Source organism: Pseudomonas sp. S31 (genome assembly GCF_016648105.1).
Classification (GTDB): Bacteria; Pseudomonadota; Gammaproteobacteria; order Pseudomonadales; family Pseudomonadaceae; genus Aquipseudomonas.
Genome location: NZ_JACVVE010000027.1, coordinates 57,672 through 100,152, shown reverse-complemented (window position 1 = coordinate 100,152; position 42,481 = coordinate 57,672). Strand labels below are relative to the sequence as shown.

The following is a 42,481-nucleotide window of genomic DNA, read 5'->3' as shown; positions in this document are numbered from 1 at the left end:
GCTCCTACATTTGTTGCAACGTACCGAACCTGTCAGGCCATGGTTGCCCGCCTTGGTGCAAGGCTTGAGACAGGCGGCCACAAAGCTGACAACCATGGCCTCACAGACATGGCCACGTTGCAACGAATGTAGGAGCGGGTTTACCCGCGAAGCGCCGCGCGGGCGGCGCTCGATGTATGCGCCACTACAAATCCCAAGCGCACCCCAAACCTCAGCGCGCCTTGAGATCCAACCGCCGTAGATGACAAGTCACCTCTTCACGGTCGTGATAAAGCTGCTTGCAAGCGATCGACACCCTGACCTTGCGCGCCTTGAACGTCGCCTCCATACGATCGAGCAAACGCCGCACCTCGGCATAACGCTGCTTCATCGGCAACTTCAGGTTGACGATCGCCTCACGGCACAACCCCTCCCCCAGCCAGGTCTCGATCAGCGAGGTCGTGCGCGCCGGCTTCTCGACGATGTCGCAGACCATCCAGTCGACCGGCTGTCGGGGCTGCCAGGTAAAGCCATCGGCCATCAGATGCTGAACCAGGCCGGTGTCCATCAGGCTCTCGGCCATCGGCCCATTGTCGATGGCCGTGACCAGCATGCCGCGGCGCACCAGCTGGTAGGTCCAGCCGCCCGGCGAGGCGCCGAGGTCGACGCCGGTCATGTCGTCGTTCAGGCGCTGCTCCCACTGCTCGCGCGGGATGAACTGGTGCCAGGCCTCCTCGAGCTTCAAGGTCGAGCGGCTGGGCGCTTCGCGCGGGAACTTCAGGCGCGGGATACCCATCGGCCAGAGCGCGCTGTTGCTCGCCTCGGCCTGGCCGAGGAATACCCGGCGGCCACTGATGAAGGTCAGCAGCAGGCGCGGTCCATGGGCTTGCTCACGCAAGCGCCCAGCCTTTTCCAGGGCCTTGCGCAGCGGCACCTCGAACTTGCGGCAGAACGTCGACATCTCCTTGCCGTCATTGCTGTCGAGCACCTCCAGCCAGACGCTGGCGAACACCGGCAACTCGACCAGGTGCTCGAGCAGCACGCTGATGCGGTCGGTTTCCGGCAGCTCGACGAAGGTGCCCCGGGCCCATTGGCGCGGGAAGATCAAATCGGCGAAGCGCAGTTCCTGCATCAGCCGTTCGGCGCCAACGGCCTCGGCGCAGACGAACTCGGCACAAGCGCTCTGCGGCTTGCCCTTGGCATAGCCGGCGATACCCAGGCGGGCGGCGTGTTCGCTGATTTCGGCGCAGACCTCACCCTCGAAACCGGGCCGGCAATGCATGAACAGGGTATTCATCTATCTCTCCACTTCGGCGGGCGCAGCACAGGCGCCGGCAGGGCGGCGATGATAAAGGAAGTTCGGAACCAGCGACACGTCCCGCCGGTCCAGAAAAGGGTCAGGCCAGACAATCCGGTCTAACCTGACCCCTTAGTTAGGTCCGTGCCGTGCGGGCCGAAACCGAGCGGTGACGCCGGCAGCGCAAAGCCGTTGCCGGGCACCGGCGCAGAAGGAGTTGGCAATGCCCTCGCTCGATAGCCTGAAAACCCTCAAGACCCTCCAGGTGGCTGACCACACCTACCATTACTACAGCCTCACCGAAGCCGCCCGGCAATTGGGCGATCTGCAGCGCCTGCCCAAGTCGCTGAAGGTGCTGCTGGAAAACCTGTTGCGCTGGGAAGACGGCCAGACCGTCAGCGGCGACGACCTGCGCGCATTGGCCCAATGGCTGGAAACGCGCCACTCCGACCGCGAGATCCAGTACCGGCCGGCGCGGGTGCTGATGCAGGACTTCACCGGCGTACCCGCGGTGGTCGACCTGGCCGCCATGCGCGCCGCCATGGCCAAGGCCGGCGGCGATCCGCAGCGGATCAACCCATTGTCTCCAGTGGACCTGGTGATCGACCACTCGGTGATGGTCGACCGCTACGCCACGCCGCAGGCCTTCAGCCAGAACGTCGACATCGAGATGCAACGCAACGGCGAACGCTATGCCTTCTTGCGCTGGGGCCAGAGCGCCTTCGACAACTTCCGCGTGGTGCCGCCGGGCACCGGCATCTGCCACCAGGTCAACCTCGAATACCTCGGCCGCACGGTCTGGACCCGCGAGGAGGACGGCCGTACCTTCGCCTACCCCGACACGCTGGTCGGGACTGACTCGCACACCACCATGATCAACGGCCTCGGCGTGCTCGGCTGGGGCGTGGGCGGCATCGAAGCGGAAGCGGCCATGCTCGGCCAGCCGGTGTCGATGCTGATCCCCGAAGTGATCGGCTTCAAGCTCACCGGCAAGCTGCGCGAGGGAATCACTGCCACCGACCTGGTACTGACCGTGACGCAGATGCTGCGCAAGAAAGGCGTGGTCGGCAAGTTCGTCGAATTCTACGGCGACGGCCTGGCCGAACTGCCCCTGGCCGACCGCGCCACCCTGGCCAACATGGCTCCGGAATACGGCGCGACCTGTGGTTTCTTCCCGGTCGACGAGGTCACTCTCGACTATCTGCGCCTATCAGGCCGACCGACGCAGACGGTGCAACTGGTCGAACAGTACTGCAAGGCCCAGGGGCTGTGGCGCGAGCCAGGCCATGAGCCTGCCTTCACCGATGCCCTGGCCTTGGACATGCACACGGTCGAGGCCAGCCTGGCCGGGCCCAAGCGCCCGCAGGACCGGGTAGCGCTGGGCCAGGTCAGCCAGGCCTTCGAGCAGTTCATCGAGCTGCAGCCCAAGGCCGCGCCGAAGGAAATCGCCCGCCTGGAAAGCGAAGGCGGTGGCGGTGTGGCGGTCGGCAATGCCGACCAGACAGACGGCGTCGACTACCTCCACGACGGCCAGACCCACCGGCTGCAGGACGGCGCGGTGGTGATCGCGGCAATCACGTCCTGCACCAACACCTCCAATCCGAGCGTGATGATGGCGGCCGGCCTGGTGGCGAAAAAGGCCCTGGAAAAGGGCCTGCAGCGCAAACCCTGGGTGAAGAGCTCGCTGGCGCCGGGCTCCAAGGTGGTCACCGAGTACTTCAAAGCCGCCGGGCTGACGCCCTACCTCGACCAACTCGGCTTCGACTTGGTCGGCTATGGCTGCACCACCTGCATCGGCAACTCCGGGCCGCTGGACGAGGCCATCGAGGCCGCCATCACCGGCGCCGACCTGACCGTGGCCTCGGTGCTGTCGGGCAACCGCAACTTCGAAGGCCGGGTGCATCCACTGGTGAAAACCAACTGGCTGGCCTCCCCGCCCCTGGTCGTGGCCTATGCCCTGGCCGGCAGCGTGCGGGTCAAGCTCGACAGCGAACCGCTGGGCACCGGCAAGGACGGCCAACCGGTGTACCTGCGCGACATCTGGCCCAGCCAGCAGGAGATCGCCGACGCAGTGGCCAAGGTCGACACCGCGATGTTCCACAAGGAATATGCCGAAGTGTTCGCCGGGGACGCCCAATGGCAGGCCATCGAGGTGCCCAAGGCTGCCACCTACGCCTGGCAGGACGACTCGACCTACATACAACATCCACCGTTCTTCGACGACATCGCCAGTGCTCCGGCACCGATCCGTGACATCGAAGGCGCACGCATCCTCGCCCTGCTCGGTGACTCGGTGACGACCGACCACATCTCGCCTGCCGGCAACATCAAGGCCGACAGCCCCGCTGGCCGCTACCTGCGGGACAAAGGCGTGGAGCCACACGACTTCAACTCCTACGGCTCGCGGCGCGGCAACCACGAAGTGATGATGCGTGGCACCTTCGCCAATATCCGCATCCGCAACGAAATGCTCGCGGGCCAGGAAGGCGGCAACACTCTCCATGTGCCCAGTGGCGAGACCTTGTCGATCTTCGACGCGGCGATGCGCTATCAGCAGGAAGGCACGCCGCTGGTGGTGATCGCCGGGCAGGAGTACGGCACCGGCTCCAGCCGCGACTGGGCGGCCAAGGGCACCAATCTGCTGGGGGTCAAGGCGGTACTGGCGGAAAGCTTCGAGCGTATCCACCGCTCCAACCTGGTGGGCATGGGCGTACTGCCGCTGCAGTTCAAGGGCGGGCATGACCGCAAGCAACTAGGCCTCACCGGCAAGGAGAAGATCGATGTGCTGGGGCTGACTGCAGGGCAACTGCGGCCAGGCATGAGCCTGCCGCTGCGCATAACCCGCGAGGATGGGCAGCCGCAGGATATCGAGGTGCTGTGCCGGATCGATACCTTGAACGAAGTCGAGTACTTCAAGGCCGGGGGCATTCTGCACTACGTGTTACGTCAACTGATCGCGGGGTGAGCGAGCCCCCCTCTGTAGGAACGGGTCTATCGGGGCGCCGAACCGCCGCGAAGCGGACAACGCGGTACACGGCACGGGCCACGGCCCGTGTTCGCGGGTGAACCCGCTCCTACAGGGGGCCTACGTAGGCTGTTAGACATACTTTCGCTAAAAATTTGCAATATAACGGTAAAAATAGCGAAATAGCGCGATTTTGCTAGCGCAAGCAGAGCAGTGGCATATTGCCATGGATCAACTCATACAAATATCCATTCAACAAACCTCCGCGCCTGCCGATATCCCTCCAAAGCCCCGCGGACATCCAACCCATGCGTAACAACCAGCCGATCACCAACCGGGAACGGACCTTCCCAGCCCAGCAGCGCCTGATCTCGACCACGAATGCCAAGGGCATGATCACCTACTGCAACGATGCCTTCATCGAGATCAGCGGCTTTTCCCGCGAGGAACTCACGGGCGCGCCGCACAACCTGGTGCGCCACCCGGACGTACCCTCGGCGGTGTTCGGCCATATGTGGCAGACCCTCAAGCAAGGCCTGCCGTGGATGGGCATCGTCAAGAACCGTTGCAAGTCGGGCGATCATTACTGGGTGAACGCCTACGTCACGCCGATCTTCGACAACAACCAAGTGGTGGGCTACGAATCGGTACGGGTCAAACCGACTGCCGAGCAGATCCGTCGCGCCGAGGCCCTCTACCTGCGTCTGAACCAGGGCAAGCCAGCCATTCCGCGGCGTGACAAATGGCTGCCGTTGGTCCAGGACTGGCTGCCGTTCATCCTGGTGAGCCAGGTCGGCTTCCTGGTCGGCAACTGGCTTGGCCACTCCTGGGGCTTCGCCCTGGCCGCCGGCCTGTCGGTACCGCTCGGGTTACTCGGCATGACCTGGCAGCAGCGCGGCCTCAAGCGCCTGCTGCGCCTGGCCGAGCAAACCACCTCCGACCCGCTGATCGCGCAGATGTACACCGACAGCCGCGGCGTGCAGGCACGCCTGGAAATGGCCATGCTCAGCCAGGACGCACGCATGAAGACCTGCCTGACCCGCCTGCAGGACAGCGCCGAGCACCTCAGCGAACAGGCACGCCAGTCCGATGCCCTGGCGCACAAGAGCTCCTCGGGCCTGGAGCGCCAGCGCGTGGAAACCGAACAAGTCGCCGCCGCCGTCAACCAGATGGCCGCCACCAGCCAGGAAGTGGCCAACCACGTGCAGCGCACGGCCGACGCCACCCAAGAGGCCAACCGCCTGACCAGCGAGGGCCGGCAGATCGCCAGCGAGACCCGTGAAGCGATCGAGCGCCTTTCGGCGGCAGTCGGTGAAACCGGCGAGACCGTGACCCAGCTGGCCAAGGACAGCGACGAGATCGGCGGCGTGGTCGACGTGATCAAGGGCATTGCCGACCAGACCAACCTGCTGGCGCTGAACGCCGCCATCGAAGCGGCGCGGGCCGGTGAAATGGGCCGCGGCTTTGCCGTGGTCGCCGATGAAGTCCGTCAATTGGCCCAGCGCACCGCTGAATCCACCGGGCAGATCCACGGGCTGATCGCCAAGCTGCAACAAACCGCGAGCAATGCCGTACTGACCATGGAAAGCGGCCACAAGCAGGCCCAGGAAGGGGTCAGCCGGGTGATGCAGGCAGACGATGCGCTGGTGGGCATCAGCGAGGCAGTGGCCAACATCACCGATATGGCCACGCAGATCGCTGCGGCCGCCGAACAACAGACGTCGGTGACGGACGAGATCAGCCGCAACATCAGCACCATCGCCCAACTGGCCGACCAGACCGCCGAGCAGGCGCAGCATTCGGCGCAGCTCAGCGAAGAGCTGAGCACCACCGCCGGCGGTCAGTACTCGCTGGTGGAGCGCTTCAACCGCTGATCCCGGTTATGTGCCTGGTGCCGCGGATCTCCTGTAGGAGCGGCCTTGCGCCGCTCCTACAGAGTTCACATCATCGATGCAAATAGCGCTCGCGTCATCCGCGTAGAGGGTCTACCAATCCAGGCTCAAGCGACTCTCGAAATAGCGCGCTTCACCCGTCAACGGATCTTCGAAGCTCAAGCTCTTGGCCAGCAGTTTCAACGGCCGCTGGTAATCGTCCTCGACATTCACCAGGTCCGGATAGAACGGATCGTTGCAGATCGCCGCCCCCAACGCTGCCATGTGCACACGCAACTGGTGGGTCTTGCCGGTGACCGGTGACAACCCGTAACGCCACAGCTCCCCCTGCTTCTCCAGCACCTCGGCCAGCGTCTCGCTGTTATCGGCACCGGCCACCTCGTGCATGCGAAAGAACGGCTCGCCATGCACCAGGCGGCTGCGGTGCACCAACGGGAATTCGCGCTCGGGCAAGGCCGCGGCGATGGCCTGGTAGCGTTTGTCGATACGGCGTTCGGGGAACAGCCGCTGGTAGGCGCTGCGCGTTTGCGGGTTGGCGGAAAACAGCACCAGGCCTGCGGTGTGCCGGTCGATGCGGTGCAATGGCACCAGGTGGGGGTTGTCCAGGCGGCGGATCAGCCGGCGCAGCAAGGTCTGCTCGACATACTCCCCGGTGGGTGTGACTGGGAGGAAATGCGGCTTGTCCGCCACCACCAGGTGCTCGTCGACATGCAGGACGTGCTCCTGCACCGGTATCGGCTTTTCGTTGGGCACCTCACGAAAATAGTGCAGGCGCATGCCCCGCCGATAAGGCAGGTCGGCGGCCACCGCGCGGCCCTCGGCATCCAGCACCCGCCCGCGGGCGAAGCGGTCCTGCCACTGCCCGCGGTCGATCGCCTTGAAATGATCGCACAGGCAATCGAGCACCGTCGCCCAGTTGCCAGGGGGCAGGCAAACCGTGCTGGCTTGCTGGTGGGCAGGATCGAACGGCGTGGTCATGGCAGGGCTCGGCAATCAGGGGGCGGTATTATCCCCTACAGCGGCCCGCCTCAACCAGCCTGGGCTTGGCTTTGCGCTTCGCAATGCGCCTTGAGCCAGCGCAGCACCTGCACCGCCTCCCAGCGGCTGGGGTCGTACAGGGCATACACCGCCCCCTCGTACCCCACCACGTCCAACCCTCGGTGGTAGCCGGCACGTTGGAACAAGGCTTCGATCTCGGCGAAGCAGGTATTGAAATGCACTTTGCCGAACGGCGTGCGGTCATCCGTCACCAGGCCTTCGAGGCGCAGCTCGAGGACGGCTTCGAGCACACGCTCTGCGGGCATGTGGTTGACGCTGTACTTGAGTTGCTCGACATTGAGCATGAGTTCATCCTGATACTGTATTTATATACAGCATACGGACTTGCCCCGGCCCGCGTCAATTCAACCCAGAAACGCCACCACCTGTTCGGCATCGAATGGCCAGAGCAACTCGGCGCCGGTATCGCAGCGGCGCAGCACCGGGATGATCAGGCCATAGCGCTCGACCATCACCTCCTGGTCGGCGATATCGACCAGCTCGACCAGCAGGCCGTGGTCGACGAAAGGCATCAGCACGGCCTCGGCCACTTCGCACAAGTGGCACCCGAGGGTGCCGAACAATTGGCATTCAGGGAGCATGGTCAGGTCCAGGTTGGCCGGGTGCAAGAGCACTATTCTAGGCTGGTCCTGGCAGCCATGCACCCGCCCTGGTTCAATCCTGGCTGGTGGCACCGATGCGGTGCAGCGACAGATCCGCGCCCTGGAACTCCTGCTCATGACTCAGGCGCAGGCCAAGCACCGTGCGCAACGCGCCATACACGGCGAAGCCACCTGCCAGGGCCACCAGCACACCCGCCAGGCTGCCCAGCAACTGGCTGGCCAGGCTGACCCCGCCCATGCCGCCCAGCGCCGCCTGGCCGAACACGCCGCAGGCGATCCCGCCCCAGACACCGCACAGGCCATGCAGCGGCCACACACCCAGCACGTCATCGATCTTCCAGCGGTTCTGCGCGGCGGTGAAGGCCCAGACGAACAGTGCCCCGGCCACCAACCCAGTGGCCAGCGCACCGATCGGGTGCATCAGGTCGGAGCCGGCGCACACCGCCACCAGCCCTGCCAGTGGGCCGTTGTGCAGGAAGCCTGGGTCGTTGCGCCCGGCCCACAGCGCCGCCAGGGTACCGCCGACCATGGCCATCAACGAATTGATCGCCACCAGGCCGCTCACACCCTGCAGGGTCTGGGCGCTCATCACGTTGAAGCCGAACCAGCCGATGATCAGGATCCACGACCCCAGCGCCAGGAACGGGATGCTCGAAGGCGCGAAGGCCACCAGGCGGCCCTCGCGATAGCGCCCGCGCCGCGCGCCCAGCAGCACTACGGCTGCCAGGGCCAGCCAGCCGCCCATGGCGTGGACCACCACCGATCCGGCGAAGTCATGGAACGGCGCGCCGAAGCGCGCCTCGAGCCAGGCTTGCACGCCCAGGTTGCCATTCCACACGATGCCCTCGAAGAACGGATAGACGAACGCCACGATCAACGCTGTGGCGCACAGCTGGGGCGCGAACCGGGCCCTTTCGGCGATGCCGCCGGAAATGATGGCCGGGATCGCTGCAGCGAAGGTCAGCAGGAAGAAGCACTTGACCAGCGCATAGCCATGGTCGGCGGCCAACTGCGGCGCCGGCTGGAAGAAACTGACGCCATAGGCGATCCAGTAGCCGATGAAAAAATAAACCAGTGCCGAGATGGCGAAGTCGCTGAGGATCTTCGATAGTGCATTGACCTGGTTCTTGTGGCGCACGGTGCCAACCTCGAGGAAGGCGAAACCGGCATGCATGGCCAGCACCAGAATGGCGCCCATGAGGATGAAGAGCGTATTGGAGCCATGGACCAATGAGTCCATCGCGCTGTGCATATGTTCCATGACGTAGGCAGACCTGCTGAAAAAGCACCACGACAGTTCAAGAACCTACATCCCTGCACCGTGTTGGTGCCAGGCGCCTGCCCTGTTTCGGTTACCTGGGCGAAGCCTGCGTGGTTTTTTCTTGGGTTTGTCCTGGATTGGGTTAAGGTTTTATCGGTATTGCCCAGGTGATGCCCTGGATCGGCGCAACCTGCGCTGGCAACGCCCCGCGAGGTAGCAAAAACGATTCTCGTAGTAAGCAAGCCCCGTACCAGCGCCGACAATGAACCTTCGGTGCCATCCATCACTCGAAATAGCCACACACACTCACAGGGAGAGCCTCAATGGCCAGCAAATCGGCAAAGACTGCTCAGGAAATCTTGATGGCTGACTTCCAGGCCTTGGTGCGCGACACCGAGAAACTGCTCGCCGACACTGCCAACCTGGCAGGCGATCAGGCGGACGAGTTGCGCGGGCAGATCCACGAGCGCCTGGCCCAGGCTCGTGAAACCCTGCAATTGACCCAGGATTCGGTACGTGAACGCGGCCAGGCAGCCCTGGGCAGCGCCGAACAGTACGTTCAGGAAAAACCCTGGCACGCCATCGGCATCGCCGCTGGCGTCGGCCTGCTGATCGGCCTGCTGGCCAATCGGCGCTAAGGAGAGCCCGATGGAAAACGACACCCTCGGTGCAGGTGCCTCGGGCAAACGCCTGGGCGCCGCCCTGTTAGGGCTGCTGCACAGCCACATCGAACTGTTCGGTATCGAGCTGCAGGAACAAAAAGGCCGCACGCTGAAGCTGTTGCTGTTCGCCGGCCTGGCGCTGGTCTTCGCCCTGCTGCTGCTGACCGCGCTGTCGGGGCTGCTGCTGGTGTTGCTGTGGGACAGCTATCGCCTGGCCGGGATCATCGGCCTGTGCGTGTTCTACGGCATCGCCGCGCTGTACTGCGGCTTGCGCCTGAAGGCGGCGGTGTTCGACGAGTCCTCGCCGTTCCATGCCACCCTCGAAGAACTCGCCAAGGATCGGGAGCGCCTGCTGCCATGAGCCTGCCTGAACTGCCGAACACGCGTAACCCGCGTGAGCTGCGCAAGGCGCTGCTGCGCCTGCGCATGGAAATGCACCGCCAGGAAATCCGCCATGAGTCGACGCAGCTGCTGCAGCCCTTGCAACGCATGCGCGGCATGGGCAGCGCGGCGCTGCACGAGGGCCTGGGCATCAAGCAGGCGCCGCTGTGGGGGCTCGGCGCCGTGGTAGCCCTAGGCTTCCTGACCGGCAAAGGCGTGCGCAGCGGCAATCTCTCGCGCCTGGTGCGCCTGGGCAGCAGCCTGCTACCGCTGCTGCGCTTGTACCTGCGCAGCGGTCGCCAGCCCTGACCTCGAACGGACCCGGCGCTTGCAGCGCCGGGTCCGACGCGGGAAGCTATGCCCATCGACCGACAGGAGATCGCGCCTTGGACTGGCAAACCCTGCTCACCCGCGAACGTCTGGGCAAAGCCCTGTACAGCCCCGAGGAACTGGGGCGCAGCCCCTTCCACAAGGATCACGACCGCATCATCTTTTCCGGCGCCTTCCGTCGCCTGGGGCGCAAGACCCAGGTTCATCCGGTGTCAAGCAACGATCACATCCACACGCGCCTGACCCACTCGTTGGAGGTCAGCTGCGTGGGCCGCTCGCTGGCCATGCGCGTTGGCGAGACCCTGCGCGAGCAACTGCCCGACTGGTGCGCCCCCAGCGACCTGGGCATGATCGTGCAATCGGCCTGCCTGGCCCACGACATCGGCAATCCACCCTTCGGCCACTCCGGTGAAGACGCCATCCGCCACTGGTTCCAGCAGGCTGCCGGGCGCGGCTGGCTCGACGACATGACGGACGACCAGCGCGCCGACTTTCTCAACTTCGAGGGCAACGCCCAAGGCTTCCGGGTACTCACCCAGCTCGAATACCACCAGTTCGATGGCGGTACCCGGCTGACCTACGCCACCCTCGGCACCTACCTCAAGTACCCCTGGAGCGCCCGACATGCCGACGCACTGGGTTACAAGAAGCACAAGTTCGGCTGCTACCAGAGCGAACTGCCATTGCTCGAGCAGATTGCCCGCAAGCTCGGCCTGCCGCAGCTGGAGGAGCAACGCTGGGCCCGTCACCCCTTGGTCTACCTGATGGAGGCTGCCGATGACATCTGCTACGCCTTGATCGACCTTGAGGACGGCCTGGAGATGGACCTGCTGCACTACACCGAGGTCGAGAACCTGCTGCTCGACCTGGTCGGCGATGACCTGCCCGACACCTATCGCCAGCTCGGCCCTGGCGACTCGCGCCGACGCAAGCTGGCGATCTTGCGCGGCAAGGCCATCGAGCACCTGACCAATGCCGCCGCCCGTGCCTTCGTCGAGCAGCAGGCAGCGCTGCTTGCCGGCCGCCTCGCTGGCGACCTGGTCGAGCATATGCACGGCCCAGCCAAGCACTGCGTGTTGCAGGCCAAGGACATGGCGCGCAAGAAGATCTTCCAGGACAAGCGCAAGACCCTGCACGAAATCGGCGCCTACACCACCCTCGAAATCCTCCTCAACACGTTCTGTGGGGCAGCCCTCGAGCAGCACGGCGGGCGTACCCCCTCGTTCAAGAGCCGCCGAGTCCTCGACCTGCTCGGCAACAACGCACCCGACCCGCACGGCTCGCTGCACAGCGCCTTCCTAAGGATGATCGACTTCATCGCCGGCATGACCGACAGCTACGCCAGCGAGATGGCTCACGAGATGACCGGGCATTCGAGCCCGCTCTGAACGGCGGCGCTGCGGCAGGGCAAGGTTGCCGCAGCGCACAAGGACGCGTGAACTTTCCTACAATAAGCCGATGTAACTAAACAAGTCAGAAAACAACTAATAAAAAGTTACTAAAATCAGTTTGATATCTCAGAAGTTCGTTTTTTTCGTAGCTCTATTTTTGATTTCTTGTAAGCCATTTCCCATATCTTGCCAACTGCCATTCCTCTTGTGCCCGGCGACTTCCAACTGAGCTATGGTGCCAGCTGCCTTTCGTCAACGCAGCAAGGAAGTTCCCTATGCACTCCGTATTCATTGTCGACGACCATCCGGTAATCCGCCTGGCCGTGCGCATGTTGCTGGAAAACCAGAACTACAAGATAGCTGGCGAATCGGACAATGGCGTCGATGCCATGCAGATGATCCGCGAGGCCCAGCCAGACCTGGTGATCCTCGACATCAGCATCCCCAAGCTCGACGGCCTGGAGGTACTGTCACGCTTCCAGTCCATGGACCTACCCTTGAAGGTGCTGGTCCTCACCGCGCAGTCTCCAGCACTGTTCGCCGTGCGCTGCATGCACTCCGGCGCGGCCGGGTACGTCTGCAAGCAAGAGGACCTCACCGAACTGCTCAGCGCCATCAAGGCCGTACTTGCCGGTTACAACTACTTCCCCAGCCAGGCGATCAACAGTGGCAGCGACAGTAGCAACCGCGACTTGCAACTGTTCCGCCAGGTCAATGACCGAGAGTTGATGGTATTGCAACTTTTTGCCCAGGGTCGCACCAACAAGGAAATTGCCCACGGCATGTTTCTCAGCAGCAAGACCGTGAGTACCTACAAGAAGCGCTTGATGCAGAAACTCCAGGTCAACTCCCTCGTCGACCTGATCGACATCGCCAAACGCAACGCGTTGGTGTGAGGCCGGAACATGCGTCTCTACGTCACCCCATTGCTGCTCGCGCTGACGCTGGTCGGGGCCGAGGCCCGGGCCGGTGCGCCCCAGCCCACACCGTACACCCTACTGCCACGCTCCACCGCCAATCCAGTCAGGCCGTCACTGAACGAACCCCAGCGGCGCTGGCTGCAAGACCATCGGCAATTGCTGCTGGGCATCTCGGCGCCGGATTATCCGCCCTTCGACATCACCAGTGGCGGACGCGACTACCAGGGGCTGAGCGCTGAATACGCGCACCTGATCGGCAACGCGCTGCAGGTGCCGATACAGGTCATGCGCTATGCCTCACGCGATGCTGCGGTCACCGCGCTCAAACGTGGCGAAATCGACCTGCTCGGCAGCGCCAATGGCTACGAGGCGGCAGTCGATGGCCTCGCCCTTTCACGCCCCTACGCGGTCGACCAGCCGGTACTGGTCACCCGCGAGGACGAGGCTCGCCCCCTCGACACCGGGCTAGCCGGCATGCGCCTGGGCATGCTCGACCACTACCTGCCCGGCCAGGAAGTCCACACCCTGTACCCCAATGCCCGGCTGATGGCATTCGGGTCGTCGACCCAGGCACTCAATGCCGTCGCCTTCGGCCAGGCCGATGTGTTCATCGGCGACACCATCTCCACCCATTACCAACTCAATCGCGGCCACTTGCCAGGCCTGCGCATGGCCAACTTCAGCAAGCACGAGGCGGTGGGTTTCGGCTTCGCCATGCGCGCCCAGGATACGCTGCTGCGAAACCTGGTCGACATTACCCTCGACAGCCAGCCCAGCGCCGTGCATAGCAGCATCTTCAAGCGCTGGAGCGCCGGCAGCGACCTGTTGCTGACCGACCGCCAACTGCAACTCACCCCACCCGAAAACCAGTGGTTGCTCCAGCACCCGGTGATACGCGTGGCCATCGACGAGACCGCCGCACCCGTGTCGTTCTTCGATGTCGGCGGGCATTTTCGCGGAGTCACCGCCGACCTGCTTGAACTGATTCGCCTGCGCACCGGCCTGCGCTTCGAGGTGCAACGTGCCAGCGGCACCGCCGACATGCTGGCACGCCTCGACAGCGGCCGGGTCGACCTGATCGCCGCGCTGGCCAGCGACAACCTCGGCGACATGCGCCTGCGCATCAGCCGTGCCTATCTGGAGAGCACCTATGTGCTGATCACCCGTGACGACCAGCAGCAGGTCGCTTCGCTGGACGACCTGCGTGGGCGACGCATCGCGATCACCCGCCACAGCACCCTGGACGAGTTGCTTTCCCGTGACCATCCAGAAATCGGCTGGATCGAGACCGAAAACACCTATTACTCGGTATCGCTACTCGAGACGGGTGCAGTCGATGCGGTGATCACCACGCTCATCGATGCCAACCATGCCGTGAGCCGCGATCCCGAGCTGGTGATCCGCAGCGCCATCGCTACCGAGCCTGCCAGCTTCGCCATGGCTACCCGTGCCCAGGACACCGCCCTGGCGTCGGTCCTCGACAAGGCCCTGGCGAGCATCTCGCCAGAGGAGCTGGGCGTCATCAACCATCGCTGGCGCGGCTATGGGCCGCCGGACGACAAGCGCTGGCAGCGGCTGCGCCACTTGGCGGGCCAGGTATTGCTGGGCACCGCCCTGCTGCTGTTGCTGGCGCTGGCCTGGAATACCCGGCTGCGTCGCCAGATCCGCCAGCGCAAGCAGGCCGAACGGGCGCTGGGCGATCAGCTGGCGTTCATGCGCGCACTGCTCAACGGCACCCCTCACCCCATGTATGTGCGCGACCGCGACGGCCATCTGCAAAGCTGCAACGACAGTTACCTGGAGGTTTTGCAAGCCAGTGCCGAGGAGGTGATCGGCAAACGCCTCGGGCAGAGCCCGTTCTGTGATCCGACGCATACCCGGCAGATCGAAGCCGACTACCAGCGCGTCATCCAGGCGGGCACACCGCTGATCCTCGACCGACCGTTGCAGGTCCATGGCCAAGACATGACTATCTACCACTGGATCCTGCCCTACCGCGATTCGCTGGGCGAGGTCCAGGGCGTCATCGGCGGCTGGATCGACATCAGCGAGCGCCGCCAACTGGTCCAGGAGCTGCGCCAGGCCAAGCAGCAAGCCGATGACGCCAATCGCGCCAAGAGCACATTCCTGGCGACCATCAGCCATGAGATACGCACCCCGATGAATGCCCTCATCGGCATGCTCGAACTGGCCTCCATGCGCGCAGAGCAGGGCCAGCTCGACCGCACCGCGCTCGACGTCGCCTACCACTCGGGCCGCGACCTGCTGGGCTTGATCGGCGACATCCTGGACATCGCCAGGATCGAATCCGGCCATCTGTCGCTGGCGCCGGAGCCGGTCGACGTGGCGGCACTGGTCGCTTCGGTAGGCCGAGTGTTCGAAGGCCAGGCCAGGCAAAAGGGCCTGGTGCTGGAGGCAGAAGTCGCACCCGGCGCCTGCTGCCACGCCCTGCTCGACCCCCTGCGGCTCAAGCAGATCCTGTCCAACCTGGTCAGCAATGCCATCAAGTTCACCGAGCACGGCTACGTGCGCATCCAGGCCAGCGTCGTCGAGGGGTGCGCCGAAGCCGGGCCGAACCTGGTGCTGGAGGTCCGCGACAGCGGCATTGGCATCCACGACGATGACCGGGAGCGCCTGTTCACCCCCTTCGCCCAGGCCAACCCGCACAGCCAGGGAGCCCTTGCCGGCACCGGCCTGGGCCTGGCCATCTGCCGCAGCCTCACCGAGATGATGGGCGCGACCCTGCTCCTCAAGAGCCTGCAAGGTGTCGGCACCCAGGTGCGCCTGTCGCTGCCGCTGTGCCGGGCCGAGCCACCGGCAACCGATACCCGGGCAGTGCAACACCTGGCGTCACCCGACCCGAGCCTGCAAGTCCTGGTGATCGACGATCACCCAGCCAACCTGCTGCTGATGACCCACCAGCTCAACCACCTGGGCCTGCAGCAGACCACCGCCAAGGATGGTCGCGAAGGCCTGGAGAAGTTCCGCGAAGGCCAGTTCGATGCGGTGGTTCTCGACTGCAACATGCCGCGCATGAACGGCTACCAGCTGGCCCGGGCGATACGCGCCTACGAGCGCAAGCACGGCCAGCCGCCTTGCACCTTGCTTGGCTACACCGCCAATGCCCAGCCCGAGATTCGCCAGCGCTGCCTGGACGCCGGCATGGACGATTGCCTGCTCAAGCCCATCAGCCTGGCCACCCTGTGCAAGCATCTGGCGCGGGTACTGCCACTACGACTGGAACGGCCAACGCCAGACCGGCCGTTCGACCTCGAAGGCCTGGGACGCGTCGTCGGCCTGGACACGCAGGACCGCGAGCGCTTTCTCGACACCGTGCGCCAGAGTCTGCGCGAAGACTACACCGCGCTGATGGTGCTGATGGCGGAACGTGATGGCGAAGCACTGGTCGAGCAGGCGCACAAGATCCTCAGCGTGGCGCGAATGCTGGAGGCGCAAGCGATGATGGCGGCCTGCGAGGCCTTGCAGGAAGAAGGGCTGGGCGTCACGCAGTTGAAGGTGCGTCGCCAGGCACTTGCGCGGCACATGCGCCGGGTGGAAAAAGCCCTGGCCCGACCGTTGCAGGTCGGCCCAGGGCTTTGATGGAACGGCGCCGCAGGCATGGCAGCCAGGCGCCGCTCCAGCGGGATCAGGAAGCCGGGTTGATCGGCTTGTCCGGATACCAGGCGTCCAGCAGCGGGCTGACTTCGATCTTGGTCAGTTCGCTACGGCCCTTGAGCCAAGCTTCGACGGTGGCACGCTGCTCTTCGCTGACCGAGCCACGCTTGGCCGAGCAGACCAGGCCGAAGTCATCGCCGCCGACGTAGTCCAGGCCGTTGGCATCCATGGCGTCAGCCAGGAACGCATCGAGGAAGGCGTCGATGGCTTCGTCGGACAGGTCTTCCTTGAAATCCAGGTTCAGTTCAAAACCCAGCTCCTGGAATTCATCGACGCACAGCTTCTTGCGCAGACGACGGGAACGGTTGGTAGCCATGAAACAATCCTCTTGAGTATTAACGCGCGGCACTTTACCAGTTTCCGCTGCCATTCGGGCCTTTTCCGTCGAACAGGGTTCACCGCGGCCACGCTTGGGGCATAATGCGCACTATATTTCGTCCTGGGGCCATCATTCCTTACAGCCCCAATGTCTTTCTCCCTCGTCCGCAGGGTATTTATCACACATGATCAAATCGCTCCGTCCTCTCTTTCTTGCCAGCCTGCTGTTGCCGCTGGCACTCCCCAGCCAGGCCGCTGCCGTCAACACTACCCTGCCCCCCAAGGTGCAACAGGCCCTGAAGGCCAACAAGCTGCAGGACAACGCCCTGTCGCTGGTGATGCTGCCACTCGACGGCCCAGGTACCGCCACGGTGTTCAATGCCGATGCGTCGGTCAACCCGGCCTCGACCATGAAGCTGGTCACCACCTACGCGGCACTCGAACTGCTCGGCCCGACCTTCCAGTGGAAGACCGAGTTCTACACCGATGGCACGCTGAGCAACGGCGTGCTCAACGGCAACCTCTACCTCAAGGGTGGCGGCGACCCCAAGCTGAACATGGAAAAACTCTGGTTGCTGATGCGCGACCTGCGCGCCAACGGTGTGCGCACCGTCACCGGCGACCTGGTGCTGGACCGCAGCCATTTCGTGCAGCCCAACCTGCCCCAGTTCGATGACGACGGCGGCGACGTCAACAAGCCGTTCCTGGTAAAGCCCGACTCGCTGATGGTCAACCTCAAGGCATTGCGCTTCGTGACCCGCAACGATGGCGGCAAGATCACTGTCGCCGTCGAGCCGCCGATCGCCAGCATCCGCATCGACAACCAGGTCAAGCCCGTGGCGTCCAAGCAGTGCAGCGGTGATGTGCGCTACAACCCGGTGACCCAGGCCGACGGCATCACGGTGACGGTCAGCGGCCAGCTCGGTGACGGTTGCAACTCCCAGACCTACCTGTCGCTGCTCGACCACCCGACCTACGCCGCCGGCGCCGTGCGGGCGATCTGGAGCGAACTGGGTGGCAGCATCCAGGGCCGCGACCGCGTCGAAAACGTGCCAAAGAGCGCGCGCCTGCTGGCGCGGGCCTTCTCGCCCGACCTGGTCGAAGTCATTCGCGACATCAACAAGTACAGCAACAACACCATGGCCCAGCAGTTGTTCCTGAGCCTGGGCGCGCAGTTCCGCACCGATGCCGATGGCGACGACGCCCGTGCCGCGCAGCGCGTGGTACGCCAGTGGCTGGCCAAGAAGGGCATCACCGCGCCGCACCTGGTGATGGAGAATGGCTCGGGCCTGTCGCGGGCCGAGCGGGTCAGCACCCGCGAGATGGCGGCGCTGCTGCAGGCGGCCTGGAAGAGCCCATATTCGGCGGAGTTCATCAGCTCGATGCCGCTGGTGGGCATGGACGGCACCATGCGCAAGCGCCTGAAGCGCACGGCGATGACCGGCGAAGGGCACATCAAGACCGGCACCCTGAACACGGTGCGGGCGATTGCTGGTTTCAGCCGCGACAACAATGGCCACACCTGGGCGGTGGCGGCGATCCTCAATGACCCGAAACCCTGGGGCGCCTCGCAAGTGCTCGACCAGGTGCTGCTGGACCTGTACCGCCAACCGAAAGCGGCCGACAGCACGGCGGCCAACTGACCCGCGCCTGTTGTCTCCAGGGTCGTCGCGGGTCCAGGCAGGACCCGCAGCGCCCGGTTCGCGGGTAAATCGCAGCGGCGAAGCGCCGCGCCTACACGGCAGGTGTCAGCCCACCCCACCCTCGACCCGGTCGCGCCCAGCCTGCTTGGCCGCATACACCCCGGCGTCGGCACGCAGCAGCAACGCATCGGCGCCCTCCCCGGGGCGCCAGCCCGCCACACCGAAACTCGCCGTGACCTGGCACACGTTCTCCACCGGCATCCCCCGCACGCTCTGCCACAGCTCCAGCGCCAGCATGCGCGCCTGCGCGGCACTGGCGCCCGGGCACAGCACCATGAACTCCTCGCCGCCCAGCCGGCAGAACACATCGGTACGCCGCAGGCGATGGCCGATACGCTGGCACAGGCTGCGTAGCACCTGGTCGCCCGCCGCATGGCCGAAGCGGTCGTTTATGCGCTTGAAATGGTCGATATCGAGCATGATCACCGCCAGTTCCGTACCGTCGCGCTGCGCTCGATCGAGCTCGGCCTTGAGGCGATCCTGGAAATAGCGACGGTTGTGGATGCCGGTCAGGGCATCGGTGACCGACAGGGCACGCAACTCTTCCTCGACCCGCTTCAGATCGGAAATGTCGGTCAGGTAGCCATGCCACAGCGTGAAATCGTGCTGCGCCCCGCCTTCGGGCGTCGCCTCGCCCCGCACCCAGCGCAGGCCCGCACGTGGCAGGCAGACCCGATATTCCTCGCGCCACGGCGTCAGGTGCTCGGCCGAGTAGCGCACCGAACGGCGCACGCGCTCCAGGTCGTCGGGGTGAATACGCTCGAACACCGCCGAGGCGTCCTCACGCAGCACCTGCAAGTCGACCTCATAGATGTCGTACAGCCCCTCACTGGCATAGGGAAAACACGAATGGCCGTCGGCATCCAGGCGATACTGGTAGATGCCGCCCGGCACCTCGTCGCTGAGCTTTTCCAGCAGGCGGTCGCGTGAAGCCAGGGCTTCGTGCACCCGACGGCGCTCGGTGACATCGATGCAGATCGCCAGATACCCCACCCACAGGCCCTGCTCGTCGATCACTGCAGTCACCAGCATGTTGGCCAGCAGCTGGCTGCCGTCCTTGCGCAGCAATGTCCATTCCATGGGCTCGCCACTGCCCTCTTGCAACAACGCCTCGCATTCGCGCCCATGGCGCAGGTGCAAGGCATGGGCGCGGCTGTCGAGCTCGCTGGGCAACACCAGAGCCTCCAGACGCATCTGCCCGACCACGTCGCTGGCGGCATGGCACAGCATGCGTTCGGCGCCGGCGTTGAAGGTGGTGATCAGGCCCTTGAGGCTGGTCGCGATGATCGCCACCTGGGTGGCGGCATCGAGCACACTGCGCAGTTGGTTGTGGGTGTCGCGCAACGTCTGCTCGCTGATCCGCAGCTCGGCGGTACGCTGCTCGACCACCGCCAGGGCCCGCTGTCGCTGGCTGAACAAGCTGTAGAGCAAGGCGCTGAGCAGCAGGCTGAGCAGCCCGCCGAGCACAGCGAGCACCAGCGCGACAGCAGAGCGGTTGGCATTGAAGAAAACCAGGCTGGGGCGGATGTCGAGCCGGTAATGATGGTCGGCCAGGTGCAAGACGTAGGCGCTGGACAATGACAACGGCGCCAGCGCATTACCCGAGTCGAACAGCACCTCGCCACCGCCCAGGCCGGAGGGATCGACCACCTTCACCACCAGGTTGTCGTCAGCCGGCCCGGATAGCCCCTCGCCCAGCAGCTGACGCATGCTCAGCACCGCCATCACGTAGCCCAGCGGCGGGCTCTGATCCTGGTCCTCGGCGAAAACCGGCGCGACCATCAGCACCCCCCGAGTGTGCTCCGAGGGCATATTGATCAGGTCCAGGGGGGCCGAGACGGCCATGCTGCCCGGCGTGGAGGCGCGCGCCAGGGCCGACTGGCGCATTGGCTGGCCGGCCAGGTCGAGCCCGTAGGGTTGCTCGAGCAGGTTGGCTGCCTGACTGTAGAACACCGGGAAATGCACCGTGCGTGCCGGTGCCGGCTGCCAGTTGCCCTGGGCATCCCGATCGCGGATCACATAGGCGCGGCCCAACCAGGCACTGGCTTGGCGCTCGAACGCCTCGCGCTGCCCCTGCTCGACCCGCGGCGCCCACGAGTAGGCCTGGGTGCGCTGCAGCAGCGGCCGTGCGAAGCCATCGAATTCGTGAGGGGTGATGACATCGGAATAGTTGAAGAAGCGGCGCAGGCCGTCCAGGCGCTGCTCCTGCCCATCGAGCCGCTCGGCCAGACGGCTATAGCGCTCGCCCGCCAGCGACTCGAAACGCTGGCGCAGCTTCTGCTTGTACAGATCCTGCGCCCCCAGGGCGAGCGCCGCCGAAAGCAAGCCACCCGCCACCAGCACCACCAGCGCCACACCCCAGGCCGGCGGGTTGAACCTGCCTTGACCGGGCCACTTCGCACGCACCTTGGACATAGCACCATCTCGTCACGTCAGCGTCCTGCGAAATTATCTCGGCCCTGAGCAAGTTATAGCTATTGGCCATCAGTCGCGCAAGCCCGCGCCTCTCAGCGCAGCTGCAGGCGCCAGGCGCGGTGGATGCGATTGTTGCGAGCGAAGTCCGGGTCCAGGGTCTGGGCGCTGATTTCCTCCACGGCGTAACGGGCCATCAAGTGCTCGTCGAGCTGGAACTTGCGGAAGTTGTTGGAGAAATACAGCACGCCGCCAGGCGCCAGGCGCGCCATGGCAAGGTCCAGCAACTGCACGTGGTCGCGCTGCACGTCGAACACCCCTTCCATGCGCTTGGAGTTGGAGAAGGTCGGCGGGTCGATGAAGATCAGCTCGTAGCTGTCGCGGTTGGCCTCCAGCCAGGCCATCACGTCACCCTGCTCGAGACGGTTGCGCTCGGAAAAGCCGTTCAGCGACAGGTTACGCCGGGCCCAGTCCAGATAGGTCTTGGACAAGTCGACGCTGGTGGTGCTGCGGGCACCGCCCTTGGCCGCATGCACGGTGGCGGTAGCGGTGTAGCAGAACAGGTTGAGGAAACGCTTGCCAGCCGCCTCGCGCTGGATGCGCATGCGCATAGGCCGGTGGTCGAGGAACAAACCGGTGTCGAGGTAGTCGGTGAGGTTGACCAGCAGCTTGACGCCACCCTCGACGACCTCCATGAAGCGCCCTTCGGTGCCCTGGCGCTCGTATTGACGGGTACCGCTCTGGCGCTCGCGACGCTTGAGCACCACGCGCTGTGGGTCGACGCCCAGCGCCTGGGGTATCGCCGACAAGGCGTCGAGCAGGCGCGCCTGGGCTTTTTCCGGGTCTACCGAACGCGGTGCCGCGTATTCCTGCACATGCACCCAGTCCTGGTACAGGTCGACCGCCAGGGCGTACTCGGGCATGTCGGCATCGTACACGCGGTAGCAGCCGACCTGCTCGCGGCGCGCCCATTTGCCGAGCTGCTTGAAGTTCTTCTGCAGGCGGTTGGCGAACATCTGCGCGCCTTCCGAGAGGCGCGCCGGTTCGCTGGCGATGGCCTCGCGGCTACGTGGCTGGTCATCGTCGGCCTGGGCCTCGCGGCGCTCGCCGGTGACGAACTGGTCAGGCTGCACCTTGAACAGCAGCAGCTTGCACGGCAAGGCGCCGTTCCAGAACGCGTATTGCTTGTGGCTGCGGATACCCATGCGCTTGCCCAGCTCGGGCGCGCCGGTGAACACCGCCGCTTCCCACCCCATGCAGGCCTGGCGCAAGCGTTCACCAAGGTTCTGATAGAGGTACAGCAGGCTGGCTTCATCGCCCAGGCGTTCGCCATAGGGCGGGTTGCTGATCACCAGGCCTTTCTGGTTCTGGTCTGGACGCGGCTCGAAGCTGGCGACCTCGCCCTGGTAGATCTTCACCCAGTCGCCCAGCCCGGCGCGCTCGACGTTGTTGCGCCCCGGCTGGATCAGCCGTGGGTCGGCCTCGTAGCCGCGAATCCACAGCGGCGGCTTGGCCAGGCCGGCCTCGGCACGCACCTGGGCTTCGTCATGCACCTTGCGCCACAGCGCCGGCACATGGCCGAGCCAGGCGGTAAACCCCCAGCGCTCGCGCTTGAGGTTGGGAGCCATGTCGGCCGCGATCATCGCCGCCTCGACCAGGAACGTACCGACACCACACATCGGGTCGGCCAGCGCCCCGCCGGCGGCGGCGATGCGCGGCCAGCCGGCGCGGATCAATACCGCGGCGGCGAGGTTTTCCTTGAGCGGCGCGGCGCCCTGCTGCAGGCGGTAGCCGCGCTGGTGCAGGCTGTGGCCAGACAGATCGAGCGAAAGGATCGCCTCGCCGCGGTCCAGGCGCAGGTGCACGCGCACGTCCGGGTCGATTTTTTCCACCGACGGGCGCAGGCCTTCGCGGTTGCGCAGCTTGTCGACGATGGCGTCCTTGACCTTCAGCGCGCCGAAATGGGTGTTGTCGATGCCCGAGCCGTGGCCACTGAATTCCACTGCCAGGGTGCCATCGGCCGCCAGGTGGTCGGCCCAGTCGACGGCATGCACGCCGTCGTAGAGATCGTCGGCGTTCTTCATGGCGAAGCGCTTGAGCACCAGCAGCACGCGGTTGGCCAGGCGCGACCAGAGACACAGGCGGTAGGCGGTTTCCATGTCGGCGGCGCCGCGGATGGCCGAGGTGTGCTCGCGCACATCCTCCAGGCCCAGGCCCTTGGCCTCTTCGGCGAGCAGGCCTTCAAGGCCTTTGGGGCAGGTGAGATAGAGTTCGAAACGGTCCGACATGAGTTTTCCAGAGCCTTGGGCTGTTTGTGTGACGAGGCGACGCATCGCCTTGCCGATGTTTGCCCGAACGCTTTTCCTGCAAGCGTCCGGGTGGCTGCCGCTACGCACGCTGCGCAACGGTCAGGCCGGGCCGCCTGGTGCATTTGGCTGCCTGCCGGGTGGCAAAGACAGCTTAGATCATCAGGCAGTACGAATAATTTCCGGTGACACGGGGCGGATGTGACCCTTCGTCGCATTACCAGATATGTCCTTGTAAGCCATGGCAACCATGGCAAAACGCCAATGACCTCGAGCAAACCCCGGCCATAGGCGGCTCAAGGGTTGGCGAGGTTGAATCACATTTATTTACTTATCCTCTCACCCTATGAAAGGTTACGTCCTTATGACAAATCGATCATTCCCAGGGCGATCTGCTTTCGATAGAACTGGTCTCAGGCCACTTCGCAATGAGGCGGCACTTTCAGCTCGCCACGCCGGCAGCGAGCGCACACCGGCAGAAAGATTCTGCCCGGCCTCGGAGAGGCCGACGGGACATTACAGTCAACAAGTGAGGGCAACACCCTATGAGAAGACTTAAGCGTGATCCGTTGGAAAGAGCATATTCACGTGGCTACCAATACGGGGTCACCGGCAAATCCCGCGAACTTTGCCCCTTCAATCTTCCTTCTGTTCGCCAAGCCTGGATCAACGGCTGGCGCGAAGGTCGCGGTGATAACTGGGACGGAATGACTGGCACCGCTGGCATCCATAGACTCAACGAAAATCACGCCGTTGGCTGAACGAGGACATTGAATTCGAGTCACCATGCGCGCCCCATCCGGGCGGCGGGCTAAGGCCCAGGGGCCCCTTGACGGGGCCCTTTTTTATGCCGCTTTCAACCCCTCGGCATCGCCGCGATGGCGTCCACCGCTTCGCGAATCAACGCCGGCCCCTTGTAGATGAAGCCCGAATAGATCTGCACCAGGCTCGCACCGGCGGCAATTTTCTCGGCCGCATGGCGCCCCTCGGTGATTCCACCGGCCGCGATGATCGGCATCTTGCCGGCCAACTCCCCGGCCAGCACCTTGACCGTGTGGGTGCTCTTCTCCAGTACCGGCGCACCCGACAGGCCACCGGCCTCGCCACCATGCTCCAGCCCTTCGACCCCTTCGCGGCCCAGGGTGGTGTTGGTGGCGATGACGGCATCCATTCCCGATTCCAGCAATGCACTGGCCACCAGGGCGGTTTCCTCGTCGCTCATGTCCGGTGCGATCTTGATCGCCAGCGGCACGCGTTTGCCGTGTTCGCTGGCCAGTTGCTCGCGGCGCGCGGCCAGGGCGTCGAGCAATTGCTTGAGCGAGTCGCCGAACTGCAGGCTGCGCAGGCCAGGGGTGTTCGGCGAGCTGACGTTGACGGTGATGTAGCTGGCCGCGTTGTAGACCTTTTCGAGGCAGATCAGGTAGTCGTCCACCGCCCGCTCGACCGCGGTGTCGAAGTTCTTGCCGATGTTGATGCCCAGCACGCCGTCGTAGCGCGAAGCACGAACGCGCTCGAGCAGGTGATCGACACCCAGGTTGTTGAAGCCCATGCGGTTGATGATCGCCGTGGCCTCGGGCAGGCGGAACAGCCGCGGCTTGGGATTGCCCGGCTGCGGTCGCGGTGTCACGGTACCGATCTCGACGAAGCCGAAGCCCAGCTGGGCGAAGCCGTCGATGGCCGCACCGTTCTTGTCCAGGCCAGCGGCCAGGCCCACCGGATTGGCGAAGTTCAAGCCCATGACACTCACCGGCAGCGCCGCCGGACGCTTGCACAGCATGCCGTTGAGGCCGAGACGGCCACCGGCACCGATCAGGTCCAGGGACAGGTCGTGGGAGGTTTCCGGAGAAAGCTTGAACAGCAACTGGCGGGCCAGGGTATACATGGGCAGGCGAGGCTCGGGGTGAGTGAGGGGGCGATTATAGCCAGCGCCGGGCTGGCATGACAGCAAATCCTCGGGGCGCTTGGCACATGGGTTGCTTCGTGGCTGGGACACTGCCTATTCAGTACGGGCGAGGAATCCTGTGAACACGTCCCACCTGGCAACACCCCTGGCTTGGCTCAACGGCAGCGATGCCCCGGAAAAGCCCAGCCTCGACATCGGCTTCATGGCCCTGACCGATTGCGCCTCGGTGGTGGTCGCAGCCACCCAGGGCTTTGCCCAGCAATTCGGCCTGACCCTCAACCTCAAGCGCCAGAACTCCTGGGCCGGCTTGCGTGACAAGCTGGTCAGCGGCGAGCTGGATGCCGCCCACTGCCTGTATGGCCTCGTGTATGCCGTGCACCTGGGCATCGGCGGCGTGCCGGCCAGCTCCATGGCGGTACTGATGGGCCTGAACCAGAACGGCCAGGCGATCAACCTGTCGCCGGCGCTGCAACGCAAAGGCGTGACCAGCCCTGAAGCACTGGCGCGGCAAGCGCACCAGCATGGCGCACGCATGACCTTCGCCCAGACCTTCCCCACCGGCACCCATGCCATGTGGCTCTACTACTGGCTGGCCAGCCAGGGCATCCACCCATTGCACGACGTCGACAGCGTGGTAGTGCCGCCCGCGCAGATGCTAGCCCACCTGGAAGCCGGGCGCATCGATGGTTTCTGCGTCGGCGAGCCCTGGTCGGCCGATGCCGTGGCGCGCGGCCAGGGCTTCACCCTGGCGACCAGCCAATCCATCTGGCCGGACCATCCGGAAAAGGTCCTCGGCTGTGCCCGCGCCTTCGTCGAGCAATACCCCAACAGCGCCCGCGCTCTGATCAAGGCCATCCTCGCCGCCAGCCGCTTCATCGAGCAAAGCGCGGAAAACCGCCGCAGCACGGCACAACTGTTGAGCGGCAGTGCCTTCCTGGACACGCCACTGAGCAGCATCGAGCCACGTCTGCTGGGCGACTACCAGGACGGCCTCGGCAACCGCTGGCAGGATCCGCACGGCCTGCGCGTTTTCGACCAGGGCCGCGCCAACCTGCCCTACCTGTCCGACGGCATGTGGTTCATGACCCAGTTCCGCCGCTGGGGCCTGCTGCGCGACGACCCCGACTACCTCGGGGTGGCACGCGACGTCCAGCAACTGGCGCTGTATCGCGAGGCCGCCAGCGCCGTGGCCGTCCCCTGCCCCGAGCTGCCCATGCGCAGCAGCCTGCTCATCGACGGCACACGCTGGGACGGCAGCGACCCACACGGCTACGCCCGCAGCTTCCACCTGCATGCCCTGGACGAGGCGCCCCGCGCCCGCGTTGGCCAGTGAGGAAGACCACCATGCTGCGCATCCTGCTGATAGACGACACCCAGATGAAGCTCGGTCGCCTCAAGGCGGCCCTGAGCGAGGCTGGCTTCGAGGTCATCGAAGCCCCGACTCTGACCATCGACCTGCCCGCCTGCGTCGAAACGGTGCACCCCGACGTGGTGCTGATCGATAGCGACTCACCGGGCCGCGACGTGATGGAACACGTGGTACTGCTCAGCCGGGACCGGCCGCATCCGATCGTGCTGTTTACCGACGAACACGACCCCGGGGTGATGCGCCAGGCTATCCAGGCCGGGGTCAGCGCCTACATCGTCGAAGGGATCCATGCCGCGCGCCTGCAGCCGATCCTCGACGTGGCCATGGTCCGCTTCGAAAGCGACCAGGCGCTCAAGGCGCAACTACTGGCCCGCGACCAGCAACTGGCCGAGCGCAAGCGCATCGAGCAGGCCAAGGGCTTGCTGATGAAGATGAAGGACTGCAACGAGGAGCAAGCCTACACCCTGATGCGGCGCCAGGCGATGAGCCGCCAGCAGAAGCTGATCCAGGTGGCCGAGCAGATCATCGCCATGCATGAAATGCTGGGGTGAGGATGGGGCGGCGGGGTTCGCCTGGCGATCTTTGGCGCCTGGTAGATCGAGCGCCGCGCGGGCGGCGCTCGATCTCACCCCCAGCGAAGATCCAACGCCAAGCCCATCCATAAGTTGGCCCATCTCTTGCTGAATAAATCACACCGGTAGCCAACGGCGGTTGCCCCATCCCCATACCGACAAAGACGTCGCTCTCCCCTCCACCTCCCATGGAGCGGGTAGCGGCGTTTTTTTGTTCCGTTGCATTGCCGAGTGAGGTGTTCGATGAGTACCAGCTTCTGGAAATCCGGGCATGTGCCCACGCTGTTCGCCGCGTTCCTCTATTTCGACCTGAGCTTCATGGTCTGGTACCTGCTCGGCCCGCTAGCGGTGCAGATTGCCGCCGACCTGCAGTTGAGTGCACAGCAACGGGGCCTGATGGTCGCCACGCCGATTCTTGCCGGCGCCGTGCTGCGCTTTGCCATGGGTATGCTGGTCGATCGCCTGTCGCCGAAGACCGCCGGCCTGATCGGCCAGGTCGCGGTGATCTGCGCTCTGGCCGGCGCCTGGTACCTTGGCGTGCACACCTACGAGCAAGCACTGCTGCTGGGTGTATTCCTGGGCTTTGCCGGCGCTTCGTTCGCGGTGTCGCTGCCGCTGGCCTCGCAATGGTATCCGCCGCAGCACCAAGGCAAGGCCATGGGCATCGCCGGCGCTGGCAACTCCGGCACGGTGTTCGCCGCCCTGCTGGCCCCGGTGCTGGCCGCAGGCTTTGGCTGGAACAATGTGTTCGGCTTCGCCCTGATCCCACTGCTGCTGACCCTGCTGATATTCGCCCTGCTGGCGCGCAATGCCCCGCAACGGCCCAAGCCCAAGGCCATGGCCGACTACTTCAAGGCCCTCGGTGACCGCGACAGCTGGTGGTTCATGTTCTTCTACAGCGTCACCTTCGGCGGCTTCATCGGCCTGGCCAGCGCCCTGCCCGGCTACTTCAGCGACCAGTACGGACTGAGCCCGGTCACCGCCGGCTACTACACCGCCGCCTGCGTCTTCGCTGGCAGCCTGATGCGCCCACTGGGCGGCGCCCTGGCCGACCGCTTCGGCGGCATCCGCACCCTGTTGGCGATGTACAGCGTGGCCGCCATCTGCATCGCTGCGGTCGGCTTCAACCTGCCTAGCGCCATGGCAGCCCTGGCGCTGTTCGTCAGCGCCATGCTCGGCCTTGGCGCTGGCAACGGCGCGGTGTTCCAATTGGTGCCGCAGCGCTTCCGCCAGGAAATCGGGGTGATGACCGGGCTGATCGGCATGGCCGGCGGCATCGGCGGCTTCCTGCTCGCCGCCGGGCTGGGCACCATCAAGCAACACACCGGCGACTACCAGCTGGCCCTGTGGTTGTTCGCCAGCCTCGGCGTGCTGGCCTGGTTCGGCCTGCATGGCGTCAAGCGTCGCTGGCGCACCACCTGGGGCTCGGCGGCCGTCACCGCGGCGCGGGTCTGAGGCAGGTCGATGAGCCTGCAACTGAGCTTCGCCCAGGCCAGTGCCACCGGCCCCCGTGCGGAAAACCAGGACGCCCTGCGCCTGGTGACCCCGGCACCGGAACTGGCGGCCAGCAAAGGCTATCTGTTCGCCCTCGCCGACGGCGTCAGCCAGTGCGCCGACGGTGGCCTGGCAGCAAGAGCCAGCCTGCAGGCTCTGGCCATGGACTACTACGCCACCCCGGCGACCTGGGGCGTGGCCCAGGCCCTGGACCGGCTGCTCAGCGCGCAGAACCGCTGGCTGCGTGCCCAGGGCAACGGCCAGCCGCTGCTCACCACGCTCAGCGCCCTGGTGCTGCGCGGGCGACGCTACACACTGGCGCATGTGGGTGACTGCCGCGCCTATCGCTGGCACGACGGCCAGTTGCAATGCCTGAGCGAAGACCACGTATGGGACCAGCCCGGCATGCAGCATGTGCTCAAGCGCGCCCTGGGCCTGGACCAGCACCTGCTGGTCGATTACCTGGAGGGCGAGCTGCAACCCGGCGAGCGCTTCCTGCTGGTGAGCGATGGCGTGTGGGCCAGCCTCGGCGACTCGCACATTCAGTCGATCCTGCGCGAGCAGAACGACCCCCAGGTCACAGTCGACACTCTGGTGGCCAGCGCACACCACAATGGCAGCCAGGACAACGCCAGTGCCCTGCTGGTACAGGTCGAGCAACTCGGCCCGGCCAACCTCGGCGACACCCTGGCGCAACTGAGCCAGTGGCCGCTGCCTGGCCCATTGCGCGGCGGCCAGTCGATCGATGGCTGGAAGGTCGATAGCCTGCTGGCGCAGAGCCGCCAGTCGCTGCTCTACCGGGTGCGCGACAGCCATGACCAGCCCTGGCTGCTCAAGACCCTGCCGGCCGACCATGACGGGCCCGGCGCGGCCCAGGGTTTGCTGCTGGAGGAGTGGTTCCTGCGCCGCGTCGCCGGGCGACATTTCCCCGAGCTGCACGCGGGCAACCAACGCCAGCACCTGTACTACGTGATGCGCGAATACAGCGGCCACAGCCTGGCCGAGATCCTCGCCGAGCAGGGCCCCCTGCCGCTGCCCCAATGGCTGGAGGTGGCCCGCCAGCTGTTGCAGGCAGTGGGCGTGCTGCATCGGCGCAACCTGGTGCATCGGGACATCAAGCCCGAGAACCTGCACCTGGGCCAGGACGGCCAACTGCGCCTGCTGGACTTCGGCCTGGCGTACTGCCCTGGGTTGTCCGAAGACCTGCCGTTCGAAGTCCCGGGCACGCCCTCGTTCATCGCCCCTGAGGCATTCGAAGGACACTCTCCTGGCCCGCGCCAGGATCTCTACGCGGTGGGCGTGACCCTGTACCACCTGCTGACCGGCCATTACCCCTACGGCGAGGTGGAAGCCTTCCAGCGCCCGCGCTTCGGCCAACCGGTCAATGCCGCACGCTACCGCCCCGACCTGCCGGAGTGGTTGCAGCACAACCTGCTGCAGGCCGTGGCAGTGGCCCCCGCGCAACGCTTCGAGACCGCCGAGCAATGGTTGCTGTTGCTCGAACGCGGTGATCGCCAGGAACTGCCCGACCGAGCGCGGCCGCTGCTCGAGCGCGAGCCGCTGAAGGTCTGGCGCACCCTGGCGCTGCTGTCTTTGCTGGTGAACCTGGTGCTGGTGTTCATTCTGCTCAAGGGGTAAAAACAGTGCAGGCCCTTTCGAGGCGTCGAATCGCCGCGAAAGGGCCCACAAATCCCAGGCAAAGAAAAACCCGGCCGAGGCCGGGTTTTTCATTGAAGCTTCAAACCAATTACTTGGCCTGAGCTTCGACCTGAGCTTCAACGCGACGGTTGATAGCGCGGCCTTCTTCGGTGGCGTTGTCGGCAACCGGACGGGTTTCGCCGTAGCCAACCGAGTCAACACGGCTCGATTCAACACCGTACTGCTGGGTCAGGACCTGCTTGACAGCGTTGGCACGACGCTCGGACAGCTTCTGGTTGTAAGCGTCTGGGCCGACGGAGTCAGTGTGACCTTCCACGGTGGTGGTGGTCTGTGGGTACTGCTTCATGAAGTCAGCCAGGTTCTTGATGTCGCCGTAGCTGTTAGGCTTGACGACCGACTTGTCGAAGTCGAACTTGACGTCCAGCTCAACGCGAACGACTTCGGCAACAGCCGGGCAGCCGTCGGCGTCAACGGTAACGTTGGCCGGGGTGTCTGGGCACTTGTCGACGTTGTCGCAAACGCCATCGTTGTCGCTGTCGGAGCAGACTTCGGCAACTGGAGCCGGAGCGACTTCAGCTTGCTTCGGGCTACCGCCGAAGTTCAGACCAACGCCAACGCTCGGGGCCCACTCGGTGTCGCCCTGGTCGATGTTGTACTGAGCTTCAACGCCGGCACGGGCGTAGAACATGTCGGTGATGTACCACTTGGCGCCAGCGCCGATGTTGGCGAAGGTGGAGTGGTCACGACCGCCACGGCCAGTCTGGCCCAGGCTCTGGTGGGAGAAACCAGCCGACACGTATGGACGGATGGCGTCGTACGGGTTGTTGAAGTGGTAAACGGCGTCCAGGGCGGTGTTCGAGCCCTTGATGTTCTTGCCGTCGTCGCCACGAGCGTTGTGCACTTCGTCGTAGCCCAGACGCAGTTCGACGTCATCGGTCAGGAAGTAACCGATGGAACCGCCGAACAGGTTGCCGTCGTTCTTGAAGTCGCGCTGGCTGTCGAAGAATTCTTTCTTGTAGAAGATTTCAGTCTCGACGGCGCCTTGACCTTGTGCCATAGCGCCAATCGAAGTGGCGGCTACAAGCGAACCAATGGCCAAGCCCAAGGTGTTTTTCAATTTCATCCGTTAAATCCCCATCTGGTGATAGTTAAGCAGTCCCACCAAAATCCGGGGGGACAACTCGACGGCAAGTCTAGCAGAACTCGCCGATTGGTTAGAGATATTTGCGTAGGACTAAGTTTCATCCATCCCGGCAAATTTCTCTCTAAGCTTGTCCAGGGCACGTTTGTAGCGCATTTTCGTTGCGCTGAGCCCCATGTGCATGATATCGGCGATCTCCTGGAATTCCAGCTCCGCGACAAAACGTAGCACGAGAATTTCCCGATCGATCGGATTCACATGCACTAACCACTTGTCCAGCCCGCCCTTCTCTTCGGCCTTCGGTGCCTTGTCCTCGGACGCCTCTTCGACAGGGTCCAGACTCAGGGCATCCATCAACCGACGCTTGCGACGCTCCTTGCGGTACTGGGTGATGCACTCGTTGTAGGTGATGCTGTAGAGCCAGGTCTTGAACTTCGACTTGCCCTCGAAGTTCTTCAGCCCGTAGAGCACTTTGAGCATCACTTCCTGACAGACATCGTCCGCATCCCGGTCGTTCCCCAGGTAACGCGCACAGACGTTGAACAGGGTCCGCTGGTAGCGCCGCATGAGCTCCTCATAGGCGCGGGTAACGTGATACAGCTCCTCATGCGAACGCGCCACCAACTCCTCGTCGGTGAGTTCGCGGGGGTCATAACGCATGGGCGGCGAATGAACTTTATTCAAAACGGATCTGGCCGACAGTCAGGTCAATGTCGCCGCTCGGCCCCTTGGGCCAATTTTCGCGGCGGCATACATTAACAGCTTTTGTGCGGTTAGCGGCTATTGACTCGCTGCTCGAGCAACACCCGATTAGACAGCGACACCAGTTCGCCATCATCGGTCAGCAATGTGGTCTTGACCGTGCCGATCTCTTCGATTTGCCCTTCGACCTCTCCAATTCGCACCTGCTGGCCGACCTGGTAAAGCTCGCGCACATAGATCCCGGCGAGGATCTGCCCGGCGATTTCGCGGCTGCCCAGGCCCATGGCCAAGGCCACGGCCAGACCAACGGTAATCAGGCCAATGACGATCACATGGTTGAGCAGGTCGGTCTTGACCTCCAGCTGGCTGATCGCCACCGAAATGCTGATGATCACCACCAGGCCCTGGGCGATGCGCCCCAGGCCGGCGGCGTAGTCCAGGCCGATACCCTCGGCGGCGCCCCGCACCAGGCCGTTGGCCAGTTGCGCCAGCAGCACGCCGGCCAGCAGCACCAGGGCCGCACCGAACACCTTGGGCAGATACAGGGCGAGCATGTCGAGGGTTGCCGAGACCCGCTCCAGGCCCAGCGACTCGGCCGCCGACACCAGGAAGATCAGCAGCACGAACCAGTAGACGATCTTGCCGATCAAGGTCGAGATCGGTACCTGGATGCCAGCACGGCCGAGCATCTTGGTCAGGCCGGTACCGGCCATCAGGCGGTCGAGGCCGAACTTGGCCAGCAGCTTGGACAGCAGCGTGTCGAGCAGCTTGGCCACCACGAAACCGAGCAGCACCACGATAAGCGCGCCGAACAGGTTGGGGATGAAGTTCGCTACCTTGGTCCAAAGGGCGGTCATGGCAGTGACCAGGCTCTGGGTCCAGAGATTGAGTTCCATAATCAATCGGCCTTATCAGCTTTGCTGCCGGCGGCAGCGTTGCGAGTAGAGTGGCGACGGACCGGCGCGACATGCGCCGAACCGTTGTTCACGGCAATCAGCAGCGCCTGGCTCCAGCGGCCAAGCAAGCTGAACAGATCGCCTGCGCCGACCTGGCGGTTGGCGGTTTTCAGCACGCGACCCAGGCAGGCGGCGTCGTCTCGGTCCTGGCCGGACGGCGATGCCTTGAGCAGGTCGCGCAAGGATTCTTCAAACGGATCGTGCATGGGCACCTCGCGCAGTATCAGTCAGAGACGAGGCCGCCGGGCGATGGGTCACAACCATCAAACCCAGCGCAGACGACGGAACAGCCACCATTGCCCCACGGCCAGCCCCAGCACGACGATGCAGGCGAACAGGAAACCATAGGGATTCTGCGCCCCCGGAATACCGCCGACATTGATGCCGAGCAAGCCGGTGATGAAGCTCATGGGCAGGAAGATGCAGGTGATGATGCCGAACCGGTACATGGTCAGGTTCATCCGCTCGCTGCGCCGCCGGTCTTCGCTTTCCAGCACCAACGCGGCACGCTCGCGGGCCAGTTCGAGCTCCTCGAGGTAGCGGATCAGGCTGTTGTTCAGCTCGTTCCAGTAGTCGGCATCGGCCGGGGCGAACCAGCTCCACTTGCTACGCGACAGCTGCGCGTAGATCTCGCGCTGCGGGGCCAGGAAGCGCCGCAAGCTCGCCGCGCGCCGACGGATCTGCTGCAGGCTGCCCTGCTCCGGGCCGGCGTGTCGCGAAGAATACCGTTCGTCGGATTCGAACTTCTCTTCCTCCAGATCGGCCAGTTCGGAGAGGTCGCTGACCAGCGCCTGGACCTTTTCGGTCAGCAGTTCGCCCATCAACAGCAACAGTTCGGACGCCGATTTCGGCCCCCTGCCCTCTTCCAATTGCTGGAGAACTTCCTCGCTGGCGCGAAGCGAGCGCAAGCGTAGCGAAATGACCCGCTGCGCCTGGGCATGGATACGCACCGAAACCATGTCCTCGGGCTCTGCCCCCGGGTTGAGGTTGACCCCGCGCAGGAACAACAGCAGCTGCTCGTCGGCCAGCGGCAACAGCCGTGGCCGGGTGTTTTCCTCCAGCAGCAGGTCGCAGGCGAACTCGCTCAGGCCACTGTCGTGCAACAGCCAGGTGCGGGTCTGCGGGTGGCTGCGATCCCAGTGCAGCCACAGGCTCTGCTGCGGTTGCAGTTGCAGGGTGTCCAGCTCGGTACGGGCGATCTGACGCGCGCCGCCTTTTCCATCGAGCACCAGGGCGTGGACCAGCCCCCACTGCGCGTTGTCTTCCTCGAACATTGACGCTCCATCAGCGCGTGCTGCGCGTTACTCCGGCATCTTCAGCGGGCTTGGCGCGACGATCACGCCGTTGTTGTCGGCGTACAGGTACTCGCCCGGGCGGAACGTCACACCGGCAAAGGTCACGGCCACATCGAGGTCGCCGACGCCGCGCTTGTCGGTCTTCTTCGGGTGGCTGGCCAGGGCCTGCACACCGACGTCGGTCTGGATCAGCACGTCCACATCGCGCACGCAGCCGTAGATCACCAGGCCCTCCCAGCCATTCTTGGCGGCCTTTTCGGCCAGCATGTCGCCCAGCAGTGCGCAGCGCAACGAGCCGCCACCGTCGACCACCAGCACCTTGCCCTTGCCGTCGAGCTCGACCTGTTCCTTGACCCGCGAGTTGTCTTCGAAGCACTTGATGGTGACGATCTGGCCACCGAAGGAGTCGCGACCACCGAAGTTGCTGAACATCGGTTCCAGCACCTGGACCAGGTCCGGGTAGGCATCGCACAGGTCGGGCGTAACGTAATGCTGCATGGCAAGCTCCTGTCAGTCACAACGAAAACGGGTGTGGCGCTAGGCTACACCGGAGCGGGCGGTGCAGTCACCCCGGACCGGGTGGTCATGCGGGTTTTGTCTGCGCCGCCCCTGTAGGAGCGGGTTTACCCGCGAAGAGGCCGGTACAGACAACCAACCCCTCAACCGGCAGACACGATCTCCTGCGCCTGCGTCGACTCATGCACCGGCAACAACGGATCGCGCAACCAACGCTCCACCAACGGCCACACCTGCACCTGCGCCGCTTTGCTCACCAGCATGTCGACATGGCCAAACGCCTCGAAGCCCTCTTCGCGCCCCAGGCGCAGGAACTGCTTGCGCTCACCGCCAAACTGCTCGAACAGCTTGCGGCAGGCCCAGACCGGGTCCTGGAAGTCCCCGGCAGCCGCCACGGCCAGCAGCGGTACGTCCACCTCCGCCAGCCCGGCCCACCAATCGTTGTCCTTGTCGCCGAAACGCCCGAACAGGCCATGCCAACGCAGGCTTTCCAGCGCCAGGCCGATCGGCTCGTCCTCCGGCCCACGCTTCAACCGCGAACCCGACAGATGCCCCCAGCGCCTGAGCAGCAACTTCGCGCCCCAGGCCAACGGTGGCACCTTCAACGGCCAATAGACCCGGCTTACCTGGCTGCCGAAGATCGCCACGCTGGCCACCAGACCGGCCTCCAGGTAGCCCCCGCCCAGCGCCGCGGCCAGGGTGGTGCCACCCAGCGAATGGCCGATCCAGTGCGGCGCGCGCCCGGTCTGCTCGCGGACGAAGGCAGCGATAGCCGGCAGGTCGTGGCAGGCGTAGTCGGCGACGCGGTTGTGCTGCCACTGGCGGTTGCGCGGGGACAGGCCATGGCCGCGCATTTCCGGGATCCACACGTCGAATCCGGCCCGCGCCAGGTAGGCCCCCAGGCCGATACCCTTGGGCGAATACCAGAAGCGCCGGTTGGAAAAACTGCCATGCAGGAGAATGACAGGCTCGCCCTGGCCCTGGGCCTGGTCCGCCAAGCCCAGACGCGTAACGGCCAGCTCGACGCTCGGGTCTGGGCTGTTACCGGCCTTGATCCGATACACGTCTTCGCTGAGGTCGCCGCGGCGCTCGGCACTGAGCAAGGCGACGGGAAATAGAGTGCTGCTGCTTTGCATAGATGACTTGCACAAAAAAAGGGCGGGATCCATTGCTGGAACTCGCCCTGGATGAACCAGGCGGGAGCGCGCCAGGCACGCCCCCGCATTTCACGGTATCAGGCCGCGCCCTGGCCCTCGGCCAGGAAGAACCAGGTCTCGAGCACCGAGTCCGGGTTCAGCGACACGCTTTCGATGCCTTGCTCCATCAGCCACTTGGCCAGGTCTGGGTGGTCCGATGGGCCCTGGCCGCAGATGCCGATGTACTTGCCGGCCTTGTTGCAGGCAGCGATGGCATTGGCCAGCAGCTTCTTGACCGCAGGGTTACGCTCGTCGAACAGGTGAGCGATGATCCCGGAGTCACGGTCCAGGCCCAGGGTCAGCTGGGTCAGGTCGTTGGAGCCGATCGAGAAGCCGTCGAAGTATTCGAGGAACTCGTCGGCGAGGATGGCGTTGGACGGCAGTTCGCACATCATGATCACGCGCAGGCCGTTGTCGCCACGGGCCAAGCCGTTCTTGGCGAGCAGGTCGACGACCTGGCTGGCTTCGCCCAGGGTGCGCACGAACGGCACCATGATCTCGACGTTGGTCAGGCCCATCTCGTCGCGTACGCGCTTGAGCGCGCGGCACTCGAGCTCGAAGCAGTCACGGAACGACTCGCTGATGTAGCGCGAGGCACCGCGGAAGCCCAGCATCGGGTTCTCTTCTTCTGGCTCGTAGAGCTTGCCGCCGATCAGGTTGGCGTACTCGTTGGACTTGAAGTCCGACAGGCGCACGATGACCTTTTTCGGGTAGAAGGCCGCCGCCAGGGTGCTGATGCCCTCGACCAGCTTCTCGACGTAGAAACCGACCGGGTCGTCGTAGCCGGCGATGCGCTTGTCGACGCTTTCCTTCAGCTCGGCCGGAAGGCCGGCGTAGTTCAGCAGCGCCTTGGGGTGCACGCCGATCATACGGTTGATGATGAATTCCAGGCGCGCCAGGCCGACACCGGCGTTGGGCAGCTGGGCGAAGTCGAAGGCGCGGTCCGGGTTGCCGACGTTCATCATGATCTTGAACGGCAGCTCCGGCATGGCGTCCACCGAGTTCTGCTTGATGTCGAAGCCCAGCTCGCCTTCGAAGATGAAGCCGGTGTCGCCTTCGGCGCAGGACACGGTCACGCCCTGGCCATCCTTGAGCAGCTGGGTGGCATTGCCGCAACCGACCACGGCCGGGATGCCCAGCTCACGGGCGATGATCGCCGCGTGGCAGGTGCGCCCGCCACGGTTGGTGACGATGGCGCTGGCGCGCTTCATTACCGGTTCCCAGTCCGGGTCGGTCATGTCGGAGACCAGCACGTCGCCCGGCTGGACCTTGTCCATCTCGGACACGTCGTTGATCACGCGGACCTTGCCGGCGCCGATGCGCTGGCCGATGGCACGGCCTTCGACCAGCACGGTGCCCTTCTCTTTGAGCAGGTAACGTTCCATGACGTTGGCGCTGGCGCGGCTCTTCACGGTCTCGGGGCGTGCCTGGACGATGTACAGCTTGCCGTCGTCACCGTCCTTGGCCCATTCGATGTCCATCGGGCGCTGGTAGTGCTGCTCGATGATCATGGCCTGCTTGGCCAGCTCGTTGACTTCGTCGTCGCTCAGGCAGAAGCGTGCACGCTCGGCGCGGTCGACCTCGACGGTCTTGACCGAACGGCCGGCCTTGGCTTCGTCGCCATAGACCATCTTGATCGCCTTGCTGCCCAGGTTGCGGCGCAGGATGGCCGGGCGGCCGGCTTCGAGCGTCTGTTTGTGCACGTAGAATTCGTCAGGGTTGACCGCACCTTGCACCACGGTCTCGCCCAGGCCGTAGGCACCGGTGATGAACACCACGTCGCGGAAGCCCGACTCGGTGTCGAGGGTGAACATCACGCCGGCGGTGCCGGTTTCCGAACGGACCATGCGCTGCACGCCGGCGGACAGGGCGACCAGCTTGTGGTCGAAGCCCTGGTGCACGCGGTAGGCGATGGCACGGTCGTTGAACAGCGAGGCGAACACTTCCTTGGCCGCGCGGATCACGTTGTCGACGCCACGAATGTTGAGGAAGGTTTCCTGCTGGCCGGCGAACGAGGCGTCGGGCAGGTCCTCGGCGGTAGCCGAGGAACGCACGGCCACGGCCATGTTGTCGTTGCCCTTGGACATATCGGCGAAGGCGGTTCGGATTTCCGAATCCAGACGTGCCGGGAATTCGGCCTCCATGACCCACTGGCGGATCTGCGCGCCAGTCTTGGCCAGGGCGTTGACGTCATCGACGTCCAGCGCATCGAGCGCGGCGTGGATGCGGTCGTTCAGCCCGCTTTGATCGAGGAAATCGCGGTACGCCTGAGCCGTAGTGGCAAAGCCGCCCGGCACCGAGACGCCGGCACCGGCAAGATTGCTGATCATCTCGCCCAGGGATGCGTTCTTGCCCCCCACATGCTCCACATCATGGACGCCGAGCTTATCGAGGGAAACTACGTACTCTACCAAGGTGATTCTCCACTTCTGTATGGGAAACGCTCAAGGGCGCCGGCCCGCCTCAGTGACTTGACCGGGCGCTTGTGGCCTGTACCTGGAAAATAAGTGAGAATGCCGACAGCCACGTTCGGCAAACCGAACCTATCATATCCAAGATTTGTCATCAGCTTAAGGCCCAGATCGCAAATGAAACGAACCGCGTTCTTCATCTCCGACGGCACCGGCATCACGGCCGAAACCCTGGGCCAAAGCTTGCTAGCGCAGTTCGATAGCATTCCTTTCAACAAATTCACCCGTCCGTACATCGATACGCCGGACAAAGCGCGGACCATGGTGGCGCAGATAAACGCCGCAGCAGAACGCGACGGCATGCGGCCGATCATCTTCGACACCATCGTCAATCAGGACATCCGTGAGATCCTGGCTACGTCGAACGGCTTCATGATCGACATTTTTTCGACGTTTTTATCCCCGCTTGAGCAAGAATTAACCGCCCATTCGTCGTATTCCGTCGGAAAATCCCACTCGATTGGCGGCAACTCCAACTATATGGAGCGGATCGAGGCGGTGAATTTCGCCCTCGACAACGACGATGGCGCGCGCACCCACTATTACGACAAGGCCGACCTGATCCTGGTCGGCGTGTCCCGTTGCGGCAAGACTCCGACCTGCCTGTACATGGCCATGCAGTTCGGCATCCGCGCCGCCAACTACCCGCTCACCGAGGACGACATGGAGCGCCTGCAGCTGCCTTCGGTGCTGAGAAAGTACCAACACAAGCTGTTCGGCCTGACCATCGACCCCGACCGCCTCACCGCCATCCGCCACGAGCGCAAGCCCAACAGCCGCTATTCGAGCTTCGCGCAGTGCGAGTTCGAGGTGCGCGAGGTGGAAAACCTGTTCCGTCGGGAGAACATTCCCAACATCAATTCCACGCATTTTTCGGTGGAAGAGATTTCGGCGAAGATCCTCGTGGAGAAAGGTGTCGAGCGCCGCTTCAAGTAGGCCCGCACAGAAGTACAAAAAAGCCCCGGCATCACTGCCGGGGCTTTCTCATTTCAGATCAGCGCTCAGGACGGCACCACCACCGCCTGCCCGCTCATCGCCAAATCGACCAGCTCACGGTTGGCCACCGCGTACATCGCATAGTCGGTCCCGGTGGCATTGCGCAGGTCGTCGAGCATGGCGCGCCAGCGCTCGACCATCACCCGGTGCTGCTCGGCCCACAAGGCCACGCGAGCGTTGATGTCGTCCGGCGCATCGGCCATCTGCAGCACGGAAATGGTGATCGCCCGCTGCTGCAGGTCGATGTCGTCGCGGAATGCCTCGCGGGCCAGCGCCTGCCAGTTGTTCTCCACCGGCAGGTTGCTGATTTCCTGCAGGTACCAGGTCAGGTCCAGCGCGCTGCCCACGGCGAAGAACGCCTTGGCCACCTGCGCCGGCTCATGCCCGGTGACATCCGCCGCCTCGATGATCGGCAGCAACGTGTACAGGTGGCTGGTGCCAGCGACCATGCGCGCCAGCAGCTCCGGCACGCCAGCGGCGACGAAGCCCTGGTAGCGCACCATCCAGCGCTCGCGGGTCGGGCCTTCGAGCAGTTCGTCGAGCTTGAGCCCCAGCTGCGCGATCTTCGGCCCGAAGTGCGCCGCATCGCGCCCGGCATCCTGCTCGTTGCGCCGGCTGCGCAGGAACCAGCGGGTGGCGCGGCGGCCCAAGCGCATCAGCTCGTCCATCAAGGTCAGCTGGACATCGGCCGGCACCTGGTAGTCCAGCGCCTCGATCTGGCGGAACCAGTGCGGCAGGTGGAAAATGTCGCGCACGATCACGTAGGCCCCGGCGACATTGGCCGGGCTCATGCCGGTGGACTCCTTCAAGCGCTGCACGAAGGTGATGCCCATGTTGTTGACCAGGTCGTTGGCGATCTGAGTGCTGACGATCTCGCGCTTGAGGCGGTGACGGCGCATGGCCTCGGCGAACTTGCTGACCAGCGACGGCGGGAACGCGGTTTCCATGTCGCGGGTCAGGTAGTCGTCGTCCGGGACCTGCGACTTGAGCAGTTGCTCCTTGAGGTCGATCTTGCTGTAGGAAATCAACACAGACAGCTCGGCACGGGTCAGGCCTTGACCGGCGGCCAGGCGCTCGGCCAGCAACTCCTCCGAGGGCAGGAACTCGATGGCCCGGTCGAGCTTGCCACGCCCCTCGAGATCGGCCATCAGGCGCTTGTACTCGGCGATCCGCTCACGGGCGCGACGCGCGGCCAGCGACAGCGCCTGGGTCTGCTTGTAGTTGTTGCCCAGCACCAGGGTGGCCACTTCGTCGGTCATGCTGCCCAGCAGCTGGTTGCGCTGTTTCTCGGTCATGTCGCCGCCCTGCACCACTTCGTTGAGCAGGATCTTGATATTGACCTCGTGGTCGGAGCAGTCCACGCCCCCGGCGTTGTCGATGAAGTCGGTATTGGTGGCACCGCCGTGCAGGCCGAACTCGACGCGGCCGAGCTGGGTCATGCCCAGGTTGCCGCCCTCGCCCACCACCTTGCAGCGCAGTTCGTCGCCATCGACGCGCAAGGCGTCGTTGGCCTTGTCGCCGACGTCGGCATGGCTTTCGCTGCTGGCCTTGACGTAGGTGCCGATACCGCCGTTCCACAGCAGGTCGACCGGCGCCTTGAGCAGTGCATGCAACAGCTCGGTCGGGGTCAGGCGGTCGGCCTCGATGGCGAAGCGCTCTTTCATCTGCGCGCTGATGGCAATGCTCTTGGCGCTGCGCGGGAAGATCCCGCCGCCCTCGGACATGAGGCTGGTGTCGTAGTCGGTCCAGGCCGAACGCGGCAGGTCGAACAGGCGCTGGCGCTCGGCAAAGCTGGTGGCCGGGTCCGGGTTGGGGTCGATGAAGATGTGCAGGTGGTTGAAGGCCGCCACCAGTTGCAGCTTGTCGGACATCAACAGGCCGTTGCCGAACACATCGCCGGCCATGTCGCCGATGCCGATCACGGTGATCGGATCCTGCTGCACGTTGATGCCGCGTTCACGGAAGTGGCGCTGCACCCCGACCCAGGCACCACGGGCGGTGATGCCCATCTTCTTGTGGTCGTAGCCGGCAGAGCCCCCGGAAGCGAAGGCGTCCCCCAGCCAGAAGCCATAGTCGATGGCGATACCGTTGGCGATGTCGGAGAAGGTCGCGGTGCCCTTGTCGGCCGCCACCACCAGGTAGGGGTCGTCGTCATCGTGGCGCACCACGTTGGCCGGCGGGACCACCCCGCCGTCCTTGAGGTTGTCGGTGATGTCGAGCAGGCCGCTGATGAAGATGCGGTAGCAGGCCACGCCCTCGGCGGCGATCTCGTCGCGGCTGCCACCCAGCGGCAGGCGCCGAGGCAGGAAGCCGCCCTTGGCGCCCACCGGCACGATCACCGAGTTCTTCACCTGCTGGGCCTTGACCAGGCCGAGCACCTCGGTGCGGAAGTCTTCCTCGCGGTCCGACCAGCGCAGGCCGCCACGGGCGACGTTGCCAAAGCGCAGGTGCACGCCCTCGACCCGCGGCGAGTAGACGAAGATCTCGAACTTCGGCACCGGCTTGGGCAATTCGGGAATCAGCTTGGGGTTGAACTTGAAGCTGAAGTACGACTTGGCCTGGCCGTTGCCGTCGGGCTGGTAGAAGTTGGTGCGCAGGGTGGCCTTGATCAGGTCCAGGTAGCGGCGCAGGATGCGGTCCTCGTTGAGCACCTGGACGTCGTCCAGCGCGGTGAGGATCGCCTGCTCCAGGCGCTGCTGCTTGTCGTCCAGGTCGTCCTGACCAAGCTTGCGCGCCAGGTAGAAGCGGGTCTTGAACAACCGGGTCAGCTCGCGGGCGATATCGGTGTGGTTGTTCAGCGTGCTGGCGATGTAGCCCAGGTCGAAGCCCAGGCGGATCTGCTTGAGGTAGCGGGCGTAGGCGCGCAGCAGGGCCACGTCACGCCACGGCAGGCCGGCGGTCAGCACCAGGCGGTTGAAAGCATCGTTCTCGGCGTCGCCGTTGACGATGTGCACGAAAGCATCCTGCAGGGTGTCGTTGAGCTGCTGGATATCCAGGCTCAGGCCTTCGCTGTAGGTGAAGGCGAAGTCATGGATCCAGTACTCACGGCCACTGACGT

General features: G+C 64.6%; 33 protein-coding genes (1 of these 33 running past the window's edge). 15 read left to right on the top strand and 18 right to left on the bottom strand.

Features of this window, described 5'->3' with window-relative positions; genetic code table 11:
• Positions 1 to 211: 211 nt before the first annotated feature.
• Complete coding sequence (rlmM, locus tag IAE37_RS19520) at positions 212 to 1,276, bottom strand: 23S rRNA (cytidine(2498)-2'-O)-methyltransferase RlmM (RefSeq protein ID WP_201176133.1); 1,065 nt, start codon at positions 1,274 to 1,276, stop codon at positions 212 to 214.
• A gap of 223 nt (positions 1,277 to 1,499) precedes the next feature.
• Here rlmM and acnA point away from each other — a divergent pair, with 223 nt between their 5' ends.
• The gene (gene acnA, locus IAE37_RS19515; RefSeq protein WP_201176132.1) at positions 1,500 to 4,241 is read left to right on the top strand and encodes an aconitate hydratase AcnA; all 2,742 of its coding nucleotides are present in this window, start codon (positions 1,500 to 1,502) and stop codon (positions 4,239 to 4,241) included.
• A gap of 308 nt (positions 4,242 to 4,549) precedes the next feature.
• Positions 4,550 to 6,115, top strand: coding sequence for a methyl-accepting chemotaxis protein (locus IAE37_RS19510; protein WP_201176131.1), 1,566 nt, complete (start codon positions 4,550 to 4,552; stop codon positions 6,113 to 6,115).
• 111 nt (positions 6,116 to 6,226) lie between these two features.
• On the opposite strand, the gene IAE37_RS19505 is transcribed toward IAE37_RS19510, so the two are convergent.
• From IAE37_RS19505 to IAE37_RS19490, 4 genes are all read right to left on the bottom strand, one after another.
• The gene (locus IAE37_RS19505) at positions 6,227 to 7,111 is read right to left on the bottom strand and encodes a pseudouridine synthase (RefSeq protein ID WP_201176130.1); all 885 of its coding nucleotides are present in this window, start codon (positions 7,109 to 7,111) and stop codon (positions 6,227 to 6,229) included.
• A gap of 50 nt (positions 7,112 to 7,161) precedes the next feature.
• Positions 7,162 to 7,476, bottom strand: coding sequence for a transcriptional regulator (locus IAE37_RS19500; protein WP_201176129.1), 315 nt, complete (start codon positions 7,474 to 7,476; stop codon positions 7,162 to 7,164).
• A 60-nt stretch (positions 7,477 to 7,536) separates the two neighbouring features.
• Positions 7,537 to 7,773 (bottom strand): glutaredoxin family protein, encoded by a 237-nt coding sequence (locus IAE37_RS19495; RefSeq protein ID WP_201176128.1) that lies wholly within the window; start codon positions 7,771 to 7,773, stop codon positions 7,537 to 7,539.
• 73 nt (positions 7,774 to 7,846) lie between these two features.
• On the bottom strand, positions 7,847 to 9,055 hold the full coding sequence (locus IAE37_RS19490) for an ammonium transporter (RefSeq protein WP_201176127.1): 1,209 nt from the start codon (positions 9,053 to 9,055) through the stop codon (positions 7,847 to 7,849).
• 323 nt (positions 9,056 to 9,378) lie between these two features.
• Here IAE37_RS19490 and IAE37_RS19485 point away from each other — a divergent pair, with 323 nt between their 5' ends.
• From IAE37_RS19485 to IAE37_RS19460, 6 genes are all read left to right on the top strand, one after another.
• The gene (locus tag IAE37_RS19485) at positions 9,379 to 9,693 is read left to right on the top strand and encodes a DUF883 family protein (protein ID WP_201176126.1); all 315 of its coding nucleotides are present in this window, start codon (positions 9,379 to 9,381) and stop codon (positions 9,691 to 9,693) included.
• Between the two features lie 10 nt (positions 9,694 to 9,703).
• Positions 9,704 to 10,078, top strand: a complete 375-nt coding sequence (locus IAE37_RS19480; RefSeq protein WP_136913664.1) for a phage holin family protein — start codon at positions 9,704 to 9,706, stop codon at positions 10,076 to 10,078.
• Positions 10,075 to 10,407, top strand: coding sequence for a hypothetical protein (locus IAE37_RS19475; protein WP_201176125.1), 333 nt, complete (start codon positions 10,075 to 10,077; stop codon positions 10,405 to 10,407). The genes IAE37_RS19480 and IAE37_RS19475 overlap by 4 nt, the downstream gene beginning before the upstream one ends.
• A 77-nt stretch (positions 10,408 to 10,484) precedes the next feature.
• Positions 10,485 to 11,816, top strand: coding sequence for a deoxyguanosinetriphosphate triphosphohydrolase (locus IAE37_RS19470; protein WP_201176123.1), 1,332 nt, complete (start codon positions 10,485 to 10,487; stop codon positions 11,814 to 11,816).
• Positions 11,817 to 12,094: 278 nt separating this feature from the next.
• Entirely contained in the window at positions 12,095 to 12,715 is a 621-nt protein-coding gene (locus IAE37_RS19465; RefSeq protein WP_201176121.1) for a response regulator transcription factor, read from the top strand.
• Between the two features lie 9 nt (positions 12,716 to 12,724).
• Positions 12,725 to 16,339: an ATP-binding protein gene (locus IAE37_RS19460; protein WP_201176119.1), complete on the top strand. Its 3,615-nt coding sequence runs from the start codon at positions 12,725 to 12,727 to the stop codon at positions 16,337 to 16,339.
• A 46-nt stretch (positions 16,340 to 16,385) separates the two neighbouring features.
• Here IAE37_RS19460 and IAE37_RS19455 read toward each other — a convergent pair whose 3' ends face one another.
• Positions 16,386 to 16,730 (bottom strand): YggL family protein, encoded by a 345-nt coding sequence (locus IAE37_RS19455; protein ID WP_201176117.1) that lies wholly within the window; start codon positions 16,728 to 16,730, stop codon positions 16,386 to 16,388.
• 187 nt (positions 16,731 to 16,917) lie between these two features.
• Between IAE37_RS19455 and dacB the strand changes: the two genes are divergently transcribed.
• Entirely contained in the window at positions 16,918 to 18,375 is a 1,458-nt protein-coding gene (dacB, locus tag IAE37_RS19450) for a D-alanyl-D-alanine carboxypeptidase/D-alanyl-D-alanine endopeptidase (protein WP_201176116.1), read from the top strand.
• A 105-nt stretch (positions 18,376 to 18,480) separates the two neighbouring features.
• Here the strand turns inward: dacB and IAE37_RS19445 are convergent, their stop codons facing one another.
• Both IAE37_RS19445 and rlmKL read right to left on the bottom strand, forming a co-directional pair.
• A complete protein-coding gene (locus IAE37_RS19445) occupies positions 18,481 to 20,850 on the bottom strand; it encodes a sensor domain-containing diguanylate cyclase (protein ID WP_201176115.1) in 2,370 nt (789 codons plus the stop codon).
• A 92-nt stretch (positions 20,851 to 20,942) separates the two neighbouring features.
• Complete coding sequence (gene rlmKL, locus IAE37_RS19440; RefSeq protein ID WP_201176114.1) at positions 20,943 to 23,135, bottom strand: bifunctional 23S rRNA (guanine(2069)-N(7))-methyltransferase RlmK/23S rRNA (guanine(2445)-N(2))-methyltransferase RlmL; 2,193 nt, start codon at positions 23,133 to 23,135, stop codon at positions 20,943 to 20,945.
• A gap of 563 nt (positions 23,136 to 23,698) precedes the next feature.
• Between rlmKL and rmf the strand changes: the two genes are divergently transcribed.
• Entirely contained in the window at positions 23,699 to 23,914 is a 216-nt protein-coding gene (rmf, locus tag IAE37_RS19435; RefSeq protein ID WP_003248687.1) for a ribosome modulation factor, read from the top strand.
• A gap of 95 nt (positions 23,915 to 24,009) precedes the next feature.
• Here rmf and IAE37_RS19430 read toward each other — a convergent pair whose 3' ends face one another.
• The gene (locus IAE37_RS19430; RefSeq protein WP_201176113.1) at positions 24,010 to 25,035 is read right to left on the bottom strand and encodes a quinone-dependent dihydroorotate dehydrogenase; all 1,026 of its coding nucleotides are present in this window, start codon (positions 25,033 to 25,035) and stop codon (positions 24,010 to 24,012) included.
• 139 nt (positions 25,036 to 25,174) lie between these two features.
• Between IAE37_RS19430 and IAE37_RS19425 the strand changes: the two genes are divergently transcribed.
• The 4 genes from IAE37_RS19425 to IAE37_RS19410 all read left to right on the top strand — a co-directional run bounded on the left by IAE37_RS19425 (position 25,175) and on the right by IAE37_RS19410 (position 30,129).
• Positions 25,175 to 26,389 carry a CmpA/NrtA family ABC transporter substrate-binding protein gene (locus tag IAE37_RS19425; protein WP_201176112.1) on the top strand — a complete coding sequence of 405 codons (1,215 nt, stop codon included), beginning with the start codon at positions 25,175 to 25,177 and terminating at the stop codon, positions 26,387 to 26,389.
• Positions 26,390 to 26,400: 11 nt separating this feature from the next.
• The gene (locus tag IAE37_RS19420) at positions 26,401 to 26,976 is read left to right on the top strand and encodes an ANTAR domain-containing response regulator (protein ID WP_201176111.1); all 576 of its coding nucleotides are present in this window, start codon (positions 26,401 to 26,403) and stop codon (positions 26,974 to 26,976) included.
• A gap of 264 nt (positions 26,977 to 27,240) precedes the next feature.
• A complete protein-coding gene (locus tag IAE37_RS19415) occupies positions 27,241 to 28,452 on the top strand; it encodes a nitrate/nitrite transporter (protein ID WP_201176110.1) in 1,212 nt (403 codons plus the stop codon).
• Between the two features lie 9 nt (positions 28,453 to 28,461).
• Positions 28,462 to 30,129 carry a bifunctional protein-serine/threonine kinase/phosphatase gene (locus tag IAE37_RS19410; protein WP_201176108.1) on the top strand — a complete coding sequence of 556 codons (1,668 nt, stop codon included), beginning with the start codon at positions 28,462 to 28,464 and terminating at the stop codon, positions 30,127 to 30,129.
• A 109-nt stretch (positions 30,130 to 30,238) separates the two neighbouring features.
• Here the strand turns inward: IAE37_RS19410 and IAE37_RS19405 are convergent, their stop codons facing one another.
• The 8 genes from IAE37_RS19405 to ppsA all read right to left on the bottom strand — a co-directional run bounded on the left by IAE37_RS19405 (position 30,239) and on the right by ppsA (position 38,370).
• The gene (locus tag IAE37_RS19405) at positions 30,239 to 31,273 is read right to left on the bottom strand and encodes an OmpA family protein (RefSeq protein WP_136913652.1); all 1,035 of its coding nucleotides are present in this window, start codon (positions 31,271 to 31,273) and stop codon (positions 30,239 to 30,241) included.
• Between the two features lie 111 nt (positions 31,274 to 31,384).
• The gene (gene sigX / locus IAE37_RS19400) at positions 31,385 to 31,951 is read right to left on the bottom strand and encodes an RNA polymerase sigma factor SigX (RefSeq protein WP_133328801.1); all 567 of its coding nucleotides are present in this window, start codon (positions 31,949 to 31,951) and stop codon (positions 31,385 to 31,387) included.
• A 113-nt stretch (positions 31,952 to 32,064) separates the two neighbouring features.
• Positions 32,065 to 32,889 (bottom strand): mechanosensitive ion channel family protein, encoded by an 825-nt coding sequence (locus IAE37_RS19395; RefSeq protein ID WP_201176106.1) that lies wholly within the window; start codon positions 32,887 to 32,889, stop codon positions 32,065 to 32,067.
• Positions 32,890 to 32,891: 2 nt separating this feature from the next.
• Positions 32,892 to 33,155 (bottom strand): CrfX protein, encoded by a 264-nt coding sequence (locus IAE37_RS19390; RefSeq protein WP_136913649.1) that lies wholly within the window; start codon positions 33,153 to 33,155, stop codon positions 32,892 to 32,894.
• A 57-nt stretch (positions 33,156 to 33,212) separates the two neighbouring features.
• Positions 33,213 to 34,223 (bottom strand): zinc transporter ZntB, encoded by a 1,011-nt coding sequence (locus IAE37_RS19385; RefSeq protein WP_201176105.1) that lies wholly within the window; start codon positions 34,221 to 34,223, stop codon positions 33,213 to 33,215.
• A gap of 27 nt (positions 34,224 to 34,250) precedes the next feature.
• Positions 34,251 to 34,742: a ribonuclease E activity regulator RraA gene (rraA, locus tag IAE37_RS19380; protein ID WP_201176103.1), complete on the bottom strand. Its 492-nt coding sequence runs from the start codon at positions 34,740 to 34,742 to the stop codon at positions 34,251 to 34,253.
• 161 nt (positions 34,743 to 34,903) lie between these two features.
• Positions 34,904 to 35,929 carry an alpha/beta fold hydrolase gene (locus IAE37_RS19375; RefSeq protein WP_201176101.1) on the bottom strand — a complete coding sequence of 342 codons (1,026 nt, stop codon included), beginning with the start codon at positions 35,927 to 35,929 and terminating at the stop codon, positions 34,904 to 34,906.
• A gap of 65 nt (positions 35,930 to 35,994) precedes the next feature.
• Entirely contained in the window at positions 35,995 to 38,370 is a 2,376-nt protein-coding gene (gene ppsA / locus IAE37_RS19370) for a phosphoenolpyruvate synthase (protein WP_201176100.1), read from the bottom strand.
• Positions 38,371 to 38,544: 174 nt separating this feature from the next.
• Here ppsA and ppsR point away from each other — a divergent pair, with 174 nt between their 5' ends.
• Positions 38,545 to 39,363 carry a posphoenolpyruvate synthetase regulatory kinase/phosphorylase PpsR gene (gene ppsR, locus IAE37_RS19365; RefSeq protein WP_201176099.1) on the top strand — a complete coding sequence of 273 codons (819 nt, stop codon included), beginning with the start codon at positions 38,545 to 38,547 and terminating at the stop codon, positions 39,361 to 39,363.
• Positions 39,364 to 39,428: 65 nt separating this feature from the next.
• Here ppsR and IAE37_RS19360 read toward each other — a convergent pair whose 3' ends face one another.
• A protein-coding gene (locus IAE37_RS19360; RefSeq protein ID WP_201176098.1) for an NAD-glutamate dehydrogenase crosses the window boundary here: on the bottom strand, positions 39,429 to 42,481 show its 3' portion. The gene runs 1,813 nt beyond the window's last position; 3,053 of the gene's 4,866 nt are visible here — the last part of the coding sequence; the start codon falls outside the window, past its right edge; its stop codon occupies positions 39,429 to 39,431.

Bases quoted from the DNA above. Each gene is read 5' to 3' on its own strand.
- rraA (WP_201176103.1), bottom strand. From the start codon at position 34,742: ATGCAGCATTACGTTACGCCCGACCTGTGCGATGCCTACCCGGACCTG.
- IAE37_RS19485 (WP_201176126.1), top strand. From the start codon at position 9,379: ATGGCCAGCAAATCGGCAAAGACTGCTCAGGAAATCTTGATGGCTGAC.
- IAE37_RS19490 (WP_201176127.1), bottom strand. From the start codon at position 9,055: ATGGAACATATGCACAGCGCGATGGACTCATTGGTCCATGGCTCCAAT.
- IAE37_RS19405 (WP_136913652.1), bottom strand. From the start codon at position 31,273: ATGAAATTGAAAAACACCTTGGGCTTGGCCATTGGTTCGCTTGTAGCC.
- rlmKL (WP_201176114.1), bottom strand. From the start codon at position 23,135: ATGTCGGACCGTTTCGAACTCTATCTCACCTGCCCCAAAGGCCTTGAA.
- IAE37_RS19415 (WP_201176110.1), top strand. From the start codon at position 27,241: ATGAGTACCAGCTTCTGGAAATCCGGGCATGTGCCCACGCTGTTCGCC.
- IAE37_RS19420 (WP_201176111.1), top strand. From the start codon at position 26,401: ATGCTGCGCATCCTGCTGATAGACGACACCCAGATGAAGCTCGGTCGC.
- IAE37_RS19410 (WP_201176108.1), top strand. From the start codon at position 28,462: ATGAGCCTGCAACTGAGCTTCGCCCAGGCCAGTGCCACCGGCCCCCGT.
- acnA (WP_201176132.1), top strand. From the start codon at position 1,500: ATGCCCTCGCTCGATAGCCTGAAAACCCTCAAGACCCTCCAGGTGGCT.
- IAE37_RS19495 (WP_201176128.1), bottom strand. From the start codon at position 7,773: ATGCTCCCTGAATGCCAATTGTTCGGCACCCTCGGGTGCCACTTGTGC.
- IAE37_RS19505 (WP_201176130.1), bottom strand. From the start codon at position 7,111: ATGACCACGCCGTTCGATCCTGCCCACCAGCAAGCCAGCACGGTTTGC.
- IAE37_RS19395 (WP_201176106.1), bottom strand. From the start codon at position 32,889: ATGGAACTCAATCTCTGGACCCAGAGCCTGGTCACTGCCATGACCGCC.
- IAE37_RS19455 (WP_201176117.1), bottom strand. From the start codon at position 16,730: ATGGCTACCAACCGTTCCCGTCGTCTGCGCAAGAAGCTGTGCGTCGAT.
- IAE37_RS19475 (WP_201176125.1), top strand. From the start codon at position 10,075: ATGAGCCTGCCTGAACTGCCGAACACGCGTAACCCGCGTGAGCTGCGC.
- IAE37_RS19375 (WP_201176101.1), bottom strand. From the start codon at position 35,929: ATGGATCCCGCCCTTTTTTTGTGCAAGTCATCTATGCAAAGCAGCAGC.
- IAE37_RS19510 (WP_201176131.1), top strand. From the start codon at position 4,550: ATGCGTAACAACCAGCCGATCACCAACCGGGAACGGACCTTCCCAGCC.
- ppsR (WP_201176099.1), top strand. From the start codon at position 38,545: ATGAAACGAACCGCGTTCTTCATCTCCGACGGCACCGGCATCACGGCC.
- IAE37_RS19385 (WP_201176105.1), bottom strand. From the start codon at position 34,223: ATGTTCGAGGAAGACAACGCGCAGTGGGGGCTGGTCCACGCCCTGGTG.
- dacB (WP_201176116.1), top strand. From the start codon at position 16,918: ATGATCAAATCGCTCCGTCCTCTCTTTCTTGCCAGCCTGCTGTTGCCG.
- IAE37_RS19460 (WP_201176119.1), top strand. From the start codon at position 12,725: ATGCGTCTCTACGTCACCCCATTGCTGCTCGCGCTGACGCTGGTCGGG.
- sigX (WP_133328801.1), bottom strand. From the start codon at position 31,951: ATGCGTTATGACCCCCGCGAACTCACCGACGAGGAGTTGGTGGCGCGT.
- rlmM (WP_201176133.1), bottom strand. From the start codon at position 1,276: ATGAATACCCTGTTCATGCATTGCCGGCCCGGTTTCGAGGGTGAGGTC.
- IAE37_RS19500 (WP_201176129.1), bottom strand. From the start codon at position 7,476: ATGCTCAATGTCGAGCAACTCAAGTACAGCGTCAACCACATGCCCGCA.
- IAE37_RS19390 (WP_136913649.1), bottom strand. From the start codon at position 33,155: ATGCACGATCCGTTTGAAGAATCCTTGCGCGACCTGCTCAAGGCATCG.
- rmf (WP_003248687.1), top strand. From the start codon at position 23,699: ATGAGAAGACTTAAGCGTGATCCGTTGGAAAGAGCATATTCACGTGGC.
- IAE37_RS19480 (WP_136913664.1), top strand. From the start codon at position 9,704: ATGGAAAACGACACCCTCGGTGCAGGTGCCTCGGGCAAACGCCTGGGC.
- IAE37_RS19430 (WP_201176113.1), bottom strand. From the start codon at position 25,035: ATGTATACCCTGGCCCGCCAGTTGCTGTTCAAGCTTTCTCCGGAAACC.
- IAE37_RS19465 (WP_201176121.1), top strand. From the start codon at position 12,095: ATGCACTCCGTATTCATTGTCGACGACCATCCGGTAATCCGCCTGGCC.
- IAE37_RS19445 (WP_201176115.1), bottom strand. From the start codon at position 20,850: ATGTCCAAGGTGCGTGCGAAGTGGCCCGGTCAAGGCAGGTTCAACCCG.